This is a genomic window from Streptomyces sp. NPDC025651, from assembly GCF_055558735.1.
On sequence record NZ_JBVHLZ010000001.1, the window covers coordinates 57,077 to 114,747 of the forward strand.

A 57,671-nucleotide genomic window follows, 5' to 3' on the forward strand; every position below is an offset into this window, starting at 1 on the left:
CGAGGGCGGCGAGGACGTCGGCGCTGTCGTCCGTCGAGCAGTCGTCGACGGCGATCACTTCGTGGACGAGGGGCCCTTGGGCGAGCGCGGAGCGCACCGCGTCAGCGACGTGGGCCGCGTCGTCGTAGCCGATCACGACGACGGAGACCTGGGCAGGCGGCTGGGGCAGGGTGCGTTCCACAGGGGAAATTTTAGGGGCTTCCGGTAATTATCCGACTAAGGGGGTTTTCGTGGGTGCGGCACGAGGTGTCAATCCTCGGTGAAAGTGGGTTAATAGCACAAACTCGCACCATGCAGGTCAAGGTGCCCACCGCCGCCCGCGCGGCCGCCGCGCGCGTCCCCTCGCTCCTCACCGCCCCCGCCCTCGCCGCACTCGTCCCCGCCCTGGTCATGCTCGTGCTCGGCGGGTGGGGCCTGGAGCGCGGCACCGTCTGGCGCGACGAGGGAGCCACCCTCCAGGTCGCCCGGCGCTCGCTCCCCGAGATCTGGCACCTGCTCCACCACGTCGACGCGGTGCACGGCCTCTACTACGTCCTCATGCACGCCCTGCTCCCCGCCGACCCGGGCGAGTTCGCGCTGCGCCTGCCCTCGGTGCTCGCCGCGTCGGCCGCCGCCGCGCTCGTCGCCGTCCTCGGCACCCGGCTCGCGCGCCCGCGCGTCGGCCTGTGGGCCGGACTGCTGTACGCGGTGACGCCGATGGCCGGGCACTACGCCCAGGAGGGCCGGTCGTACGCGCTCGTCGCCGCCGGGGCCGCGCTCGCCACGCTGCTCCTGGCGCGGGCGGTCGACCGGCCGGAGAGCCCGCCTGCCTGGTGCGCCTACGCGGCGGCCGCCGTCGGCACCGCGCTGCTGCACGAACTCGCCGCCCTGCTGCTCCTCGCCCACGCGGCGACCCTGCTCCTGTCCCGCGCGCCGCGCGCCGTGTGGCGGGCCTGGGGGATCGCCGCCGGCGCGGTCTGTGTCCTGCTCCTGCCGCTGCTCCTGGTCTCCGGCGGGCAGTCCGCGCAGGTGTCGTGGCTGGTGGCGCCGGACGGGGCGGCGGCCGACCGGCTCCTGCGCTCCTTCGCGGGACCGACCTCGCTCGTCCTCGTCGGCCAGCTGCTGCTCGCGGTCCTCGCGCTGCGGCGGCCGTGGCGCCGTGGCGGACGGCTCGCGCTGCCCGCCGTGGCGCTGCCGCTGCTCGTGCTGCCGCCCGCCGTGCTCTTCGCCGTCTCGCAGGGCCTGCCGCTCTACCACGACCGTTACGTGCTCTTCGCCCTCGCGGGCCTGCCGCTGCTGGTGGCGGCGGGCGCGGACCGGGCCGTGCGGGGACTCGGGCGGCTGCTCCGGCCCGGCCTCGACCGTCCGCGCAGGCCCGGCCCCGACCGGCTGCCCCGGTCCGGCTCCGCGCGCCGCCGGGGCGCCGTCGCCGTCGTCGGGGCCGCCGCCGTCGGCCTCGCCCTGTGGTGGCAGCTGCCGCTGCACCGCGTGGACCGCGCCGTCGGGCACGGCAGGGAGGACCCCGCGGCCGCGTCCGCCGTCGCGGCCCGCGCGCTGCGCACCGGCGACCCCGTCCTGTTCCTGCCCGCCATCGCCCGGCGCGTCGCCCTCGTCTACCCCGACGGCTTCCGCGGCGGCAGGGACCTCGCGCTCACCGCGTCCCCCGCCGCGTCGGGGACGCTGTACGGAGTGGAGGCGGACCCCGCCGAACTGCGCCGCAGACTCGCCTCCGTGGACCGGGTCTGGGTCCTGACGGAGCCGCCCGCGCTGCGCCACACCCGGGAGCACCTCGTCCGGACGGGACTGTGGTCGGGAGGCGCGGAGGAGGCCAAACTCGCGGTCCTGGAGCGGGAGTTCACCGCCCGCACCCTGTATCGGGTGCCGGGCGTCACCCTGCGGCTCTACGTACGCCGCTGACCCGCCCCGTTCCTACGTACGCCGCTGCTCCGCCCCGTTCACCCGCGCGAGGACCTCGCCGGTGCGCGGGCTCCAGGCCACGACCACGGCCTCCGGCGGCGCCTTCTGCTCGGGCGTGAGGAGCAGCCAGCGCACGTCGTAGCGGCGCACGATCGCCGCGCGCTCGGCACGGGTGGAGCCGGGGGAGAGGTAGGCGCGCACCGCCTTCAGGCGGACGTCCCGCACCTTCTCGTCGAGCGAGGGGTCCGGCCAGGCGGGGGCGACGAGGTTGGCGCCGTAGCCGGGCACCGAGCGCGTGGACCGGTAGCCGTTCGTCAGGACGACGTCGCCCTTGCGCATGTGGCCGACCGCCCACCCGTAGCCCGGCCAGCGCGGCGGCTGGTCGAAGCCGACGGGATCCAGGGCGCGCGGCACGACGGCGCCCGCCTGGACCTGGAAGAACCCCACGCAGGCGCCGAGCGCCGCGGCCCCGGCGAGCGCGCCCCGCCGCCAGCCCCAGGGCCGGGGCGCCGCCAGCTCGATCGCCAGGGCGAACTGGAGCGGGACCAGGGTCAGGCCGAGGATGCGGCCGTAGGTGTAGTGGCCGCTGAGCCAGCCGTACGCGACGACCAGGCAGTCCAGGGCGAACATCAGGACCAGGGGGTCCCTGCGGTCCCTGCGCAGGCGCAGCCACAGGGCCGGCAGGCCGAGCAGCGCCAGCCAGAAGCGCTGCGGCATCTCCGTGTAGAGCGGGCGGTGGATCCAGTCCACCGACGCGTCGCCGACCAGCGAGAAGACGCTGTAATACGGCCAGGCCGCCGCGAGGGCGACCGCCGTCACGGCCGTCGCCGCCCAGGACCACAGTCGGTGGCCGGACGCCGCGAACGCCACGACGCCGATCACCGCCGCCACCGACGAGATGGGGTGGACGAGCAGGATCAGCCCGCACAGGGCGCCCAGCCCCGCGTACGCCCGAAGACCCCGCGCCGAAGGCCGTGCCCCGCGCGCCAGCGAACCCGCCCACGCCCAGGCCCAGAAGGTGAGGCCGATCGCGAACGTCGACGGGTAGCCGAGGTTGCCCGTCATCGACATCAGACCCAGATAGCCGCTCCACCACGCCATCCGCGTGCCCCAGAGCAGCACCATCGCGAACAGCGCGAGCACCGGAGCCCACGGACGGGGCGTCAGGACGCGCACGAAGCGGCCGATGCCGGTCAGCAGGACCAGGAGGTTCAGCGGGCCCGCGAGCTTCACGACCTCCCAGCCCGCGAACCCCGTCGCCCTGGCGAACAGCCCTTGCGCGACGGCGTACGGCGAGTAGTACGCGCTGCCGTCGCCCGGCAGGTCCGCCATCGGGTGCGCGGGGTGGAGGAGGTTGTCCTTCAGGCGCTCGACCACGGCCGCGTGCTGGCCGAAGTCGCAGCACATCGGGACCCGCCAGAAGGCCAGCGACATCACCAGCCAGAAGAGGCCGCCGAAGACCTGGTACGGGGTGGGGCGCCACCGGGGGCCGCCGCCGCGCAGCGCCGTCGCGCCGTGCGCGGCGCGGCGGGTCAACAGCGCGCCGCTCACCGCATCAGCCTCTCCGCGACCCTGGCCGCGGCCCGCCCGTCGTCGAGGTCGCAGTAGGCCTCGCGGAACGCCGCGTACGCCTCCGCGTGCCGGGCCGCGATGGCGTCCAGGTCGCGCAGCGCCTCGACGACCTCGCCGGTGGAGGCGAGCAGCGGGCCGGGGGCGCGGGTCTCGAAGTCGAGGTAGAAGCCGCGCACCGTGTCGCGGTAGTGCTCCAGGTCGTACGCGTGGAAGAGCATCGGACGCCCGGTGTGCGCGAAGTCGAACATCAGCGAGGAGTAGTCCGTCACCAACACGTCCGCGACCAGCAGGAGTTCGGCGGTGCGGGGGTGCGAGGACACGTCGCGCACGAACGGCGCGCGGGCGCCCGGCAGGCGGCCCGCGGTCAGCGGGTGCTTGCGCACAAGGAGCACGTGGTCGTCGCCGAGCACGGACTCGGCCGCGCGGAAGTCGAGCGCGGGCTCGTAGCGGAACCTGCCGGGGGAGTACGCGAGATGGTCCCGGTAGGTCGGCGCGTACAGCACGATCCGCTTGCTCTGCCCGACGCCCAGCTCGCGCCGGACCCGCTCGGCGACCTTGCGGCGGTCGTCGGCGAACAGCACGTCGTTGCGGGGCGATCCGGCCTCCAGGACCTCGCCCTCGTAGGCGAGCGCGCGGCCCAGGTGCGGGGTGGAGAAGCGGTTCGGCGAGACGAGGACGTCCCACTGGCGGGCCAGCCTCGGCAGGGCGTCGAGGTGGCCGTGGTCGGCGTAGAGGGTGTCGGTCAGGTCGGTGCCGATGCGCTTGAGCGGGGCGCCGTTCCAGGTCTGGACGACGGTCTGGCCCTCGCGGCGCTCGAAGAACTCCGGCAGGTGGCCCGCCGTGACGATGCGGCGGCAGCGGGCCAGCGCCTCGTACCAGGCGGCGCTGTGCTCCTCGACGCCCTTCGCGCCCGCGGGGACGCGGGTCTGCTGGTCGTGGGTGACCCACAGGTGCTCGACGTCGGTGCCGCGCCGCACCAGCTCCTCGTGGACGGCGCGCGGCGAGTCCCCGTCGAAGTAGAGGACGGCGTCGGTCAGGGGCTGCTCGCGGCGGCCCGGGTAGTGGGCGGTGCGCAGCCGGTGGCGCCGGTAGGCCCCGCGTTCGGACCGCGCGAGCACCGAGCCGGACTCGATCAGGAGGCGGTCGCCGAACCGCCGGTCGACGGTGAACTCCCGCTCCTGGACGGTCCGTCGCAGCGGCAGCGCGGCGGAGACGGCGGCGAGCAGCCGCACCGGCATGCCGTCCGCCGCGCGCGGTGTGCCGCCCCCGGTCGCGCCCGCCTCGCGCAGGAACGCGTACCACCGCCCCTCGCGCAGCGCCCCGCCACCGGGCGCGAGCACCGCGCGGAACCGGTCGCCGTCGCGCTCGGCGGGCACCGTCAGCTCCTCGTCGCGGCCGCTGTGCCGCAGCACCAGCTCGGGCTCGGTCCAACTGGCCGCCGCCACCGAGCCCTCCACGGTCAGCGTGCCGTCCGCGTTCCACGCCACGCGGTCGGCGACGGGCTGCCGGGTCAGCTCGACGACCAGCTGGCCCTGGTCGTTGGCGGTGGCGCACAGCTCGCGTCCCGCGCGCGACGCGTACCGTCCCGGGGGCAGGTCCAGCGTGGCGGCCAGGGACTTCAGCTTCCCGTCGGGCATGACGAGATTGGCCTGCCAGCGGTCGCCGTGCGGCGGCTCGACCTCCTTGGGGGCGCGGTGCGGGGTGGGTGCCACGCCCTCCAAGTCGCCCAGTCTCACGCGGACTTCGAAGCGGTCGTCGGTGAGCTTCACCGGGTGGTCGAAGTCGGTCCCGGTGTGCTTGTGGGTCAGGCGCAGTGACGCGGGCCGCAGGCGCCCCGGCAGGGTCCCGCTCAGCACCACGTCGTCCCCGTCGCGCCGGTGGGCGTCCACGCGCGCCGCGTACTCCTGGACCTTCAGCACGAGCCGCCCCTTGCTGAAGCCGAGGACGAGCCGCAGCCCGTCGCCGAGCTCGCGCACCACGGACTGCGCGGCCGCGGACTCCGCGGCCCGCACGGCCGCGCGCCGCACCGTGCCGTGGCCGGCGACGACCACGCCGAGCAGCCAGTTCCCGGGCCGCCAGCGGCCGCCGGTCTTCAGCTGCTCGGGGTCGACGGTCATCTCGAAGCCGGACAGGTCGTAGCAGTGCAGCCGCTGCCGCGACTGCTCGGTGGCCTGCGGCGCGGCGACCGTCCTCGTCGGCACGCGCCGGAACTGCCCCCTGCTGTGGGCGGACTTGAGCAGCCCCGTCTTGATCGAGTGCCCGGGGCGGGTGGCCTCCAGATTGCGTACGTACGCGTAGCCGCTGATCCGCAGCGTGCCGTCGGGGCCCCACCGCGACTCGGTCACCCGGGCCACGACGGGCAGTTCGCGCCGCCCGATCCGCGCCAGCTTCTCCGGGACGCGGCCGACGCCGGGGTAGGAGGCGGAGCGGCGGACGGCGCCGCGCACGTGGAAGGCGGTGCCGTTGGCCCGCTCGAAGGCGAGCAGCTCGATCAGTTCGGCGAGCCGCGCCTCGCGCACGAGCTGCCACTTCACGCGCAGGTCGACGGGGAGCTGCGCGACGACGGCCGGGTCCGCGCGGCGCAGGAAGGCCGCCGTGTCCTCCATGAACGCCGCGCGGTACTCGGGGCCGCCCATCGGCAGCCCCTCCAGGAAGTACACGAAGTCGTCGCGCAGGCAGGACACGTCGTACGTCTGCTTCATGTCCGGGGCGTGCTCGGCGAGGAAGCCGCTGACGTGCGCGCAGGCCGCGATGCGGTCGCGCACGCCCTTGACGTCGGTGCGCCGCCGGGTGATCGAGCCCTCGCGGACCCGCCAGTAGTAGACGTGGTCGCTGAGCACGTCCACGGACCCGGCGAGGAAGTGCGCCGGGATCATGACGGGGGTGTCCTCGTAGAGCTTGCCCTCGGGGAAGGTGAAGCGGTGCCGGTCCCAGAAGGCGCGCCGGAAGACCTTGTTCCAGGCCACGCGGTCGGAGAGCAGGTCCAGATCGCGCCCGATGTGGGTGCGGGTGCGCGGCTCGGTCAGCCACTTGTACTGCCAGGCCTGGAAGCGGCCGCGTTCGTTGAGCCGCCAGACGTTGCCGCTCGCGAAGTCGGAGCCCGAGGCGTCCAGGCTCGCGATCATCCGCTCGTACGCGTCGTGCGGCACGACGTCGTCGCTGTCGACGAAGGTCAGGAACTCGGCGGTGGGGGACGCCTTGCGCACCCCGGTGTTGCGGGCGGCGCTCAGCCCCGCGTTGCGCTGGCGGACGTAGACGAAGCGGGGGTCCCTGGCGGCGAACTCGCGGGCGATGCGGGGGCTCGCGTCCGTGGAGCCGTCGTCGACGAGGATGCACTCCAGGCCGCCGCGCGCCTCGGGGCCGCCGAGCAGGCCGGGGCCGTCCATGGTCTGCCCTGCGATCGACTCCAGGCACTCCTCCAGGAACTCCTCGACGTTGTAGATGGGTACGACGACGCTGAGACGGGGCTGCACGACGACCGGCCTTTCGTGGGGATACGGGCATATTCATCCCCTTTGCCCTTTATCGGCTCCCAGCCGTCAACTTCTTTGCCCGTGATCACCCCAACGAGTGACGATCGGTCTTCGACAGGCGGTGTCCCGCTGACTACCGTCGGTGTCCATGTCGCGCTTCTCGGTTGTCGTCCCCGCCCACCGCGTCCAGGGTTACCTGCGCGAATGCCTGGACTCGGTGCTCACCCAGTCCTTCGGCGACCTCGAACTGATCGTCGTCGACGACGCGTCGCCCGACGCCTGCGCCGCGATCGCCGCGGAGTATGCGGAGCGCGACCCGCGCGCGCAAGTCGTCCGCGTCCCCGCCCAGGCGGGCCCGGGACCGGCCCGCAACATCGGCGCCGACCGCGCCACCGGCGACCACCTCCTCTTCCTCGACGGCGACGACCTGCTCCTGCCGGGCGCCCTGGAGGCCGTCGACGCCGCGCTCACGGCGGCCGGCGACCCGGACGTCCTGCTCTGCGCGCACGACCGCGTCGACTGGTGGGAGAACGTCCGCCCCGGCGGCGACGACCTCGCGGGCGACCCCCTCGCCGTCGCCCCCGCCGCCTGGAACCGCGTCTTCCGGCACGCCTTCTGGCGGGAGCGGAACCTCGCCTTCTCCGACGGCGCGTACGAGGACGTGGTGCCGGTCCACACCGCGACCCTGCGCGCGGGCGAGCGCCTCGCCGTCCTGGAGCGGCCGTGCGTGCGCTGGCGCGAGCGGCGCGGCGGCAGCTTCTCCAAGACACCGGGCAGGCGGCACTTCGCCGTCGCCGAGCGGTACGAGGAACTCCTCGCCGCCGTGGCACGGGACGAGCGCGCCAGGCTCCTGCCGCACGCCGCCGCCCATCTGCTCGCCGTCCTCGACGATCCCGGCAGGATCCGCGAGGGCGACCGGCGCGACTTCTTCCGCGAGGCCTCCCGCGTCTACCGCGCCCACGGCTCCGGGGACGCCGCGCCCCGTACCCCCGAGGAGAAGGCGCTCGCCGCCGCCTCCTACGCCGCCTACGAAGGGCTGCGCAAGGCCGAGACCCGGCGCCTTCACGTCACCCGGCAGCTCGCCCGCCAGAAGAAGAAGCTGCGCGCCCGCGCCATGCGCGCCGTCTACCGCACCGACCTGCGCCGCTCCCTCGACCCGCACCTCGCGGTCTACGGCGCCTACTGGAACCGCGGGGTCTCCTGCAATCCGGCCGCGATCCACGCCAAGGCCCGCGAACTCGCCCCGCACGTCAAGGGCGTGTGGGTGGTCTCCAGCCGCAACAGGCACAAGGTGCCCGCCGGGGTCGAGTACGTCATCGAGGGCTCCCGGCGCTACTGGCAGGCGATGGCCACGGCGACGTACCTCGTCAACAACTCCAGCTTTCCCGGCGGGTTCACCAAGCGCCCCGGCCAGGTCTACCTCCAGACCCACCACGGGACCCCGCTGAAGAAGATGGGCCTCGACCAGCGCCGCTACCCGGCGGGCACGCACGGCATCAGCTTCCAGAAGGTCCTCGACCACACCGACCAGTGGGACTTCAGCCTCTCCTCGAACCCGCACTCCACCGAGATCTGGGAGCGCGTCTACCCCTCCGCCTCCTACCAGGCGCTGGAGGCGGGCTATCCGCGCAACGACGTGTACTTCACGGCGGGCGATGAGGAACTGGCGCGCGTGCGGGCGCAGTTGGGGGTCGACGACGGGCGGACCGTCCTGCTGTACGCGCCCACGCACCGCGACTACCAGAAGGGCTTCCTGCCCCGCCTCGACCTCAGGCGCTTCGCCGAGCGCCTCGGTCCCTCGTACGTCGTGCTCGTGCGCGCCCACTACTTCTACGGCGCCGACGCCGGTCTCGAAAGCCACCCGCAGCTCGTCGACGTCACCGGGCACGCGCGCGTGGAGGACCTGTGCCTGGCCGCCGACGCCCTGGTCACGGACTACTCCTCGCTGATGTTCGACTACGCCTGCCTGGACCGCCCGATCGTGACGTACGCCCCCGACTGGCAGGCCTACCGCCTGGCCCGCGGCACCTACTTCGACCTGCTCTCCGGGCGCCCCGGCGAGACCCCGGGCGCGGTCGCCACCGGCGAGGACGAGCTGGCCGGTCTCTTCCGGCTCGGCGGCTGGGACACCCCGGAGACGACGGCGCTGCGGTCGGCGTTCCGGGCCCGTTTCTGCCCCTACGACGACGGGAAGGCCGCCGAACGCGTGGTCAGGCGGCTCTTCCTCGAAGGCGGCGGCGCTCAGGCCTCGTAGGGCGAGCGCACCGGGAAGTACGCCGTCAGGAACGACCGCATGGCGAGCGCCATCTCCTCGTCCGCCATGCCGCCGCCGGGGGACTCCCCGATGCAGAACGCCGTCTTGTCGCGGCTCTGCAGCAGCCGCCCCAGGCGGGCGTGGTCGGCGCGGTCGCCGATGTCCACGAAGTCGTACGCGATGCCGCCGGGCACGGCCCGTCCCGTGAGGTACGCGTAGTGGGGGTGCAGCGACGAGACGAGCGCCAGGTCGCCGTGGGAGCGGAAGCGGCTGCGGGCCGTGGCCGCCGTCTCCTCGGGGAAGCGCTCGGTGATCTCCGTGAGGACGCTGCGGCGCAGCGCGTAGGGCACGTGGAAGAAGCTGTGCGTCGTCGTCCTGCCGAACGCGCGGCGCAGCAGCTCGCGGTTGTTCTTCGCCGCCGCCAGATAGCCCTCGTCGTCCGGCGAGACCGGCAGGGCGGGCACGGACGCCGACGACCAGAAGAAGCGGGCCAGGCCGTTGCTGAGGAAGAACGTCTCCGGGGTGGTGGGGCGGCCCAGGAACATGTCGTCGTTGAAGTAGAGGAAGTGCTCCGACAGGCCCTCGATGCGGTGCAGTTGGGACTCGATGGCGTGCGAGTTGAACGTCGGCAGACACGCCTCGGGGTCGGCGAAGAGGTCGCGGTGGTCCACCACCGTCAGGCCCGGGTGGTCCCGGTCGAGCCAGGCCGGTGTCTGACCCGCCGTGACGAGGTACACGTGCCGGATCCACGGCGCGTACATCGCCAGGGAGCGCAGGCTGAAGCGGAGCTCGTCGCGGTTGCGGAAGCGCACGGCGCCGTTGTCGGCGGACGTGGCGCCGCCGCCGCGCGCGGCGTCGCGCCGGGCGCGCCACTCGGGATCGCCGTCGTCGACCCAGGTGTAGACCGCGTCGACGGGGAAGTCCACGTCCTTGATCAGGAGTTGGGCGAACACGTCGAGCGTCGGATACGTCCGGTCGGCCACGCGCAGCGTCGTCGTGGGGGTCAGCGAGGGCAGCTCCGCCCCGGCGAGCGTCGTGCCGAACGGGGCGCGGAAGGGGCCCCCGGGCTCGGGCGGGCGCGGCCAGAACGCCACCGTGCACGCCTGCCCCGCGCCGTGCCGCAGCGACAGGGTGGTCGTGGTCACCGGCTTGAAGATCCTGACGCCCGCCAACTCGCCGATGGCGTCCAGGCGTTCGGCCAGGACGACGCCGGGCGCCGCGTCGCGCGGATTGACCAGCTCGGCGTAGACGGGCCGCCCGCGCAGCGCCCCGGCCAGGGCCTTCAGCGCGCGGCCCTGCTCGTCGGCGGCCACGGCCAGGGTGTGGGCGGTGCCGCCGGGCGTGCGGACCAGGACGTACGGGACGTCCTGTGCCTCAAGTGCGGACGCGGCGAGCTCCAGGTTCCAGTCGGCCATGCGCGGCGCGAGGACGTCGTCGCGGAGCTCGGCGAGACGGCCCACCGAGCGGATCACGCGGCCCGTGGTGTCGGCGGCGAGGATCTCGTCCTCCCTGCCCCGCTCGCCGGCCGCCGCCGCGGCGTCGAAGGTGTGCGGCGCGGTGGGCCGGAACCCGCAGCCGCCGGACGCGACGCCCAGCGCCACGCGGTCCGCGCGCCCGCGCAGCCGCTCCGGCCTCTCGCGCCCCGCCACGAGCCGCGTGTACAGCTCCTCCCAGCGCGCGGTGACGTCCGCCGAGGAGAAACGGGCGTACACACCGTCGCGCGCGGCCCGGGCGAACTCCCGGCGCATGGTGTCGTCGCCCATCAACTCGTCCATCGCGTACGCCAGTTCACGGATCTCGCCCGGCGGTACCAGCAGCCCGTCGACGCGGTGCCGCACGATCTCCGCGGGCCCGGTCAGCACGTCGTACGCGACCACGGGCACCCCGGCGGCGAGCGCTTCGAGGAGCACCAGAGGGAACGCCTCGTTGTGCCCCGCGGTCATCAGGCTCAGCCCGGCCTTGGCCCACTCGGCGGCCATGTCACGGCAGGGGCCGAGCAGTTCGACCCGGTCGTGCAGGCCGAAGCCGTCGACCAGGCGCCGCAGATGCCGCTCGCGGTGCCCGCCGCCGAAGATCCGCAGGGTCCAGTCGGGGTGCGCCTGTGCCACCTGCGCGAAGGCCCGCACGGCGTGGTCGACGCGCTTCTCGCCGGTCAGCCGCGCCGCCATGACGATGACCCTGCTCTCGCCGTCCGCGCGCGGCCGGAAGCCGTCGGGCACGGCGTTCGGGATGACGGCGAGCTCGGGCGCGGTGGCGCCGAGGGACTCCGCGATCCAGTCGCGGGTGCGCTCGGTGAGCGTGACGAGGGCGTCCAGGCGCGGCGCGTGCAGCAGCAGCGGCTCGCCGGAGGGGCCGCGCCGCTGGGTGGGGCGGTGCTCCTGGTGGACGGTGACGACCCGCGCGGGCACCAGGGCCACGGCGGCGGCGAGCAGCGCGGGCGTGGTGGTGACCAGGACGTCGGTGTCGAGCGTGCCGAGGGCCGCGGTCATCTCGACGTCGGAGAGCCGGTCGAAGGCGTTCTCCCAGGCGGGCCTGATCAGCTCGCTGGGCAGCGCGGCGAGCGTGCGGCACGCGGCGTCGTCCAACTCCGAGTCGCGCACGGGGCGTTCGGGTGTGACGGTGCGGTCCACGAGATAGCGCACCGGCAGCCCGCGCGCCTCGGGGAAGAAGGGCTCGGCGCGGGTCCGGAAGACGGAGACGACCTCGACCTCGACGCCGGGGCGCTCGGCGAGGTGCTGGGCCTGGGTGTAGGTGGCGAGCTCGGTGCCGCCCATCTCGTCGCCCCAGCCGAGCAGATACGTGATCCTCATGAGGCCTCCTCGGCGGTGGTGGCGGTGGTGAGGGTGGTGGTGACGGCGGTGGTGACTCCGGTGATGTCCAGGCAGGTCACGGCGAAGGCGCCGGACGCGGTGAAGTGGGCATGGGCCCTGACGACCGCGCCGCCCGGCAGCGCGAAGACGCGGAAGGGGGTGGGGTAGGCGGCGGACGGGTCGCGCACGTCGGACAGCCACCGCCCCAGCGGCAGCGCCCCGACCCGGAAGTCCCACACCCACTGCCCCGCCCCCGCGCCGGCCATCGCTTCCAGCGGCACCCGCAGCGCGAACGCCCCGCCCTGCCAGTCCACTTCGGCGGGTACGACGACACCGTCCCGCCGCCGCACGGCCTCGGCCCCGCCCGGCGCGGCACCCGCGACGAGCCGTCCGTGCACGGTGATGCCGTCCCCGCGCGGCACGAACCGCACCAGCTCCGCGCGGGGCAGGGACCGCGTCGCCTGGAGCACGGCCCGTCCGCCGCGGGTCCTGACGACCCGCACGAGCGTGCCGGTCAGCGGATCGGGGGCGTGCGGCGCGGTCGGCGTCGCGGGCGGCGCGCCGGAATCGGCGGTCGTCAGCCCATGGCGTCGTACGCGCCCTCGGGCGTCCCGCGTCTCGACCGTGAGCCGCCACACGCCGTCCCGCATGTCGCGCAGGGTGGCCGTGGCGGTCAGCAGAGGGGCGGCGCCGGTGTGCGGCTCGTGGACGAGGGGGACGGCGAACCCGCGCGGGCCGCGCGTGATCAGCAGCCGGGCGCGCCCGGGACCTTCGGGCAGGGAGTCCGCGGCGAGCGCGAGGTTGAGCGTCCTGCTGTCGCGCAGGGAGAGGTGCACGGGGGTCAGCAGCGGCCCGGTCCGCCCGGCGCCGCGCACCCGCCCCGCGACGGCCCGCTCCACGCGGAAGCGGGTGCTTCGCACGGTGGAACGGGTGCTTCGCGCGGTGGTGAGCAGCCGCCGGACGAGGGGCGGCGGGGCGAACCGAGAGGCGAAGTGGTGCATTGCCCCACTTTGCCCGACTGTCACTCCGGTGGGGTCGGGAGCTGGGCCATCTGCCGCTCCCGCCGAGGTCAGCGAGCCGAGGCCAGAGGGCCCAGGCCACAGGCCCAGGCCAGAGGACCCAGGCCGGAGGGCCCAGGTCAGCGACGGGCCTTGCGCACCGCCCGGGTCACCACCGGAGGCAGCAGGTCGACGACGAGCCTGCGCACGGCCGACGGCTTGCGCCCCGGCGCCTGGGCGGGCTTGGACCGCGGCGCCGGCAGGACGCGCGAGGCCGCCGACGCGCGGTGACGGGAGGTCACCAGGCCGTCCGGCGCGGGGATCTTCGCCCGCGAGGCGCGCAGCACCTCGGTCCCCGCGATGCGCTGGATCTCCGGCTTGCAGTTCGGCACCGTGCGCAGCTTCTCCAGGAGCGCCTCGCGCAGCGGCGCGGGGTCGCCCCACGTTCCGTACATCTTGTTGGAGGAGAGCATGACCGGGCGCAGCCCGTGGCGGAACACGGCCTCCCAGGAGGCGGCGGAGACGCCCGGCGTGTGCTCGGTGCGGTAGTCGTCGAGGACCAGGATGCCGCCCTCGCGCAGCGCGTCCTTCGCCGTGAGGATGTCGTCGCGCACGTCGTCGTACATGTGCGAGGCGTCGATGTGGACGAACCGGCAGGAGTCGTCCTCGACGAGGTCGGGCAGCACGTCGGTGCGGCCCTCGACCAGCTCGGGCAGCGCGTCGTGGAACGCCGAGTAATTGGCCTCGAAGGCGCGCCGGGTCAGGGACTTCTGGTAGAAGGCCTTGGTGGCCTCCTTGGTGTAGCCGTCGTCGGACCCGAACAGGTCGCAGACGGTCATCTTCTCCTCGGGGCGCAGGAACTGACCCATGACGATGGTGCTCTTGCCGAGGTAACAGCCCATCTCCAGGAGGTCGCCCGCCGGGGTGCCCTCGGCGCCCTCGCCGAGGAACCAGGCGAACAGGCGCTGGTCCAGGGGCCAGAACCAGCCCGGTACGTCCTCCAGGGTGGCCGGGCGGGGCAGTTCGTTGTCCGCGTCCTGGCCGGTGGTGGCTTCGCTGCTGGTCGTCGTCATGGCGGGGGTCTCCATCAGGGTCGGTCGATCGGTCGAACGGTCGGGTTCATCGGGTGATCAGGGGTGTGCGGGTCCGGCGTCGGGTGCGGGCGCGGCCGCCGCGGCGTGCTGTCCGGGTCTGAGGACGTCACCGCACTCGTGCCGCCCGCTCGTGTACGCGCTGGGCACGGCCCGCTCGGCCCAGGCGCGCAACTGCCGGAGCCGCTCGGGGTGTTCAACGGCGTCGGCCCGCACCCAGTCACCGCCGCCGTCAGCCGTGCGATACAGCGGCAGATAGCCCTCGGCGGTCAGCCGCGGCGCCTTCATGCCGCTCTTGCGCGCCCAGACGCCGATGGCGTGGACGAAGGTGGGGCGCAGCTCGTCGAAGGCGTAGGTCCGCAGGGCCTCCGCGTCGCCCGCGGCCAGCGCGTCGGCGATCCGCGGCTCGGTCAGGCCCGCGAGGTCGTACACCTTCAGGTCACTGGTGAGCAGCGTGCCGCCGAGGCTGGGCAGCAGGACGGAGGCGTCCTTGATGCCGAGCCGGTCCGCGTACTCGTTGAAGACGACGCCGTCGCGGTTGACGACGAGGCACATCGGCAGCGTCGGCTTGGCGCGGAACTCGGCGCCCCGCTCGCGCTGCGCGGACCACGACAGGAGCAGCGTGCCGCTCAGCGCGAGCGCGATGACGGCGCGCGGACGCGGCCCGCCCCGCTCGGCCAGGCCCACCGCGGCGAGCGTCAGGGCCAGAACTCCCAGCGGCCACACGGGAGTCGCGAAGCGGTACATGCCCATCCAGTCCGGCTCAAGGATGCCGAACGCGCCCAGGGTCAGGGCCAGTGACAGGACGACCGCGGCGAGGGCCGCGCGCGGCATCCCGCGCCGGGTGAGCGCGACGCCGGTCAGCGCGGCGGCCACGAGCACCGCGGGCCAGCCCGCGAAGGTGAGGAGCTCGCCGGTGGTCCTGGTGAACAGCTCGGCGTCGGGGAGCTCCTGCGCCTTGGCGACCGCCGTGTTGGGCACGAGCCGCCCGAAGACCGCGTACCGCCAGGCGAGGAACAGCGCGTACGGCACGGCGAAGGCGGCGACGCCCAGGGCCGCGGCCCACGCCCTCGCCCGCACCTGCGCGCGCCGCAGCGTGAGCAGGAGCAGCAGCGGATACACCCCCGCGAGCACCGCCCCGTCGGGACGGGTCAGCGCCGCCACGAGGGCCAGCAGCCCGGACGCCGCCGCGGGTCCCCTGCCGAGCAGGTTCCCCGCGGCGACCGCGCGGACGAGCACGGCCGCGAGGACGGTGGCGACGCAGGCGTACAGCGGGTTCTCCAGGCCCGAGAACATCCAGGCCACGAAGGAGACGTTGGCGCCGAGCAGCACCCCTGCCGCGCCCGTGACCAGCCAGGAGCGGGACACCAGGCGCCGGGCCGCGCAGGCGATCGCGACCAGGATCCCCAGCGCGCACAGCATGCCGAGCGCCTTGGGGTACAGGACCAGGTCGGGGACGCCGAGCACGGCACGGTGGTCGAAGAGGCCGAGCCGCCGCCCGGCGACGAGGAGCGCGAGCCAGGCCGGGTTGGAGTACCCCTCGACCGGCTCGGCGCCCGCCTGCTGGACCGGGCCGAGGCCTTCGTCGATGCTGCGCGCGTACGCGAAGGTGATGGCCGCGTCGTCGACCACCCAGCGCCCGAGCAGCGACCCGTGCAGCGCGATGAGGGCGCCGCCCAGGGCGACGGCCACCCCGTCGGCCCACCAACGGGCAAGAAATGACGGGGAGTCGGGGCCCTGTGGGCTCCCGTCCTCCTTCGGGCGTGCCGCCTGCTCCGGAATGCCGGCGGCCGACGTGGTGGTGCCGCTCATCGCGTGCCGTTCGGCAGGGGGGACAGCGGGACGCCCAGGTGGCGGCCCGCGTCCTGCTGGGGGATGGGCGGCAGCGGGTACTCCTGGCCGAGCATGACCAGGGACACCACGCGGGCGGCCGCGTGGCCGTCGTCGTACTCGCAGTACCGCGCGCGGAAGTCGGCGCGCAGCGCGGCGGAGCGGGCGTCGCGCCACGCCCCGGAGGCGAAGAGGTCCGCCACCTGCGAGGTGCTCGTGGTGACGTGGCCCGGTGGCGTCGCGAGCAGGTCGAAGTAGGTGCCGCGGGTGGCCTGGTAGACCTCCCAGTCGTCCGCGTGCACGACGATCGGGCGGTCCAGGCAGGCGTAGTCGAACATCAGCGACGAGTAGTCGGTCACCAGGGCGTCCGAGGCGAGCATCAGGTCCTCCACGGACGGCTCGTCGGTGACGTCCATGAGCAGCCCGCGCCGCTCCAGGTCGCGCAGTTGGAGGCCGCGCACGGCGGCGTTCGCGTACTGCGAGTGCAGGCGCACGAGGAGGGTGACGCCGGGTCCCGCCTCGCGGGCCAGGCGCTCGAAGTCCAGGCGCGGCTCGTACCACTTGCGGTAGTCGCGGGGCGTCGGCGCGTACAGGACCACGGTGCTGCCGTCGGGCACCCCGAGCCGCTTGCGCACCGCGATGCCGCGCAGCGGATCGCCCTTGACCAGGACGTCGTTGCGGGGCGCCCCGGTCGGCAGGGACGTGAAGCGGCAGGGGTAGGCGCGGTCCCAGGCGAGCTGCGCGTGCCGTCCGGACACCAGGCTGTAGTCCCAGCGGTCCGAACGCCACAGCTGGGCGCGGACGTTGAGGTGGTAGGTCGCCGCGGGACGGCCGATCAGGTCGGCGCCCATGTGCTTGAGCGGCGTGCCCCGGTGGGTCTGGACGTGGATCTGGCCCTCGCGCTTGACCAGGCCCGGCGCCCAGTTGAGGTTGTTGAAGAAGTACGTCGCCCGGCTCGTGACCCGGTGGTAGGCCGGGGTGTCGGGCAGCACGAAGTCGACGCCTTCGGGCACCCGGTCGACCGCGTCGGGACGCACCACCCACACCGCCCTGACGTGCGGGGCGAGCGCGCCCGCCGCCTGGTGGACGGCCGCCGGGTCGCCGAGCAGACCGCGGTGCGAGAAGGCCGAGTACACCGCGAGGTGGGGGTCCAGCGGGCGGCTGCGCTGAACGCGGGTGAGGGTCCGCTTCGCCTTCCTGACGGCCTTCTTGCGCAGCTTCCGCTTCTTGCTCAGCGCCGCCGACCGTAGGGAGTGGGCGGCGGCGAAGGCGCGGAAGACGGCGTACGGACTGCCCGCCGCGAGCCGCCACTGCAGGCGGTAGCGGTCGTCGGGCGGGGTGAACCCGGCCGGCTTGTAGCGGCGGTGGAACTCCACGATCGTGCGGTAGAAGTCGCCGCGGTCCTCGACCAGGACGCGCTCGGTGAGCGGCAGCGTCGCCAGGAAGTGGTTGATCATCCGCTCGAAGAGCAGCGGCCGGGCCGCGTCCAGCTCCGGGTGCTCGTCGAGGAACGCGAAGAGCCCGGCGTACTGGTCGAAGATGTCGAAGTGCTTGCGTCCCGGGGTGCGCGTGATGGCGCCCTGCCTGCGCTGGCGGTACTCCACGCACACCCGGTCCAGACAGCCGATGCGCCGGGCGGAGACCAGCGCCTCGTACGTGATCGGGGCGTCCTCGTAGAGCCCCTTCTTGTACGTGAATCCGTGCGCGGTGAAGAAGTCGCGGCGGTAGGCCTTGTTCCAGGCGACCAGGAACAGGTGCAGGTAGTGCGGGCTGCTCAGGATGTCGAAGGTGTCCGTGCCCGCGGAGGCGAGCAGGTCCGCCGTCATGCTTCGGCCGCCCCGGCCCCACCAGTGCGTGCGGACGTGGTCGAAGACGAGCACGTCGGGGTCGGCGGTGGCGCCGAGCCGCTCGTCGATCGCCGCCAGCGCGCCCGGCGTGTAGCTGTCGTCGCTGTCGAGAAAGAGGAGGTAGTCGCCGGTGGCGTGGGTGACGCCCGCGTTGCGCGCCCCGCCGAGGCCGACGTTCTGGGGCAGGTGGACCGCGCGGACCCGGGTGTCGACCGCGGCGTACTCGTCGATGATGGCGCCGCAGTGGTCGGGCGAGCAGTCGTCGACCGCGATGACCTCGATGTCGGTGAACGACTGCGTCAGGACCGAGTCGAGGCACTCGCGCAGGAAGCCCTGCACCTTGTAGACGGGGACGATGATGCTGAAACGGGGCACGGGCTCTTCCACGGGTCGTGACGGATGGGACAGGGGCGGGGTGCGGCTCAGTTCCTGGGACACAGGGCGGCCTCGGCGGCGCGCGGCTCCGCGGGGAAGCGGAAGGCCGTGCGCTGCCATGAGCCGGTGAGGTTGCGCCAGAACCGCGCGGGGCCCAGGGGCTGCCGCACCGAGTCCAGGAGTTCGGGGAGCGGCCCGCACGTCAGGGCGTGGCGGGCGGCGGCGACCGCGCGCGGGTCGACTCCGGGCGGCAGCGGGGTGCCGGGGTCCGTGAGGTCGGCGACGAGCCAGGCGAGGGCCACCGGCTTCTCGTGCCCGGCGCGCGCGGTCGCCGAGCGCTCCATGTGGGCGCCGAGCGGGTGGGCGAGGCTCAGCGGGTCGACGGCCAGGCCGTCCAGCGGCACGACGATGCCGTTGTGGCCGAGGAAGCCCATGGCCCCGGCGACCGGCACTCGGCGGTCACGGGCCAGCGGGAGGGTGAGGTGGGGGCGGTTGTACGTGGTTTCGAGGACGAGGCGCGGGCTCTTCGCGCGCAGGGCCCGCGCGATCTCGGCGCGGTACACGGTGGGGCGCGCCCCGTGCAGGCGCTGGCTGATCGGGTACGGGTCCCGGGTGGCCTGCTGGTAGCCGACGTGGGTGTCCCAGATCTCGCCGGAGCCGGAGACCACGGGCGGGCGCCACAGCAGCAGACAGCACACCGCCCAGAGGCCGATGACGCTCCCGCCGGCGACGACGGCACGGCCGCGGGGCAGCGCCCACACCGGCAGCAGGAGCAGGAAGAGCCCCGGCAGCAGCATCCGCCCGTGCATGAAGTCCCCGCCGACCCGCACCACGTACAGCAGCGAGAGCACCCCGGAGACCATCGGCGCGGCCACCAGGAGGACGGGGCGGCGCGGCAGCCGCACGGCCGGGCGCACCGAGCCGACGGCGACCCGCGTGGTCCTGCGCACCATCAGGAAGGCCCCGAGCACGGCGAGCACGAGCAGCGGCACCCACAGCCGGTACGGCAGCGCGAAGTTGGCGGCGTACAGCAGCCCGCGCCCCCAGTTCGCGCCGGACGCCTCCTTGGTGATGCCGGGCAGCGGCACGAGCACGCCGTAGTACCCGGCCCGGAAGACCTCGTACGCGCCCGGCAGCGCGCACGCCGCCGCCGCGAGCCCCGCCGCCGTACGCCACCGGGCGCGCAGCAGGACGCACCAGACCGCGAGGAACACGGCGCTGACGAGCCCGAGGTCCGGCCTGACCAGCGGCCCGAGCCCCAACACCACGGCGGTGGGAGCGAGTTGGCGCCGCTCGTCCCTGACCAGGAGCCACCAGCAGCCCGCCAGCCAGCAGGTGGCGAGGCCGGTCTCCAGTCCTGACGTGGCGTAGTCCCAGACGGCGCACACCGGCAGCAGCACCAGGACCCCGGCGGGCACCAGGCGCGCGGTGCGGCCGTGCAGCCTGCGCGCGGCGTCCCCCGCGAGCAGCCAGCCCACCGCCGTGGTGAGCAGGCCGAGCGCGACCGAGAGCACCGCGGGGTCGGCCCCGGTGACGAACCCGCCGAGGGCGAGGAGCCACTGCCACAGGGTGCCCGTGGACGCCTCGGCCCGCTCGCCGACGTTGAAGACGGGCCCGTTTCCGGCCAGGATCTGCCGCACCGCCCGGGTGTAGATCAGCGCGTCGTCGCCCACCCAGCGGTGCCGGTACCCGAGGACCAGGACGGCCGCCGCGGGCACCGTCACGACCAGCGCGTTCCACAGCCGGGGCGGGCCCGCCGCGGCCCGCGCCGCCGAGACCGCGGACGCCGCCGCGCGCTGGGCGACGACGCGCGGCGCGTACGGGGTGCGCGGCGCCGGCCGCTGATCGCTCAGGTGGGGCATGGCGGGACGTCCTCGGTACGGGGGTGCGGGTCAGTGCTGGGGGACGCGGGGCGCGGCGGGCGCCGGGATGCGCTCGCGCAGCGGAACGACCGGCGGCAGCTGCTCCACGGGCTCGCCGAGCAGCACCCGGCGCACCACGCGCTCGGCGGCGAGCCCGTCGTCCAGGTCGCAGAACCGCGCCCGGAACGCCGCCCGCAGCGTCCGCGCCCGCTCGCCCTCCCAGGCGCCGGAGCGGAACACCGCCGTCAGCTCGCTCTGGGTGCGGGCCACCGCGCCCGGCGGCTCGGCGAGCAGGTCGAAGTAGACGCCGCGGGTCTCGCGGTAGATGTCCCAGTCGTCGGCGTAGATGACGATCGGCCGGTCGAGGTTGGCGTAGTCGAACATGATCGACGAGTAGTCCGTGATCAGCGCGTCCGCGGCCAGGCACACCTCCTCGGGCGAGCGGTGCTGCGTCACGTCGATCAACTTGCCGGAGCGCACGACCTCTTCGAGCCCCGCCGAGCCCTCGTAGAAGTGGTGGGCGCGCATCAGGACCACGAACTCCTCGCCGAGCGCGTCGCAGAACGCGGGCAGGTCGAGGCCGGTGGCGAAGTCCGTGCGGTAGTCGCGGTGGGTCGGCGCGTACAGGACGGCGACCTTGCCCTCGGGCACGCCGAGCCGTTTGCGGATCGAGGTCACGTCGTCGGCCGTCGCGCTGTAGAAGGCGTCGTTGCGCGGATAGCCGACGTCGAGGCTCTCGTACGCACCCGGGTACGCGCGCTCCCACACCTCGGTCGAGTGGTGGTTGGAGGAGATGTTGAAGTCCCAGCGGTCCACGCGCTGCAGGAGCTTGCCGAGCGGCCCCGCGGCGGCGGCCGCGGCGGGGAACTCCACCTGGTCCACGCCCATCCGCTTGAGCGGCGTGCCGTGCTGGGTCTGCACGTGCACGGTGCCGGGCCGCTTCTTGACGGCCATCTCGAAGTTGACGTTGTTGAACGTGTACTTGGCGGTGGCCATGCACTCCCAGTAGCGGAGGCTGCCGATCTCCACGCCCTCGACGCCCTCCGGCAGAGCGGCCGTCGCGGCGTCGGAGACCAGGAACACCGTCTTGATGTGCGGGGCCAGGCGCCGGGTCGCGGCATGGATCGCGGCGGGGTTGCAGGCGTAGCCGCGCCCCCAGTACGCGGAGAACACCGCGAGGTTCTCGTCGACGGGCCGCTTGAGGAAGGCCTTGTACGGGTGGCGGTGCCGCTGCACCCTGCGCCGCACGCGCCGCAGGGTGGGGCCGACCAGTGCGGGCAGCCGGTTCTTCGCGCCGCGCAGCAGGCAGAAGACGGCGTACGCCCCGGCCCCGAGCAGCCGGTGCTGCACCCCGAGGCTCCCCGAGGGCGGCAGGAACCCGGCGGGCCTGTGCGTCCTGTACAGCCGCGTCGCCTGTCGGAAGAAGCGCCGCCGCAGCCGCGCACTCGGCAGCCGCGAAGGCGTCGACGCCGTCTTGAGGACCTCGTGCGTGAGCCTGCGGAAGAGCCGCGCGAGCACGGGCGCGGGCACGTCGAGCTCCGCCGCCCCCTGCATCGCGCGCCCGAACTGGTCGAGCAGCTCCAGGTGGTGGGCGCCCGGCAGACGGGTGCGCGCGCCCTGGCGGCGCAGCAGATGACGTACGCACACCCGGTCGAGGACGGCGATCCGCTCGGCCCGCAGCGCGCTCTGCGTGCTCCACACCATGTCCGCGAACATGCCGGGCGCGAAGGACAGGCCGTGCTGGGTCACGAAGGAGCGCCTGCAGGCGGCGGAGAAGGCGGGCACCAGCGGGTCGGGCAGCGCCGCGTGCTCGGCCGCGGTGAAGGTCCCGCGCGGGGCGCCCTCCCACAGCCGGGTCAGGACCGGGCCCTGGCTGCCGTCGAACCAGTGCACGCGCTCGTGGTCGAAGAGCAGCAGATCGGGGTCGCCCGTCTCGGTGAGCCTGGCGTCGAGCGCCGCGAGCGTGCCCGGCACGAGGGTGTCGTCGCCGTCGAGAAACAGCAGGTAGTCGCCGCCCGCCGCGCTCGTCCCCGCGTTCCGCGCCCCCGGCAGGCCCTCCTTCGGCGGGGACTGCGTGCGGCGCACCCGGGGGTCTCGCTCCGCGTGCTCGGCCACGACGTGGGAGCAGAGGTCGGCCTCCTCGTCGAGCGAGTCGACGACGGCGATCAGCTCGAAGTCGGCGAAGGACTGCCCGAGCACCGAGGCGAGGCAGTCGGCGAGCCGCCCCGGTACGCCATGGGTGGGGACGATGATGCTGAAGCGCGACAAGACAGCCTCTCTCGATGGTGGTTCACGGGACTCACACGGCCCGGCTCACAGATGCGGGGAGCGCTGGAGGCTCGCGTAGGGCGCCGGGTCCGGCTGCGGGACGCCGGCCGCGGGCGCCGGGCGCCGCTCCTCCAGGGGCACCACGGACGGCAGCCCGCTGCGCTCGCCGAGCACGACATGGCGTACGACGCGCTCCGCGGCGCGCCCGTCGTCGTACGCGCAGAACCGCTCGCGGAACGCCCGCCTCAGCTGCGCCGAGCGCGAGCCCGCCCAGTGCCCGGTGGCGAAGATGTCGGTGAGCTCGTCCTCGCTGCGCGCGACCGCGCCCGGCGGGAACTCCCGCACGTCGAAGTAGGTGCCGCGGGCCGCCTCGTACGCCTCCCAGTCGTCGGCGTGCAGCACGATGGGCCGGTCGAGGTTGGCGTAGTCGAACATCAGCGACGAGTAGTCCGTGACCAGCGCGTCCGAGGCGAGGCAGAGCGACTCGACGCTCGGGTGGTCGGAGACGTCGATGAGCCGCCCCGTGCTCTCGCCGAGCGGCGCGTCGTAGAAGTGGTGGGCGCGGGTCAGGACGACGAAGCGCGGCCCCAGCGTGTGCAGCATCCGCTCCAGGTCGAGGGTGAGGCGCTGGGTGCGGCGGTAGTCGCGGTGGGTGGGCGCGTACAGGACGGCGACGGCGCCGTGCGGGATGCCGAGGCTCTCCCGCAGCCGGGCCACCTCGGCCGAAGTCGCCTGCTGGAAGCGGTCGTTGCGGGGGTAGCCGTACTCCAGCGTGGTGTACGCGGAGGGGAAGACGCGCTCCCACACCAGCGTGGAGTGGCGGTTGGCCGACAGGACGTAGTCCCACTTGTCGCAGTTCTTCAACAGGGCGCCGAAGTCAGTGCCGCGTGCGGCGGCCGGGCGGTCCTGGAGGTCCAGGCCCATGCGCTTGAGCGGCGTGCCGTGCTGGGTCTGGACGAGGATCTGGCCGGGGCGCTTGACCAGCCTGCGGTCGAAGTTGACGTTGTTCACCAGGTACGTGGAGCGGGCGAGGGCCGTCCAGTACGCGGCCGTGCCGGGCCGCAGCCTGCGGGTGCCCGCCGGGATCGTGTGGTGGTGGCGCGGATCGGCGATCCAGGCCGTCCTGATGCCCGGCACGTGCTCGCGCATCGCGGCCTCCAGGGCGCCGGGGTTGCAGCCGTAGCCGCGCCCCCAGTACGAGGAGAAGACGGCGCAGTTCGCGCGCAGGGGCAGTCGCAGCTGGATGCGGTAGTGCAGCTGCAGCAGGGCGCCCTTGGCGCGGCGGCGGGCGGCGGCCGCGTACCGCTTGGCGCGGGAGCGCAGCCGCAGCGCCGCCCACAGGCCGCGGTAGGTGCGGTGCGAGCCGAGCCGCACCAGGCCGTGCCGCAGCCGGGTGCGGTGGCTCACGCGGGCACCGGGGGCGCGGTGGCGCCGGTAGTGGGCGCGGGCCTTGCGCAGGAACTCGGCGCGCGAGCCGCGCGGCAGCCTGCCCCGCTTGGTGAAGATCGTCGAGAGGTGGTCGACCATGCGCCGGAACAGCACGGGGCGCCAGGCCGCGGAGAGCTCCGGGTTCTCGTCGAGGAACGCGAAGACCCTGTCGTACTGGTCGAAGATGTCGAAGTGCTTGCGGCTCGTGGTGCCCAGGATGTTGCCCTGGCGCCGCTGCCGGTAGTGCACGCAGACCCGGTCGAGGGTGGAGAGGGTGTCCGCCGCCATCAGGATCGGGTACGTCCAGGGCGTGTCCTCGTAGTACCCGGGAGGGAAGGTGAAGCCCTCGCGCTCGATGAACTCGCGGCGGTGCGCCTTGTTCCAGGCGACCATCAGGACCTTCAACAGGCCCGGCCGGTCGGCGAGTCGGAAGGGCGCCTCGCCCTCCTCGGTGAGCTGGCCCGCGAACTGGTTGCGGACGGCCTCGCCCGACCAGTACGTGCGGGCGTAGTCGTAGATCAGGACGTCCGGCTCGTCGGTCTCCTTGATGCGGTCGGAGATCGCGTGCAGGGAGCCGGGGGTGAGGGAGTCGTCGCTGTCCAGAAAGATCAGGTAGTCGCCGGTGGCGTGCTCCATGCCGGCGTTGCGGGCCATGCCGAGGCCGACGTTCTCCGTGAGGTGGACGGCTCTCACGCGCGGGTCGCGGGCGGCGAACTCGTCGATGATCGCGCCGCTCGCGTCCGGTGAGCAGTCATCGACCGCGATCAGCTCCAGGTCGGTGAAGGACTGCTCCAGCACGGACTCCAGGCACTCGTGCAGGTACGCCTGCACCTTGTACGCGGGGACGATGACACTGAACCGGGGCAAGGCACATCCATGGGTCGGCGCGGGCATACTGCCCGGAAACGCCTGATGGGGTGAGCGAGTTACGCCGGATGTGGCATACGGGGGATAGACGGAAGGAGACGGCCCGGTTACGGGCCGTCTCCTTCACCGTACGTGTGTGCCGTGCCCTGAGCCTACGTATGTGCCGTGCCCTGAGCCCTACTTCACCGCGCCCGCCATCACGCCGGACACGAACTGCCGCTGGAACGCGAAGAAGACGGCCAGCGGGATCACCATCGAGATGAACGCGCCGGGCGCCAGGATCTGCACGTTGTCGCCGAAGAACCGCACCTGCCGCTGGAGCGCGACCGTGATCGGCGGGTGCTTGGAGTCGGCGAAGATCAGCGCGATCAGCATGTCGTTCCAGACCCACAGGAACTGGAAGATGCCGAGCGAGGCGATGGCGGGCCCGCCGAGCGGCATCACGACGCGGAGAAACAGCCGCATCTCACCCGCGCCGTCGAGCCGCGCCGCCTCCAGGAGTTCGCGCGGGATCTCCGCGAAGAAGTTCCGCAGGAGGAAGATCGCGAACGGCAGGCCGAAGGCCACATGGAAGGTGATCACGCCGACGAAGGTCTCGAAGATGCCGATCCTGCCGAAGAGGTCGGCGATCGGCACGAGCGCCACCTGCACCGGGACGACGAGCAGCGCGACCACGCCGATGAACCACCAGTCGCGGCCCGGGAACTCCATCCACGCGAAGGCGTATCCGGCGAGCGCCCCGATGACCACCACGAGCAGCGTCGCGGGCACCGTGATCATCACGCTGGACAGGATCGAGTCGGTGATCGTCTCGTCCTTGAGGAGGTTCGAGTAGTTGTCCAGCGTCATCTGCGAGGGCGCGCTGAACACCTTCCACCAGCCGCTCTCGCTCATGTCCTGCGGAGTGCGGAACGAGCCGAGCAGCAGACCGATCGTCGGCACCAGCCAGAACAGGCCCACCAGGACGAGGAACACGCGCAGCGCGGTGCCGCCGAGGAGGGACGCGATGCGCCCGCCGAGCGACTGCTTCGCCTTCACGACGTGGATCTGGTCGGTCATCGCCTGGCCTCCCGCCTCATCCGCCGGACGTTGAACAGCATCACCGGGACGACCAGGAGGAAGAGCAGCATCGCGATGGCGCTCGACACTCCCAAGTCCTTGTCCAGGAAGGCCGAGTTGTACAGCTGGACGGCGAGCACGTTCGCCTCGTCCTTCGAGGAGCCCGGCGGGATCACGAAGACCAGGTCGAAGATCTTCAGTACGTTGATCACGAGGGTGACCAGGACCACCGCGAGGACCGGCGCGAGCAGCGGCACCGTCACACGACGGAACACCTGCCACTCGTTGGCCCCGTCCACCCGCGCCGCCTCCAGGAGCTCACGCGGCACGCTCGCCAGGCCCGCCGCGATGAGGACCATCGCGAACCCGGCCCAGATCCACAGGTACGAACCGATGATCGACGGGGTGATCAGCGTCGGGCCGAGCCATTCGACGCCGTTGTAGGGCTCGCGGAAGTTCGATTCCGGATAGCGCAGTCGGGCACCGTCGGCCTCCTTCGGCAGCGCGAAGGTGCCGTCCGCCGCGGCCTCCGTGGACGCCACGACCTCGCCGTTCTTGACGGCCTCGATCTTGATGCCCGCGTAGCCGAGCTCGGTGGCGTCGGGGGCGTTGGGCTTCCCCCGGCCCTTGCCGCGCGTGAAGTCCTGCCAGGCCGTGCCGGTGACCCGGTCGGGGTCGGCCTGTGCGGGCTTGGCGGGCTTCGCGCCGTCCGGCATCTTGTTCGGCGCCACACCCGTCAGCGGCAGCTCCACCGGGGTGCCCGCCTTCACGGTCTTCTCGGTGACGAAGGCGCCGCCGCCCGCCGACTTCAGGGGTGATTCCACGGCGGGGTGCGCTTGCGGGAACGCCGACGACTCGTTGAACGTGTCGTGCACGCTCACCGCGATGGCGTTGGCGACGCCGCGCTCGGGATCGGACTCGTACACCAGCCGGAAGATGATGCCCGCGGCGAGCATGGAGATCGCCATCGGCATGAAGATGACGAGCTTGAACGCCGTGCCCCAGCGCACCCGTTCGGTGAGGACGGCGAAGATCAGGCCGAGGGCGGTCGCGACCGTGGGGGCCACGACCACCCAGATCGCGTTGTTCTTGATGGCGGTGCGGATGCTGTCGTCGGTGAACAGCGTCTTGTAGTTGCCGAACAGCGTGAAGTCGCCCGAGTCGTCGAAGAAGCTGCGGAAGAACGAGTACCCGATGGGGTAGAGGACGAGCGCGCCGAGCAGCACCAGGGAGGGCAGCAGGAAGAGCGCCGCCATGGTCTTGCGGGTGCCGGTCACGCTCTTGCGCGAGGTCGGGGCCGGGGGCACGGCCTGCGGCGTGCCCCCGGCGTTCACGGACGCCACCGCGTCAGTCCTTGTAGGCCTTGGCCGCGGCCGTCTCCAGTACCTTCTGCGTGCCCGCGACGTCCTTCGGGTTCTTCAGGAAGTCCTGCAGCGCCTTCCACTCGCCCTTGCCCGGCGTGCCGCCGAAGGACTGCGGGGCCGTGTCCGACATGTCGAAGCGGATGTCGTCGCCGGCCGCGATCAGGTTCTTGGCGATGCCCCGCTGCACGTCGTTCGGGTAGGCCGCCATGTCCAGGTTCTTGTTCGGCGAGATGAAACCGCCCGCCTCGGCCCAGATCTCCGCGGCCTCCGGGGAGGCCAGGAAGGTCAGCAGTGCCTGCGCGCCCTTGCTGTCCTTCAGCGCGACGGCCGCGTCACCGCCCACCACGGCGGGGGACTCGTCCCCGACCGCGGGGAAGGGGAACACCTTGGCGTCGGTGCCCACCTCGGCCTTGGTCTCCGAGATCGAGAGCGAGACCATGTCGCCCTCGAAGACCATGCCCGCCTTGGGCTGGTCGCCGCCGGTGAAGGTCTGCTTCACGGAGCGGGGGAACTCGGTCTGCAGCGCGCTCTTCGCGCCGCCCGCCACGAACCCCTTCTTCCCGAAGAGCTCGCCGAGCGTGGTCAACGCCTCCTTGACGGACGGATCCGTCCACTTGATCTTGTGCTCGGCGAGCTGGTCGTACTTCTCCGGGCCCGCCTGCGAGAGGTAGATGTTCTCGAACCAGTCGGTCAGCGTCCACGCGTCGGCGCCCGCGACCGATACCGGCGGCACGCCGGAGTCGTACACGGTCTGGGCGGTCGTCATGAACTCGTCCCAGGTCTTGGGGGCCTTGACGCCCGCGTTCTCGAAGACCGCGGTGTTGTACCAGATCAGCGACTTGTTGGCGGCCTTGAAGTACACGCCGTACTGCTTGCCGTCGACGGCTCCCAGGTCCTGCCAGCCCTGGCCGTAGTTCTTGTCGAGCTGCTTCTGCGCCTCGGCCCCGACCGGCTTGGCCCACTTGTTCGCCACGGCCTGCTCGATCGCGCCGACCTGCGGCAGCATCGCGACGTCCGGCGGCTGCCCGCCGGCGACCTTCGACTCCAGGAAGCTGATGATGGGGTCCTGCGCGGGGACGAAGGAGACGCTGGCGCCCGTCCGCTTCTCGAACTCGTCGAGAACCTTCAGGAACACCTTGCGCTCCGCACCGCCCCACACGGCGGCCACGGACACGTCCTCCCCGTCCAGCTTGGGCAGTTGGAGCGAGGAACCGGTGTCCTTGCCCCCGCCCTTGCCTCCGTCGTCCCCGTCGTCGCCGTCGTCCCCGCCGCACGCGGTGACGGTGAGTGCGAGCGTCCCCGCGACGACGGCCGCGGCGATTTTGGCGGTGGTACGCCGATGTAGCGGTGCCCTGCGTGTACGAAGAGTGCTGCGCATCACTGCCCCGTTCTCTTCCCTGGCGAGTCCCGTGCGATCTGGTCTACGCCCGCGCGGGGAGAGGCGGCAAGATGGCCTGCGCTGTCAACTCATCGATCGTGATGGCGTTGTGACGTGGTGTCATGGCCGGTGATGAACCAGTTGCTGCCGTTGTGGGCAGGCGTTTCGCACGGGTCTCCCCCGCACGAGCGGAGCCGAGAGCTCGGGGAAGGGTGGGCGCGACCCGAAGCTGCCGGGCATCGATCAACAAGGCCTCTACCAAGAGCAGTTGTCCCCCGCCTACAAAAGCGACGGCACCTGATCCGCAGAGACAGACCGAGCCGCCCTCTCCAGCGCACTGGCCAACAGGGCCAAATCCGTAGGCCCGTTGCCCAGCTCCCGCACGGGCCGCCGAGCCGGCGGATCCCCCATCCGCTCCCACTCCAACGGCACCACCGTGGGCCGCAACGTAGCCGTACGGGGGATCCGCCCGGTCACCCGTCCCGCCTGGAAGGGGGTGGCCCGCCCGTCCGGAGAGCACAGCTCCCCCCGCCCGGGCGCGGGTTCCTCGGGCCCTGCCACCACCGCGTCCAGCGCCACCCGCAGCGACGCCCGCTGGCCGCACTCGGTGTCGAGGACCCGCTCGCTCCGCGCCGTCGCCACCACGAGATGCACTCCGAGCCGCTCCCCGTCCCGCGCCACGGCCTCCAGCGCCCGCACGACCGACCCCGCGGCAGGCCGCCCGGGAGAGCCGAGCGCGGGCGCCAGAAGCGCGTCGAAGTCGTCGACGAGCACGACGAGCCGGGGCAGCGGGGGCCCCGGATCCACCTGCTGCCGCGCCGAGGCCGGCCGCAGTCGCATCGTGGAACTGGGCGGCGTGTCCAGATCGCCGTCGGACACCTGCGCCGGCAGGGACACGCCCCCCGAAGCGCCGACGCCCCCGGAAGCACCGACGCCCCCGGAAGCGGCCGCCGCGGACGGCTGCGACCGCTGCGCCACCATCCGCCCCGACACCTCCCGCTGGGTGTGCCACTCCGCGAACCCGAGCCTGCCGAGGAGTTCGGCCCGCCGCTTCAGCTCCGCGGCCAGGGACTGGGCGAACTCCCGCATCCGCACGGGGTCGTTGGCCACGAGGTGCGTGGTGACGTGCGGCAGGTCCGTACAGGCCCCGAGGCCCGCGCCCTGGCGCCCCGCGGCCCCGCCCGCGCTGTCCCGCCCGTCCACGAGCACGATGCCGAGCCGGTCGGGCCGCTCGGCGGCGGCCAGGGACGCGGCGACGGACCTCAGGAGTTCCGTGCGCCCGCTGCCCGCGGGGCCTTCGGCGAGCAGATGCGGCCCGTCGGCCACGAGGTCCGCGAGGACGGGCCCGCGCGGCCCCGCGCCGAGCACCGCCACGGCACGCCCGCCGAGCGCCTCGGGGTCGTCGGCGGCCGCGGCCCACCGCGCCATCAGGGAGGCGGGCGTGGCCCTGGCGAGCCCCAACTCGTCGAGCAGCCGGGCGGATTGGGGCAGCGGGGCGGACACGCGCGCGTGCCCCTCACCCGCCGTGCCGTCCGACCGCAGCGGCGCGAGGGCCCGCGCGAACCGCTCGGCCCAGGCCGGCGACACCGCGTCCACGGTGGCGACGGTGCCGTGCCCCGCGGGGCGTCCGCCCGCGGTCCGCATCAGCCGCAGCGCGGTCGCCACGTCGCCGCTGAGGAGGGCGACGGCACCGCACGCGCGGAAGGCGGGCGACGCCGAGCACGCCGCCTCGTACGTCTCGAGGACCGGTGACGCGGGCGAGGCGGCCGCGGTCTCGGCGAGGCACACGACGTGGATCCCGGCCCGCGCGCCCTCACCGGCGAGCCGGACGGTGGCCTCGCGCAGCCCCGCCGAACCGGGGTCGCCGTCGACGACCACGACGGTGTGGGCCCCGGCGGCACCGCTGCCCGCGCCGTCGGCGATGCGGTCGTCGAGCCGCCGGATCAGCTCGTCCGCGCGCGCCGCCGCCTGGTCGCGGTCGTAGGCGAGGAGGAGCCTGCAGTCCTGGCCGTGGGTGGGCCGCAGGTGGGGGAGCCAGCCGAGCCAGGCCCACTCGGCGGTGCGCTCCGCCGTGGAGCGCGCCCGGTCCGTGCTGATCAGCACGATCTCCAGGGAGTCGGGGGAGTGCAGCGCGGCGAGCTGCGCGACGACGGCCCTGGCGAGGCCGGTCAGCCGGTCCCTGGGGCCCGCGAGGCCGAGCGCGCCCGCCTCCCGCAGCCCGACCGTGACGGGCACGGCGGGCAGCAGGCCCTCCGGTCCGCTCTCGGCGGGCATGACGCGGTCGACGGTGCCGAGCCGCACCGCGAGCGCCTCCGGGTGGCCGGGGCCGCGCTCCCACAGGCGGGGGCCGGGGCCGAGGGCGGTGAGCAGCAGGGAGGCGGGATCCGGCCACGACTCGGGCGTGCGCGCGGCCGCGGCGACGGCGAGGTCCTCGGGGGTGGGGGCCGCGGGGCCGCCGGGCTCTGCCCGCCCGTACGCCTCGTCACGGCCGCCGTGGCCGCCGTACGCCTCGTCCTCGTACGGAGTGGGGTCCTGTCCGCCGTCCCTGCCCCCGGTCAGCCGGCGGGCCCAGGCCGAGAGGCCGCCGCGCTTGCGCAGGCCGCGCGGCACGGTCGTCCCGCGCGCGGGGGTTCCGGTACGGCTCCGCTCGGCGTCGGACGCGTGGCCCTGCCGCGGCACGACGGGCACGTCACCGGCCACCGGCTGTCCGGGAGTCCCGAAGGACCCGGTCCGGCTGTCCGTCCCGTACGTGCGGCCCTGCTCGGGGCCTTCGTACGTTCCCTCCTGAGGGTGACCTCCCGAGGCGCCCCAGTTCGCGGTGCCGTACGCGTGGTGGGTGGGCCCCTCGGGGCCTCGCGCCCCGGAGGCGGGGCCGCCGGCCGAAACGGGCCGCACGCGCACGTGGCCCTCGCCGTCCGGGGCCGTCGTGAGCGCCCCGCCCGCGCCGGACGCCGGGCCGTGGCCGCCGTCCGTCAGGCGGAGCGCGGACTCGCCGATGCGCAGCAGGGAGCCGGGGGAGAGCCGCACCGGGCGGTCGGTGACCTCGCGGCCGTCCACCGAGGTGCCGTTCGTCGAGCCGAGGTCCGTGACCGTGACCCGGCCGTCCGGCGTGAGGGTGACCGCGCAGTGCAGCCGGGAGACGTCCGGGTCGTCCAGCGGGACGTCCGCGTCGGCGGAGCGGCCCACGCGGATCTGGCCGCCGTGCAGCAGATGGACGCCGCCCGCGTCCGGGCCCGCCACCACGTGCAACTGGGCGGCCGCTCCGGCCAGTTCGGGTCCGGGGTCGGCGGGGGCGCCCAGCGAGAGCACCGCGCCGTCCATCAAGGGGGGCTCGCCGAGGGTGCAGCGCTGGGCGTCCAGGCGCTCCGGGCCCGCGTACAGCACGAGGGGGCCCTCGCTGCCCGCGACGGCCGTGGCGAGGCCGGAGGCCACCGCGGCGAGCGCCGTCCCGGCCGGGGCGGTGACCAGGACGTCACAGGCGCCCTGGGGCCCGGTCGCCGCCGTGGGGCGGCCTTGCTGCTCGGTCTGGCCGCTGCGCGGCCCGAGGACGGTCAGCCGGATCTGCATCGCCGTCAGCGGTCCCTTCTGCGCTGGGCGCCCGGCACGGGGACACGCGCTGTGATTCCCCCCACCGCACACGGGCACGTCGGCCAGTACTGGAGGCATCCTCGCACCTGCCGCTGACAACACGCCCGGCGGCCACCCGTAAGTGATCTTGATTGGTCGGCTCTGCTCGGAAAAGTGCCTGGTTGGACCGTTGCGGATATCTACGAGGGGTCATAGGAGATGGTCAATTCGGGACCACTCGGCAACCAATGGCCACGGGCGAGCGTCTTTCCACCGAACAGCGATCCGGAACGTCCCGGAAAGAAAAGGGCCGGGCGGAATCCGACCCGCCGGTGCCCCGTTCGGCGGCACTACAGTGGGTCGGAACACCTTCGGACAGACCCCCGGACAGGACCAGCGTCCGGACGGGACCAGCCAGACCAGCAGGGAGCGCATGACGTGCGGCCGGTAGGCAGCAAGTACCTGCTCGAGGAGCCGCTCGGGCGCGGCGCCACGGGCACCGTCTGGCGAGCCCGCCAGCGGGAGACCGCAGGGGCCGAGGCGGCCGTTCCCGGCCAGCCCGGCGAGACCGTCGCGATCAAGGTCCTCAAGGAAGAGCTCGCCAACGACGCGGACGTCGTGATGCGCTTCCTCAGGGAGCGGTCCGTCCTGCTCAGGCTCACGCACGAGAACATCGTCAGAACCCGTGACCTGGTCGTCGAGGGAGATCTCCTCGCCCTGGTCATGGACCTCGTCGACGGTCCCGACCTGCACCGCTACCTGCGCGAGAACGGCCCGTTCACGCCGGTCGCCGCGGCCCTGCTGACCGCCCAGATCGCCGACGCGCTGGCCGCGAGCCACGCGGACGGCGTCGTGCACCGCGACCTCAAGCCCGCGAACGTCCTGCTCAAGTGGGACTCCGACGAAGCGGCCGGGATGCACCCGATGCTCACCGACTTCGGCATCGCGCGCCTCGCGGACTCCCCGGGCCTGACCCGCACCCACGAGTTCGTCGGCACGCCCGCGTACGTCGCCCCGGAGTCCGCCGAGGGCCGCCCGCAGACCAGCGCCGTGGACATCTACGGCGCCGGAATCCTGCTGTACGAGCTCGTCACCGGACGTCCGCCGTTCGCCGGCGGCTCCGCCCTGGAGGTGCTCCACCAGCACCTGAGCGCCGAGCCGCGCCGCCCCTCGACCGTGCCCGACCCGCTGTGGACGGTCATCGAGCGCTGCCTCGACAAGAACCCGGACCGCCGCCCCAGCGCCGAGAACCTCGCCCGCGGCCTGCGCGCCGTCGCCGAGGGTGTCGGCGTGCACTCCACCCCGGCGCAGATCGCCGCGGCGGAGGGCGTCGGCGCCCTGCTCATGCCGGACCCGGCGCCCGCCCACGTCCCGGAGACCCCGGGCGCGGCCGACCCCACGCAGGTCCTGCCGAACAACGCGGGCTCGTACGACCCGAACGCGGCGACCAGCGTCATGCAGAGCACCGGCGGCCAGGGCGGCCCCGGATCCGGCGACGCCGACCCGACCTCCGTGCTGCCGAACAACCGCGGCGCGGCCGACCCGACCGCGGTCATGCCGCCGGTCCCGCCGAACGCGCCCGGCTCGGACCCGAACGAGCCGCACCCCTGGCAGAACCAGATGGCCGCGGCCCGCGACCGCAACGAACAGACCCAGTACCAGGCGTACTTGGACCCGAACGACGACCCGCTGCGCCGCCGCCCCCAGCGGCAGGTGGCCCGCCCCCAGCAGCAGCCGCAGCAGCGCCCCCAGCAGTACGCGCCGCAGCAGCCGCGCGGACAGCGGCGTCAGCAGCAGTACGCGCCCGCGCCGCAGCAGCACCAGCCCCAGCACCAGCCGCAGCAGTACGCGGCGCCCCCGCAGGCGCCGCCGCCCCAGCAGCCCGCCCCGCGCCCCGCGCGCGAGCCGCGTGAGCCGCGCAGGCGCAGTGCCAACCCGATGAAGATCCCCGGTCTCGGCTGCCTGAAGGGCTGCCTGTTCACGATCGTCATCCTGTTCGTGGCGAGCTGGCTGGTCTGGGAGTTCAGCCCGCTCCAGGACTGGATCGGCACGACCAAGGGCTACTGGGAGCAGCTGACGGACTGGTACAACACGGTCAGCGACTGGATGGGCAAGGTCGGCGGGAACTAGGCAACTGGTCGACGATCCTATGGATTTGTCGACATCTGCAGAGTGATTTCTGCTCCCGGAGTGAAGGTTGGCGGCGATGCCGCGTAGTTTTGTCGCCAACACGCATCCGTAGGAGCAGTCTTGACGCGCAAGATCGGCAGCCGGTACACCGCCCACCAGATCCTGGGCCGTGGCAGCGCCGGCACGGTGTGGCTCGGCGAGGGGCCCGAGGGGCCGGTCGCCATCAAGCTGCTGCGCGAGGACCTGGCCTCCGACCAGGAACTCGTCGGCCGCTTCGTCCAGGAGCGCACGGCGCTGCTCAGCCTCGACCACGCGCGCGTGGTGGGCGTCCACGACCTGGTGGTCGACGGCAACGACCTGGCCCTGGTCATGGACCTCGTCCGCGGCACGGACCTGCGGACCCGCCTGGAGCGCGAGCGCCGCCTGGCCCCCGAGGCCGCGGTCGCCATCGTCGCGGACGTCGCGGACGGCCTGGCCGCCGCGCACGCCGCGGGCATCGTGCACCGCGACGTCAAGCCCGAGAACGTCCTCCTGGACATGCAGGGCCCGCTCGGACCCGGCGGCGCGCACCCCGCCCTCCTCACCGACTTCGGCGTCGCCAAGTTGATCGACTCCCCGCGCCGCACCCGCGCGACGAAGATCATCGGAACCCCGGACTACCTCGCCCCCGAGATCATCGAGGGCCTGCCCCCGCGCGCGGCCGTCGACATCTACGCCCTCGCCACGGTCCTGTACGAACTCCTCGCGGGCTTCACGCCGTTCGGCGGCGGCCACCCCGGCGCGGTCCTGCGCCGCCACGTCACGGAGACGGTGGTCCCGCTCCCCGGCATCCCCGAGGAGCTCTGGCAGCTCCTCGTCCAGTGCCTGGCCAAGGCCCCCGCGTCCCGGCTGCGCGCCTCCGAGCTGGGCGCGCGCCTGCGGGAGCTGCTTCCGCTGGTCGCGGGGATGCCGCCGCTGGACGTCGACGAACCGGACACGGACCCCGCGCCGGCCGAGGAGGCGTATGAGGAGGCCGCCCCCGAGCCGAGCCAGGCACCGCCCCGCCGCGGCGCGGTCCCTCTCGTCCCCGGATCGGCCTCCGCCGACTCCAACCGCGACACCCACACCTCCATGCGCGTCCCGGGCCCGGACGAGCTGGCCGGCGGCGCCCGCGGCACGGCCCGCGCCCCCCGCGCGTCCGGCGCGGCCCGCCCCGGCTCCGCCAAGCACCGCGCCTCGGCCCGCCGCCGCAGGATCACGCTGGGTGTCGCGGGAGCGGTCCTGGCCGCCGCGGCGGGCGTGGGCACCTGGGCGGCCACGAGCGGCGACGACACGGACGCGACGCCGCCGGACAGCGGCAGCTCGGCCCCGGAGACTCCGTAGCCCCCGGGGGGCGGTTTCCGGGGCGGTAGGCGTGGTCGTCCGTCCGTCTGCCGGCGGGGCAGGGGGCGCCCCGCACCCCCCGCACCCCCCGCACCCCCCGCACCCCCCGCACACGAACCCCGCCGGGGCCCCGCGGGGCCCCGTAGGGACCCCGTCGGCAGCCCCGCCCGGAAATGACCGCTTGCCGTAGCCGTTAGGCTGGAGTCGTGGCAGTCGTCGATGTATCCGAAGAGCTCAAGTCCCTCTCCTCGACCATGGAGTCGATCGAGGCCGTCCTGGACCTCGACAAGATGAGGGCCGATATCGCCGTGCTCGAGGAGCAGGCGGCCGCGCCGTCCCTGTGGGACGACCCGGAAGCGGCACAGAAGATCACCAGCAAGCTGAGCCACCTCCAGGCGGAGGTGCGCAAGGCCGAGGCGCTCCGCGGTCGCATCGACGACCTCGGCGTCCTCTTCGAGATGGCCGAGGAGGAGGACGACCCGGACACCCGCGCCGAGGCCGAGTCCGAGCTCGAGTCCGTCAAGAAGGCGCTGGACGAGATGGAGGTCCGCACCCTCCTCTCCGGTGAGTACGACTCCCGTGAGGCCGTCGTCACCATCCGCGCGGAGGCCGGTGGCGTCGACGCCTCCGACTTCGCCGAGAAGCTCCAGCGCATGTACCTGCGCTGGGCCGAGCGCCACGGCTACAAGACCGAGCTCTACGAGACCTCGTACGCGGAAGAGGCCGGCATCAAGTCGACCACCTTCGCCGTCCAGGCCCCGTACGCCTACGGAACGCTCTCGGTCGAGCAGGGCACCCACCGCCTCGTGCGCATCTCGCCCTTCGACAACCAGGGCCGCCGTCAGACCTCCTTCGCGGGCGTCGAGATCCTCCCGGTCGTCGAGCAGACCGACCACATCGAGATCGACGAGAGCGAGCTGCGCGTCGACGTGTACCGCTCCTCGGGCCCTGGTGGCCAGGGCGTCAACACGACCGACTCCGCGGTCCGCCTGACCCACCTGCCGACCGGCATCGTCGTCTCCTGTCAGAACGAGCGCTCGCAGATCCAGAACAAGGCGACCGCGATGAACGTCCTCCAGGCCAAGCTCCTCGAGCGCCGCCGCCAGGAGGAGCAGGAGAAGATGAACGCCCTCAAGGGTGACGGCGGAAACTCCTGGGGCAACCAGATGCGTTCGTACGTCCTGCACCCGTACCAGATGGTGAAGGACCTGCGGACGGAGTTCGAGGTCGGCAATCCGGAATCAGTCTTCAACGGCGAGATCGACGGATTCCTGGAAGCCGGAATTCGCTGGCGCAAGCAGCAGGAGAAGTAGAAACCGCCCAGAGCGGCTTTATCGACAAGGCAACTGCCGCCCCAGAGGCGGCAGTTGCCTTTTGCGTCACAGTCACATCTCCGTACGACGGTCAACTGCCCCGATATCGGACATCGCGCCCGCAACGACCTTGACGCTGCTGTGAAAAGTGGAAAGGCTAGCGCGCGGCATGCGTATTTCTGGGGCGCGTGGGATCTGTGGGGGCCGATCGATCGTCCCCGGTGGTCGCCGCCCCGGACGCTGCCTCACTGACGATTCAGCTACTGGGGGTAGCAGCCAGATGACCAAGAAGACGCGGATCCGTGTCGCGCGCATAGCCGCCGGCGCGGTGATCGCCGCCGGTGCCTCGCTGACCGCCGCGGGTGCCGCCTCGGCGCTCGACGTCGGCGTCGACCTCGGTGGCGTGAGCGCCGACGCGCGCGCCGACGAGTCCGGTGTCGGGGTGGACGTCGGTCTGGGCGACGACGAGGACGAGCCCACCGAGGAGCCCACGGAGATCCCGACGGAGCCCACCGAGGACCCGACGGAGCCCACCGAGGAGCCCACCGAGCCCACGGAGGAGCCGACCGAGCCCACCGAGGAGCCCACGGAGCCCACCGAGGAGCCCACGGACCCGACGGAGCCCACCACGGACCCGACGGACCCGGGCAAGCCCACCAGCGACCCGACCGACCCGGGCAACGGCAACGGCGGCGGCAACGGCGGCAACGACACCGACCCCGACGGCGGCGGCAACACCCCCGTCGAGCAGGGCAAGGGCAAGGACAGCCTGACCGACACCGGCTCCAAGCCGGTCGAGCAGGCCGGTGACAAGACCGACAAGGGCGGCGAGCTCGCCGAGACCGGCGCCGCCGAGACCACCTTCCTGGTCATCGGTGCCGCGACGATGATCGCCGGCGGCATCGGCTTCCGCATCCTGCCGCGCCTCGTCGGCAACCGCGGCGCCGCTGCCTGATCCAGGCGGCGACGTACGCGACGTACGTCAGAAGCAAGGGCCCGGAGCTTCGCGAAGCTCCGGGCCCTTGCGTGTTCCTGCCTGTGCCGCTCGGGTCGACGGCGCGCGCGTGACGGCGCCGTGACTCTCCGTGTGCCGCTCCTACGCGGTCTGGTGGGCCAGCAGCGCCACCGCCGCGATCAGCACCACGAGCATCACTATCAACGCCGCGGGATTGAGCCCCGCGAAGGGCCCCTCCTGCTGCAGGCGCTCGCGATTGGCCCGGCACACGGGGCAGCGGCCTTCGTTCACGGGCGCTGCGCAGTTCGCGCATACCAACCGATCCAGGGTCATGCGCTTCTCCTCCCGCACAGTCTCAGCCTGCCCAACGCTACGGGGAACCCAATCGTTCCCCCTACCACTGTGCCAGCTTCCGCGGATTTCGGCGCGGCCCGCCGTTTCCCGACGGTTTCCGACCGTTCCGTTCCCCCTGTCACCCGTGACAATCCGTGCAACTCAGGACGCCGACTGCGCCGGTGTACCGCCTTCGCGTATGGTCACGCTCACCTACCCCCGGCAACCCGTGGTGCATCCGTGATCCGATTCGACAACGTCTCCAAGGCCTACCCCAAGCAGACCCGCCCCGCGCTCAGGGACGTCTCCCTCGAGATCGAGAAGGGCGAGTTCGTCTTCCTTGTGGGGTCCTCCGGCTCCGGAAAGTCCACTTTCCTGCGGCTCATCCTGCGCGAGGAGCGCACCAGCCACGGCCAGGTGCACGTCCTGGGCAAGGACCTCGCGCGCCTGTCCAACTGGAAGGTGCCGCACATGCGCCGCCAGCTGGGCACCGTCTTCCAGGACTTCAGGCTCCTGCCCAACAAGACCGTCGGCGAGAACGTCGCGTTCGCGCAGGAGGTCATCGGCAAGTCCCGCGGCGAGATCCGCAAGTCCGTGCCGCAGGTCCTCGATCTCGTGGGCCTGGGCGGCAAGGAGGACCGGATGCCCGGCGAGCTCTCCGGCGGTGAGCAGCAACGCGTCGCCATCGCGCGCGCGTTCGTCAACCGCCCCAAGCTCCTCATCGCCGACGAGCCGACCGGCAACCTCGACCCGCAGACCTCCGTCGGCATCATGAAGCTGCTCGACCGGATCAACCGGACCGGCACCACCGTGGTGATGGCCACCCACGACCAGCAGATCGTGGACCAGATGCGCAAGCGGGTCATCGAGCTGGAGAAGGGCCGTCTCGTCCGCGACCAGTCGCGCGGCGTGTACGGCTACCAGCACTGACACCCGTACCCCCACCGCTGTCTGTTCCACCTGATCCACTGAAAGGCCGCCATGCGCGCCCAGTTCGTCCTGTCGGAGATCGGCGTCGGTCTCCGTCGCAATCTCACGATGACCTTCGCGGTCATCGTCTCCGTGGCCCTCTCGCTCGCCCTGTTCGGCGGTTCGCTGCTCATGAGCGACCAGGTGAACAACATGAAGGGCTACTGGTACGACAAGGTCAACGTCTCGATCTTCCTGTGCAACAAGGCCGACGCCGAGCAGGACCCCAAGTGCGCCAAGGGCGCCGTCACGAACGAGCAGAAGGACCTGATCCTCGGCGATCTGAAGAAGATGCCCGTCGTGGACACGGTCCAGCACGAGTCGGCCGACGAGGCGTACAAGCACTACAAGGAGCAGTTCGGCGACTCCCCGCTGTCCAGCTCCCTCACGCCGGACCAGATGCAGGAGTCGTACCGCATCAAGCTGAAGGACCCGGAGAAGTACCAGGTGGTCGCCACCGCCTTCTCCGGGCGTGACGGCGTGCAGTCCGTGCAGGACCAGAAGGGCATCCTCGACAACCTCTTCGAGCTGCTCAACGGCATGAACTGGGCGGCCCGCGCGGTGATGGCGCTGATGCTGACGGTGGCGCTGATGCTGATCGTCAACACCGTGCGCGTCTCGGCGTTCAGCCGCCGCCGCGAGACCGGCATCATGCGGCTCGTCGGCGCGTCCAGCTTCTACATCCAGATGCCGTTCATCATGGAGGCAGCCGTCGCCGGCCTCATCGGCGGCGCCGTCGCCTGCGGAATGCTGCTCGTGGGGCGGTACTTCATCATCGACCATGGCCTCGCGCTCTCCGAGAAGCTGAACCTGATCCAGTTCATCGGCTGGGACGAGGTGCTCGCGACGCTGCCCCTGGTGCTCACGATCGGCCTTCTGATGCCCGCGCTTGCCGCGTTCTTCGCGTTGCGCAAGTACCTGAAGGTGTGACAAGAGCCCCCAGCGTGTCAGGGCGTCGTACGGTTCAACCCGCCGTACGGCGCCCTCGGTTGTCCTAGACTCACCGTCATGTCAGGCCTCGACCGGTTCGCCGACCGGTTCTCCCGGCCCCGCCGCATCCGCCGCGGGGCGACCCTGACATTGGTCTTCGCGAGCGTCCTCGCCACCGGCGCGGCCACGGGCTCCTGGAGCGATGCCGTGGACGACGGCCGGAAATCCCCCTCTCCTTCGGTGCGTTCCGGCGCCTCGGCCCCTTCGGAGGGCGACGCCGACACCACGGAGGAAGCCGCGGCCGACGCCGCCGCCGAGGCCATGGCCGACGGCAAGTCCGGCAAGAAGGCCGCCGAGGAGGCCGTCAGCCGCAGCGGGGACCGCTGGGGGTCCGTGTACTCGCAAGGGGAGTACCAGGAGTTCGAGAAGGCCCTCGACGGCGCGTACACCGGCGTCGGGCTCGGGGCGCGGCGCGCGGCCGACGGGCGCATCGAGGTCTCCAAGGTCCGCGAGGGCGGGCCCGCGGACCGGGCCGGGCTCCGCAAGGGCGACCGGCTGCGCTCCGTCGACGGCGAGCGCGTCACGGGACGCCCCGTCACGGAGGTCCTCGCCCTGCTGCGCGGCGACCGCGCGGGCACCCCGGTGGTCGTCGGCGTGGAGCGCGGCACGCGCGCGTGGAGCCGGACGCTGCACAGGGCGCACCTCTCCACCGACTCCGTCACGGTCACCGAGCTGCCCGGCGGGGCCGCCCTCATCAGGGTCTCCGCGTTCACCAAGGGCTCCGGCGAGGCCGTGCGGTCCGCGGTGCGCGAGGCCCCCGAGGGCGCCGGGATCCTGCTCGACCTGCGCGGGAACTCGGGCGGCCTGGTCACGGAGGCGGTCACCGCCGCGTCCGCCTTCGTGGACGGCGGCCTCGTCGCCACGTACGACGTACGGGGCGAGCAGAAGGCCCTGCACGCCGAGCGGGGCGGGGACACGGCCAGACCCGTGGTCGTGCTCGTCGACGGCGGCACGATGAGCGCGGCCGAGCTCCTCACGGGCGCCCTGCAGGACCGCGGCCGCGCGGTCGTGGTGGGCTCCAGGACCTTCGGCAAGGGCTCGGTCCAGATGCCGAGCCGCCTTCCCGACGGCTCCGTCGCCGAACTGACCGTCGGCCACTACCGCACCCCTTCGGGGCATGCGGTCGACGGGCAGGGCATCACCCCGGACCTGGAGGTCGAGGACGGGGCGGAGACCCGGGCCGAGCAAGTATTGACTGGCCTCGGACCCCCCTCGTAGTGCGAAAATGACCGCACTATGGCGAAGGAAAAGGTAAAGCGCAAGGCCGCGAAGGCCGCCGAGAAGGCACCCGCACGGAAGATGATCGCGCAGAACAAGAAGGCGCGGCACGACTACCACATCCTGGACACGTACGAGTGCGGCCTGGTGCTGATGGGCACCGAGGTCAAGTCACTGCGTCTGGGCAGGGCCTCCCTGGTGGACGGCTTCGTGCACATCGACCACGGCGAGGCGTGGCTGCACAACATCCACGTCCCCGAGTACGTGCAGGGCACCTGGACCAACCACTCGGCCACGCGGAAGCGCAAGCTCCTGCTGCACCGGGCCGAGATCGACAAGCTGGAGTCGAAGTCCCAGGAGACGGGTCACACGATCGTGCCCCTGGCCCTGTACTTCAAGGACAGCCGGGTCAAGGTCGAGATCGCCCTTGCCAAGGGCAAGAAGGAGTACGACAAGAGGCAGACGCTGCGCGAGAAGCAGGACACCCGCGAGACGAACCGTGCGATCTCGGCGGCACGGCGCCGGCAGGGCATCGGCTAGCCGCGGGAGCGGGCCACCAGGAATACGCTGGCATCGTCGTGCGTTGGTCACGTACGATGGGCCTTGCCCCTCACGGCAGGGGCACCGGGTCGAAAGACCCAGGGTCGAGAGGCCCGGATTGAAAAATCAACATGGGGATGATCGGTTTCGACAGCGGATGTCGAAGCAGGGGAAGCGTGTCGAGGAAGCGGCAATGATCTCGTAAACCATATGTCGCAACCAATAATCGCCAACACCAAGCGCGATTCCTTCGCCCTCGCTGCCTAAGTAGCGACTTGCGAAGTGTCAGCCCGGGGCTGTTCCCGACCCGGATCCTGGCATCAGCTAGGGAACTAAACTTCTAGACCCGGTCACGGGGCCTAGGAGGAAATCAAACAGTGACTGGGCCCGTCGGAGACTTGTTCGCGAGATCACCGGGGCCGAGAAAATCACAGCGAACTGCACACGGAGAAGCCCTGGTTCTGCACCGTTGGACGCGGGTTCGATTCCCGCCATCTCCACAATTCCCATGTGAGGTTGAAGCCCTCTGGCCCCAGGCCAGGGGGCTTTTTCCGTGCCCGTTTCCGTCTCCGTGCCTGTTGCGCCGCCACGCCCTGCCGTCAACTTCCGTTTGTCGAAAGGCTGTTGGCACGGTCAGCGGGCAGGGCGCGGGCACATCCTTGGGGCATGTGACTCGTTACTGCATCCAAGCGCGGACTCGTGGCGGCCCGCGGTAGGGCGCACAGGCCGGGCAGGCAGGAGCAGGAGGCAGTCGCTTGGATGCCACCGTCACTCTCTTAGGCTCCGTTCTCGCCTGCTTCGGGGTGTTGGCCGGAGCCGTGGTGGCGTACCTCGGCAAGCGCGGCGAGAACGCCGTCAACGGCTATTCCAGCCTCACGGAGAAGCTTCAGATCGAGCGGGACCGCCTGGAGCGCCAGGTTGCCGAACGCGACGCGAAACTCGCCGAGTTGAACGCCCTGCACGCCAAGGACCAGAGCGAGATCGCCCGGCTCCTCATCGCGAACGAACGGCTCGGAGGCACTCCGTGACCCAGCTCGAGCGACTCCTGGCCCGCCGCTGGCGCAGCGTGTTCCTCGTCTGCGTGCTGATCGCGCTCTCCGGTGTCGCCGCCATCCTGTGGGCCCGCATCGACGCGGGTGACCGTCGGGCCGACCGGCTCGCGGCGGAGGCGGACCGGCGGGGCGAGGCGGTGTCCACCCTGGCCCGTGACGTACGTACGCTGCGCGCCCAGGTCAGGTCCCACGGCGACACCCCCGCCGCGCCGGACCCCTCCGACGCCATCGACGACCTTCTGGCGCGGGTGCGGGTGCCTGCGGGGCTGCCTGGTTCGCGTGGCGCGGACGGCCTGGACGGCTCGGACGGTGCGGACGGCTCCGACGGTTCGGACGGCTCGGACGGTTCGGACGGGGAGCCGGGGGAGCGCGGAGAGGGCGGGCGGCAGGGCGAGCCCGGTGAGGCGGGGCCGTCCGGAGAGCCGGGGCCGACGGGGCCTCCGGGAGCGGACGGCCGGGACGGCCTGGACGGGCGGGACGGCGCGCAGGGCCCGGCAGGTCCCTCGGGGCCCACCGGAGCGGACGGCCCGGCAGGTGCGGGCGGCGCCGCGGGCCCGGCCGGTCCGCCCGGTGAGCGGGGCCCCAAGGGGGAGACGGGCGAGCCCGGGCCCGCGTGCCCCGACGGCTACAGCCTCCAGCAGCCGGCCGACGACCCCGACGCCCTGATCTGCCGCCGAGCCGCCGGAACCCCCACGGCGCCCGCCCCCGCCCTGACCCTCCTCGCGGCGCTGCCGCCTCAACGGCGGCGGGGGCATCCCGAACCGGGGATGCGGGACGGCGGGTGAGCCGCGCCCCGCGGTGGGCGGGCGCGGGTGGGTTCCCGGCGGGCCGGCGGGCCTCCGCGTCGTCGGCGCGATCCCTTGCCGCGCGTGTCCGGAGTGGGGTCTGTTGTGGGGGCGTGGAGTCCGGGATGCTCCTGGGTCATGAGCAGACCCGTGAGATCTTCGAGGCCCTCGCGGCCCGCGCCACGCGTCACGAACCGTATGCGTCACTGGATCTGGCCCGCCGTGCTCGGCGTCGCGGCGGCCACCCTCTCCGTCAGTTCGCCCGCCGGGGCGGACTCCGACCGGTCGGGGCTGCCCGAAGCCATCGACACGATCCTCGGCGACCCCCGGATGGAGGGCGGCGTGGCCAGTGTCGTGGTCGCGGACGCCGCTTCCGGTGACGTCCTCTACCAGCACCGCTCCAGCGGGCGCCTGATGCCCGCCTCCAACACCAAGCTGCTCACCTCGGCCGCGGCCATGGAACTCCTCGGCCCCGACCACCGGTTCACCACCGACGTCCTCTCCGACGGCAGGCGGAGCGGACCCGTGCTCCGGGGAGACCTGTATCTGCGGGGCACAGGTGATCCGACCACGCTCGCCAAGGACTACGGCCAACTCGCCGCGAAGATCGCCGACTCGGGGATCAGGAAGGTGTCCGGGCGGCTCGTCGCCGACGACACCCGGTTCGACGCCAAGCGCATCGGCGACTACTGGAGCGGCGACGACGAATCGTCGTACTACGCGGCGCAGATCAGCGCCCTGAGCGTCGCGCCCGACACCGACTACGACACCGGCACGGTCATCGTCGAGGTGACGCCGGGCGCGAAGGCCGGGGACAAGCCGCGCGTCGGCGTGACGCCGAAGACCGACTACGTGGACATCGATCTGCGCGCGACCACCGTCGCGGAGGGCGGCGACGACACCATTGCCGTGGAGCGGCAGCACGGCAAGAACACCATCACCGTCAGCGGCACCGTGCCGGTCGGCGGGGACACCACCAAGGAGTGGGTCACCGTCTGGGAGCCGACCGGATACGCGGCCGCCGTCTTCCGGGACGCGCTCGCCGCGCACGGCGTGAAGGTGAGCGGGCCGACCAGGACCGCAATCGCCGCCCCCAAGGGCGCGCGGCGGCTCGCCTCGCACGACTCCATGCCGGTCAAGGACCTCATGGTCCCCTTCATGAAGCTCTCCAACAACATGCACGCGGAGAGCCTCACCAAGGCCATGGGGCACAAGGCGACCGGCAGGCCGGGCAGTTGGGGCGACGGCATCGCCGCGATCGGCGGGTACCTGAAGACCGCCGGCGTCGACCCGGGCAGGATCCGGCAGGTCGACGGCTCCGGGCTGTCGCGCAAGGACAACGTCGCGGCCGACCAGTACATCAAGCTGCTGCGCTCGGTGAAGGGCGAGCCGTGGTTCGACGACTGGTACGCCTCCCTGCCGGTGGCCTGCGCCCCCGGCAAGTTCGAGGGCGGCACGCTGCGCACCCGGATGTGCGGGACCCCGGCGGCCCTCAACGTCCGTGCCAAGACGGGGACGTTGACGGGAGCGTCGGCGCTGTCCGGTTACGTCGAGGACAAGGGCGGGCGCGAGCTGGTGTTCAGCATCATCCTGAACAACTACATGCCCTCGTCCGTGAAGGCACTGGAGGACGCGATCGTGGCGACCCTCGCCTCCTCGACGAAGGACGAGGCCGTCCTCGTCGAGCCCCGTTCGACGCGCGGGGCCGAGCGGGACGGCGGCGAGCTGGAGTGCTCGTGGCGCAAGCCCGCGCGCTGCTGAGCGGTCAAGCCCGCGCGCTGCCGAGCCAAGCCTGCGCGCTGCTGAGCAGCAGGGCGCAGCAGGCGGCGGCGACCGGCACCCCGTAGCCCGCGGCGGGGCCCAGGTGCTCCACCGCCCAGCCGCCGCCCGCGGCGCCGCACGCGATGCCCCCGAGGAGGCCGGTCACGGCGAGGGTCATGCCTTCGTTCAGCCGCCCCTCGGGGGTGCGGTCCTGGACGAGCGTCATGCCGGTGACCATGGTCGGCGCCGTCGCCATCCCCGCGACGAGCAGCGCTCCGGAGAGGGCGACCAGCGATCCGGTGACCGTCACCGCGAGCAGCGGCAGCGCCATCAGGGCCGCCATCGCGGCGACGCACAGGAGGTGGCGGCGGACGACGGGCCCGCGCGGTTTCGCCGCTCCGTAGACCAGGCCCGCCGCGCAGGAGCCCGCGGCCTGAAGGGCGAGGATCACTCCGGCGGCCGCCTTGTGCCCCCGGTCGTCGGCGAAGGCGATCGTGACGACTTCGAGGGAGCCGAAGACGGCACCGGTGGCCAGGAACGTGATCAGCAGTGCGGGCATCCCCCGCGCGCGGAGGGGCGAGGGGGCTTCGCAGGATGTGGGCGCACGTCCCCGGGGCGGGGGTTCCGTCGCACGCTGGGCGGCGAAGACGAGGACGCCGGTCACCAGCAGGACCACGCCGATCAGGGTGCCCGCCTGGGGGAAGAGCGTGCCGCAGAGGAAGGCCGCGAGGACCGGGCCGAGCATGAAGCAGAGCTCGTCGGCGGCCTGTTCGAAGGAGTTGGCGGTGTGCACGGCCTGCTGGTCGCCCTTGAGGAGGTGTGCCCAGCGGGCCCGGGACATGCCGCCCGTGTTCGGGGTCGTGGCCGTGGCGGCGTACGAGGCGAAGAGGGTCCAGTCGGGCGCTCCGTGGCGCACGCACAGCAGCAGCGAGAGCGAGCCGAGCGCGGCGAACACGGTGGCGGGGACGGCGACGCGCGCCTGGCCGTGCCGGTCGACGAGCCGCGCCGTCCAAGGGGCCACGACGGCGGTCGCCGCGAGGCCGGTCGCGGTGACGGCGCCTGCCAGGGCGTACGAACCGCGGGCCCCGGAGATCATGATGACGGCGCTCACGCTGAACATGCCCATGGGGAGGCGGGCGACGAGGTTGCCGATCGTGAAGGCGGTCGCGCCGGGTATCGCGAAGAGGCGGGCGTAGGGGTTGCGGGGTGCGGTGGGGCGGGGCGGGGTACGGGGTGCGGTCCGGGGGCTGTCGCTGGGCATGGGCCTCAGCCTCGCCGCGCGTGACCGGCCCGGTCCAACACCTTCTGAGTGCCGATTCACGCACCCGCGTTGTAAGTTCCTGCGGTGACACGACGCAGGTTCCCGCGATGACACGAACGCCAGGTCCGCCCCGCGACGTGGACCCCCGGCTGCTGCGCGCCTTCCTGGCGGTCGCCGAGGAGCTGCACTTCACCCGGGCCGCCGCCCGGATGTACGTGGCGCAGCAGGCGCTGAGCCGTGATGTCCGGCGCCTGGAGCGGGAGTTGGGCGCCGAGCTCTTCTCCCGTACGACGCGCCAGGTCACGCTCACGGCCGACGGCGAGCGGCTCGTGCCGTACGCGCGGCGCGCCCTGGAGGCGCAGGACGACCTGGTCGCCGCCTTCACGGGCGCCGTGCGGCCGCTGCTCGTCGACCTGAACAGCCCGGGTCTCGTCTTCGGCCGCGTACTGGAGCGGGCCCGTGAACTCGCCCTGGACTGCGAGCTGATGGCCCGCTTCGAGAGCGGGCTCACCGGTGCCGCGGCCGAGATGGTCGCCGGGCGGCTCGACGTCTCCTTCGGGCGGTACGCCGGGCTCGATCCGGCCGTGCGCGACCGCCTCGCCCACCAGCCCGTGCGGTACGAGCCGATGGCGGTCCTGCTGCCTTCGGGCCATCCGCTGACGGAGCTCGACGCGGTGCCGCTGGACGCGCTCGCGGGGGAGACGGTTTACGCCGGCGCGGGCAACCCCCGGACGCTGGAGTGGACCGACCTCGCGCACCGCCTCTTCGAGGGGCGCGGCATCGAGGTCGCGCCGCCCGCGCCGCTGGCCGTGGGCGCCGAGGAGTTCGGGCGGCTGATGGCCAAGAATCGGAATCCAGCCCTGGTCGTCGTGGGCTTTCCGGCCATGCCCGGGGCCGAGCTGAGACCGCTGGTGGATCCGGTGCCGCTGTCGCCTGTGTCGCTGGTGTGGCGAAAAGGTCTGATTCATCCGGGAGTTGCCGCTTTGCGGGAGGCCGCAGCCGAACTTGCCGCGGAGGAAGGATGGCTCCGGAAACCCTCGAACGGATGGGTTCCCGCCAAGGATGCACTCATCATGATGAGTCAGAACTGACTGATAACCGCGCCTGTCACTCCGGTGCGCTACATTCATGGCCTGGGCGCAGTGTGATAGGGGGAGCGCTCGGGTCGGGTGGGGGCCCGGTCCGGACGGCAAGTGCCCGAAGTCGTGCGCGCGCCCGAGTCAGTGACGTGGGGGGTTGTGCGTACGCATGGAAACTTGGCGAGAAGATGCCCTACCAGGACACACCCATGATCCGAACGAGGTCACCGTTCAGATCGACGGTGTGGGGCGGCAGTTGGCGGACCTGCCCGCCGAGGCCGGCCAGGAGGGCGCGGCCGACGGGCCGGTCTTCGTCGACGAGACGGGCCGCCGCAGCCGCAGGTACCGCCGGATCGGAGTGATCGTCGGCATCGCCTGCGCGGTCTACGCGGTGGTCATCGTCGCCACCCTCTTCTCGGGCAACTCCAGCGCACCCTGGCTGCCCATGCCGGGCCCCAAGGACGACCGGCCCGCGAGCAAGGTGGACACGCCCAACGGCACGGCGGATCCCGTCGATCCGTCCGTTTCGTCCGGCCCGACACCGTCGCCCGACGCGACGGACGGCACCGGAGCGACGCGCTCGCCGGGTGATGGCGGCGGGCCCGACCCTGCCACCAGCGGCGACGAGGACGGCAAGCCGGGCACGACCCCCGACCCCGACCCCACGGACGGCGGCGGCAGGCCCGACCCCGACCCGGACCCCACGGACGACGGCAGACCCGGCCCGGACCCGGACCCGACGGACGGCCCGGACCCGGACCCCGACCCCGACCCCACGGACCCGACCGACCCGCCCACCGACCCGGTGACGGAGTCACCGGAACCGGGTGGCGACGCGGGCGGCGGGGGCGGTGGAGAGGGCGCGGGCGGCGGAGGCGAGGCCCCCGTCGGCTACACCTCGGACCCCGACCAGTCCTCCTCGGCCGCCCAGCAGTCCGCGTCGCAGCAGTCCGCCGCGGACACCCAGCCGTCCTCGGAGGACGCACAGCGATGAACTCCCGCACCAACAGGGGCCGGTCGGACCGCCCCCGGAACAGTCACGCCCAGAACGGTCACGTTCTGAACGGCCAGACCCAGAACGGCCACCCCCAGAACAGCCACCCCCAGAACGGCCACCCCCAGAACAGCCACGCCCCGCAGGCGGCACCCCGTGAGCAGAGCCGCCGCGCCAAGGGACGCAGGGGCAAGGCACCGGCCGCCAGGCGCCGTCGGCTGCCCCTGCGCTATCTGCTTCCCTCACTGCTGCTCGCCGCGCTGCTCGCGATGCTGATGCTGCGGGGGTACGTGCACAGCGAGATCCTGGCCGACCACCGCGTCAGGCCGCCCGCGCCCACCGACCACGTGCCGCGGAAGATCATGGAGGGCGGCCCGGTCATCGACACCCGGGGCGGCCGCGAGACCACGCTGAGCGTGCCCGACCACAAGCTCGTGCTCACCTTCGACGACGGCCCCGACCCGGAGTGGACCCCCAAGGTCCTCGACGTCCTGAAGGAACACCACGCGCACGGCGTCTTCTTCGTCACCGGCACCATGGCCTCGCGCTACCCGGACCTCGTCCAGCGCATGGTCGACGAGGGACACGAGGTCGGCCTGCACACCTTCAACCACCCCGACCTCTCGTACCAGTCCACGAGCCGCATCGACTGGGAGCTCTCGCAGAACCAGCTCGCGCTCGCCGGCGCGGCCGGGATCAGGACCTCGCTCTTCCGGCCGCCGTACTCCTCCTTCGCCGACGCCATGGACGACAAGTCCTACCCGGTGACCAAGTACATCGGCAGCCGCGGCTACCTCACCGTCGTCAACAACACCGACAGCGAGGACTGGAAGCGTCCCGGCGTCGACGAGATCATCCGCCGCGCCACGCCCAAGGGCGGCGAGGGCGCCATCGTCCTCATGCACGACTCCGGCGGCGACCGCTCCCAGACCGTCGCCGCGCTCGACCGCTTCCTGCCCGAACTGCAGAAGCAGGGATACGAGTTCGGCAACCTCACCGAGGCCCTGGACGCCCCCAGCGCGCACACGAAGGTCACCGGCGTCGAGCTGTGGAAGGGCAAGGCCTGGGTCTTCCTGGTCGGCGCCTCCGAGCACATCACCGACGGCCTCGTCGTGGCACTCGCCGTCATCGGCGTCCTCGTCTTCACCCGCTTCGGCCTGATGCTGCTGCTCTCCGCGGTGCACGCCCGCCGGGTGCGGCGGCGGAACTTCCGCTGGGGCCCGCAGATCACCGAGCCGGTCTCGGTCCTCGTCCCCGCCTACAACGAAGCCAAGTGCATCGAGGCGACCGTCCGTTCACTGATGGCGAGCGACCATCCCATCGAGGTCGTCGTCATCGACGACGGCTCCTCGGACGGCACGGCGCGCATCGTCGAGGGCCTGCGCCTGCCGAACGTACGCGTGGTGCGCCAGCAGAACGCGGGCAAGCCCGCGGCGCTCAACAGGGGCATCGCCAACGCCCGCTTCGACCTCATCGTGATGATGGACGGCGACACGGTCTTCGAGCAGTCCACCGTCCGCGAACTCGTGCAGCCCTTCGGGGACCCGCGCGTGGGCGCCGTCGCGGGCAACGCGAAGGTCGGCAACAGGGACTCGCTGATCGGCGCCTGGCAGCACATCGAGTACGTGATGGGCTTCAACCTCGACCGCCGGATGTACGACATGCTGCGCTGCATGCCGACCATCCCCGGCGCGGTCGGTGCCTTCCGGCGCTCGGCCCTGGAGCGCGTCGGCGGCATGAGCGACGACACGCTCGCCGAGGACACCGACATCACCATGGCCCTGCACCGCGACGGCTGGCACGTCGTCTACGCGGAGAAGGCCCGCGCCTGGACCGAGGCCCCGGAGTCGGTGCAGCAGCTCTGGTCCCAGCGCTACCGCTGGTCGTACGGCACGATGCAGGCGATCTGGAAGCACCGCCGCGCGGTCGTCGAGAAGGGCCCGTCGGGCCGCTTCGGCCGCGTCGGACTCCCGCTGGTCTCGCTCTTCATGGTGCTCGCCCCGCTGCTCGCGCCCCTCATCGACGTCTTCCTCCTCTACGGCCTGGTCTTCGGCCCCACCCAGAAGACCATCGCCGCCTGGCTCGGCGTGCTCGCCGTGCAGGCGGTCTGCGCGGCGTACGCCTTCCGCCTGGACCGTGAACGCATGACCCACCTCATCTCGCTGCCCCTCCAGCAGATCCTCTACCGGCAGCTGATGTACGTCGTGCTGCTGCAGTCCTGGATCACCGCTCTCACCGGAGGCCGCCTGCGCTGGCAGAAGCTCCGGCGCACGGGAGTGGTGGAGGCGCCCGGTGCCATCCCGCGACAGCGAACGGGCGGCCACGATCGGAGGCCCGTCGCATGAGCCACAGTCACGTACCCGGTGGGACGCGGCCGCTGCCGCAGGTGCCCGCGCCGCCCGCGGGAGCTCCCGGAGCCTTCGCGGGCCGGGCCGCGGCTCCCAAGAAGCCGCCGGGCAGGGACCGTTACCTGGACCTGCTGCGCTCGCTCGCGCTCGTCCGTGTCGTCGTGTACCACCTGTTCGGCTGGGCGTGGCTGACGATCGTGTTCCCCTCCATGGGCGTGATGTTCGCGCTGGCGGGTTCGCTGATGGCGCGCTCGCTGAAGCGTCCGGCATGGGGCGTCATCAAGGGGCGCGTACGCCGACTCCTCCCGCCCATGTGGGTGTTCAGCGCGGCCGCGCTCTTCCTGCTCTTCGCCGGCGGCTGGAACGTCTCCGAGGACCCCGACCACGGGGGCACCTGGGGCCTGCTGAGCATGGTCAACTACGTGTTCCCGGTGGGGGCGCCGCCCTTCCCCTGGCACCTGGGCGACAAGGCGGGCCTCCTGGAGGACACCTGGCCCGCGCAGGCGGCGGGCCCGCTCTGGTACATCCGCGCGTACCTGTGGTTCGTCATCGCGTCGCCGCTCCTGCTGTGGGCGTTCCGCAAGGTGCCGTGGGCGACGCTGTTCGCGCCGCTTGCGCTGACCGCGGTGGTCGGCACGGGCGTGGTCACGATCCCCGGCGAGACGGGCAACGCGATCTCGGACTTCGCGGTGTACGGCAGCTGCTGGGTCCTCGGCTTCGCGCACCAGGAGGGTCTGCTCGCGCAGGTCCCGCGCTACCTCGCGGTGTCGGTCTCGGCCCTGATCATGGCCTTTGGGCTGTGGTGGGCCTCGGGCCATCTGGGCCCGGACGGCTGGGACCTGAACGACATCCCGCTGGCCCAGGCGGCCTGGTCGTTCGGCTTCGTCGTCATCCTGCTCACGTACTCCCCGTCGTGGCAGGAGCTGCCGGGCAGGCTCGCGAAGTGGGACAAGCTGGTGACGCTCTCCAACAACAGGGCCGTCACGATCTACCTCTGGCACAACCTCCTGATCATGGCGACGGTGCCGATCATCGACATGGCGTACGACCTGCCGTTCATGGAGGACGAGCGCTGGAGCTCGGCCCTGGACACGACGTACATGCTGTGGATGACCGTCCTGGTCTGGCCGTTGATCGGTCTGATGGTGGTGGCCGTGGGCTGGGTCGAGGACCTGGCGGCGAAGCGGCGGCCGAGGCTGTGGCCCAACGGGGCGACGGCGGAGGGGCGACGGCGGAGCCGTTCTTGACGGAGGGTTGGCAGTGAAGAGGGCTGGTCGCCGGGGTTCCGGTGACCAGCCCAATGCGTTGCGCGACTGTTACGTACGAGTACGCACCCGCAATGAACTGAAATGCGGCTGTAAATCAGGCGGTTGAGCGGCGCGTGAACGCAACAGCCGCCGCCTGCACGGCATCCGCTATTCGCTGCAGCGAACGAACGGACTTCCCGGGGCCGAGGGCGGCCTCGCGGGGTGACTCTGGTGATCTCCGTACGTAGGACATTGCATTCGCCAACGCGGTGGCGTCAAGGGGGCGTAACGATCTCGACGCCCCCTGTGACCGGCTCCTAAGCTGACGGCTCTTGCTGCCGCGCGTCGAGGGCCTCGTGCCCGCCGGGCGGCAGGCCCACTTCTGCCAGGAGATCGCTTTGCTTTTCAGGAAGACCGCGCTGCGCGCGGCCGCGCCCGTCGCCGTGCTCGCCCTCGCGCTGACCGCCTGCGGCGGCGGTGACGACAAGAAGTCGGAGGACAAGCCGAAGGGTGACTCCGCCAACTCCCAGGCCAAGCCGAAGGCGCCCGCCGCGCTGAAGGCCGGCGAGGGAACCACGGGCAAGGTGAAGGAGGGCGACGCGACCGTCACGTACGAAGTCGCCGCCCAGAAGATCGACGTGGGCACGGAGGCCGAGACCAAGAAGCTGGTCTCGGACCCGAAGCGGGCCAAGGGCCTGGTCGCCGCCACCGCCCACGTGAAGTACACCCACAAGGGCGGCGCCCCGCTGACGGACACCCCCGACGCCCCGGACACCACGGAGATCTACGCGGACGGCACCCGCGGCGGCCTCCTCATCGGCGCCGCCGAGGACGCCCCGGGCTGCGAGGACAAGCTGGACCTGGAGGGCTGGAAGAAGGGCGAGAGCCACGTCCTCTGCGAGACCTACCTGATCCCCGCGGGCTCGAAGTCCCTGGAGGTCCACTGGGCGGAGAAGGACGACGCCGACCCGGTGATCTGGAAGTTCGCGGCGAAGTAGGTCGCTTCGGGGAGGGCTTCGAGGGGCGTCAGTACCCGACCGCGAAGCGGCCGCGGTGGTGGGCGGGGGTTTCCGCCTCGTCCAGGAGCGCCACCGCGAAGTCCTCCGTCGAGAGGGACGAGTCGCCTGCCTCGTCCACCAGGAGCTCGTCCTCGGACAGGCGGAACGTGCCGGTGCGTACGCCCGGTTCGAAGAGGGCCGCGGGGCTCAGGTAGGTCCAGTCCACGTCCGTGTCCGCCGTGCGGACCGCGTCGTACTGGGCGTTGGACGCCGCCGCCATGTGGCGCCAGGCCGCCGGGACGTACCGCGGGTCGTCGATCGCGAGGACGCCCTCCGTGCCCGGGACCGTCAGGCTGCCCGCGCCGCCGACGATCAGGAGGCGGACGCCCGTTCCCGCCAGGCCCGCCAGCAGTGACCTGATGATGGCGGGGTGGTCGTCCTCGCGGCCGGGGGCCGGTCTGGTGGCGTTGACGACCAGGTCCTGGCCGACGCTCGACTCCGCCACGTCGTCGGGGTCTTCGGCGTCCCCGGCGCGGTGCGTGGCGCCGGGGTGCAGCTCGGTGAAGCGGGCGGGGTCCCGGACCACGGCGGTGACCTCGTGGCCGCGGGATAGGGCCTCGGCGACGACGCGGCGGCCGGTGTTCCCTGCCGCTCCGAAGACGGTGACGCGCATGGGGTCTGCTCCTCCAGGGGTGTTGGGCGGCGGGTTCGGCGGGTGTGGCGCGGCTCAGGCGCGGGGTGCCCGGGGAGCGCGGGTCTGGCCGAGCACGACGCTTCCCACCACCAGGACCAGTCCGCCGACCTGCCACGCGGTCAGGGTCTGGCCGAGGAGCAGCAGGCCGGCGAGCGTGGCGACGACCGGGTTGGTCAGGCCGAGGAAGGAGACCGAGGAGGCGGGCAGGCGCTCGATGCCGCGGAACCACAGGGCGTACGCGAGGGCCGTGCCGATGATGCCGAGGTAGGCGTACCCGGCGAGGTTGGCGCCGGTGAAGTGGTCCGGCAGGCCCTCGGCGGTGAGCGCGACGGGGGCCAGCACCAGTCCGCCGACGGTCAGTTGCCACCCCGTGAAGGCGAGCAGGGAGACCCCTTCCGGTCGTCCCCACCGCTTGCTGAGGACCACGGCGAGAGCCATCAGCGTCGTGGCCACCAGCATGGCCACGATTCCCGCGGTGTCGACCGCGGCGTCGCCGCGCAGGACCAGCAGGCCGACGCCGGCGACTCCGACGAGGCCCGCGAGCAGCGTGCGGCGGGTGGGCCGCACCTTCAGGACGCCGATGCCGAAGCCCGCGACGAGCAGCGGCATGACGGCGCTGATCGTCGAGGCGACGCCGCCGGGCAGGTGGTAGGCGCCGAAGAAGAGGAGCGGGAAGAACGCGCCGAAGTTGAGGATGCCGAGCACGGCCGCCTTCCACCACCAGTCGCCGCTCGGCAGGCGCCGGGTGAGGGCGAGCAGGATGAGCCCGGCGGGCAGCGCGCGGAGTGCGGCGGCGAGCAACGGCCGGTCGGGGGGCAGGAGTTCGGTGGTCGTGACGTAGGTGGTGCCCCAGGTCGCGGGACCGATGGCGGCGATGGCGGCGATGCCCGCGGCGGCCTTGGCCGAGGTGCGGGGCGCCGGAGCCGGGTGGCTCCGGGCGGCATCGGCCGCGGCCGGGCGGTGTGCGGTGGTGCTCCTGCTGACGGACATGACGCTTCCCCTCGCTGTTCCCCTGAACGCTGTTATTCTCAACGTTGAGATAAATATGGACCCCAGGTCTGCGAACGTCAAGTATCTGAACGTTGAGATATCTGGCTCCATGAGGGAAGAGGTGCAGTAATGGCTGAACAGGGGACGGCGGAGCGGCCCGGCGTGGGTGCGGAGGACGCCGTGTGCGTGGTGGGCGCCGCACACGCCACGAAGCCCGCAGACATCGCGGACGCCACCGGCACCACCGGCACCACCGGCGCCACCGGCGCCACCGGCGCCACCGGCGCCACCGGCGCCACCGGCGCCACCGGCGCCACCGACACCACCGACGCCATCGACGAGCTCCGCGGTCAGTGGCGCCGCGAGCGCCCCGACCTGGACCTCGCACACCTGGACGCGATGGCCCTGGTCGGCCGCATCAAGCGGGCGGACCACCTGCTGAGCAAGGGCATGAAGCGGGTCTTCACCGAATTCGGCCTGGAGTTCGCCGAGTTCGACGTCCTCGCCACGCTGCGCCGAGTCGGTGCCCCGCACGAACTGACTGCGGGAGGCCTCCTCAAGTCCGCCATGGTGACCTCGGGCGCCATCACCAACCGCCTCGACAAGCTGGAGCGCAAGGGCCTGATCGAACGCCGCCCCGACCCCGCCGACCGCCGGGCCATCCGCGTCTGCCTCACGGAGGCCGGCCTCGACCTGGTCGACCGCGTGGTCGTCGAACACATCGCCAACGAGGAACGCATGCTGTCGGCCCTGACCCCCCAGGACCGCACCGCCGTCGACAGGGCGCTGCGGGTGCTGCTGGTGTCGCTGGGGGACACGCATCTGGGCTGAAGCAGGCGTTGCTATCGCGTGGGTGTGGGGCGGGAGTCGGGGGCCGCCAAACCGTGGCACTCAGTGATCATTGGGCTTCACTTGGCGATCAACTTCCACCAATGGCGGGAGTATGGGGCTGCTATGTCTGTATATGCCCGGTGCGGGGCAGGACTCGACCTGGCCCCGCTTTTCTCTCATCGATAGCTTGGTTCACTCCAGAGAACTCTCGTCCCATCAGGAGCTGACAGTGAACCGCCGACCCGCGCTGCTCGCAGCGGCCACTCTGACTGCTGCGGCGGTCCTCTCGCTCTCCGCGTGCGGAGGGGGTGACGGCGAGTCCAAGGGCAACGACAAGATCGCGGGTGCGGACTCGGGCGACGGGGCGAAGAAGTCTCCGTCGCCCCATGCGCCGGCCGACGGCATCGACCGGCCCGAGGTCACCTTGCCGGAGGGCGATGAACTCGTCTTCACGCCCGAGAAGACGGGTGAGGCGAAGACGGACGCGGTGCTGCACGACAACGCGGAGTACCTGCGCGCCATCGACGAGGCGATCGAGAAGCAGGACCCTAAGTCGGAGGCCGTCCGGTTCTACAGCAAGGACTCGGCCCTGCTCGGAACGGTCGAATGGGTCAGTGGGTTCATCAAGGACGGCACGACGGTGACCGGCACGGTCCGTTACTACGACCGCAAGGTCACCTTCGCCAAGGATGGTTCGGCCGGGCTCACGTACTGCGCCGACGAGTCCAAGGGCTACACGAAGGACCGTAAGACGCAGAAGACGAACGTCACAAAGGCCACGAAGGACTCCTACGTCTTCTACAACGACCGGCTCCGGAAGAACTCCAAGGGAGTGTGGCAGGTCACCAAGAGTTCCTCGGAGCGTGGGAGCGAGGCCTGCCGGCCGTGACGAACAGGCGCGTCGCTCTGGCTGCCTGCGCAGCCCTGCTGTTCACCGCCTCGACGGTGCCGGTGGCATGGGCGGACCGGACGAATACCACAGGCCCCACCAAGGAGGCCAAGGGCAGCAAGAGCGGCCGCACCATCACCGTCGAGACGAAGGTGCAGACGTCCGTCAGTGGCGAAACGGGATCCGCGCGAACGGGCAACCTCTCCTCGGCGGACAGCAATTGGAACCCACCGGCCTGCTGGTACGAACCGGCGTTCTCGCCCAAGGAGATCGAGGAGACCGTCAAGTCGTGGCGAGGTTTCGGTGACGGAGTCCCGCTCTTCGACGGTGTCGGGGAGTTCGTCGGTGATTTTCTCGACAGCCGCTACAAGGAGGGCAAGCCGTACAAGAACTACAACCTCGACAAGCAGGGCAAGGGGATGTTCTGGGCGGCGGCGGTCAATCCGAACCGCAAGGACGATCCGGAGGCCAGCGCCTGCGACAAGCAGCCCTTCTGGGTCGACACCGGTGAGACGCCCAAGGAACCCCTCGCGGTGACGCCGCAGATCCTCGCCGAGTACGCCTACGACGAACTCCCCGTGCCCGGAACGGAGATCGCCATGGCACCCGCAGGCACGACGAAGGTCAATCTCCCGACCTGGGTGTGGCTGGACGAGGCGAAGTTCAAGAAGGTGTCCGTCACGGCGGGCATTCCGGGCTCGGGGCTTTCCGCGACCACGACGGCCGAGCCGGTGGCTCTCACGATCGATCCGGGGACGGACGACGCCGAGACCTACCCCGCCTCGGGTGAATGCCCCATCGAGGACGGGAAGATCGGCACGCCTCGCGCGAAGGGCACGCCCGCGGACACGGCGCCGCCGTGCGGCGTGAGGTACCTGCGGTCGTCCGGCGACGGCTCGTACAATCTTCAGGCCACCGTGACCTGGAAGATCAGTTGGACCAGCACGACCGGCGAGGGAGGACGCCTCCCCGACGGGCAGTTCGGCGCGGACC

General features: G+C 72.5%; 40 protein-coding genes and 1 other RNA gene (2 of these 41 running past the window's edge). 22 read left to right on the plus strand and 19 right to left on the minus strand.

Annotated elements, in window-relative coordinates; all coding sequences use genetic code 11:
- Nucleotides 1-181 carry the start of a glycosyltransferase family 2 protein gene (locus tag ACZ4D5_RS00225; protein WP_467770064.1) on the minus strand. 1,433 nt of this gene lie to the left of the window's left edge, so the window shows 181 of its 1,614 coding nt (coding positions 1-181); the start codon lies at nucleotides 179-181; its stop codon lies off the left edge, out of view.
- A gap of 110 nt (nucleotides 182-291) precedes the next feature.
- Here ACZ4D5_RS00225 and ACZ4D5_RS00230 point away from each other — a divergent pair, with 110 nt between their 5' ends.
- Nucleotides 292-1,896 (plus strand): glycosyltransferase family 39 protein, encoded by a 1,605-nt coding sequence (locus ACZ4D5_RS00230; RefSeq protein ID WP_467770065.1) that lies wholly within the window; start codon nucleotides 292-294, stop codon nucleotides 1,894-1,896.
- A 12-nt stretch (nucleotides 1,897-1,908) separates the two neighbouring features.
- Here the strand turns inward: ACZ4D5_RS00230 and ACZ4D5_RS00235 are convergent, their stop codons facing one another.
- Nucleotides 1,909-3,447, minus strand: coding sequence for a hypothetical protein (locus ACZ4D5_RS00235; protein WP_467770066.1), 1,539 nt, complete (start codon nucleotides 3,445-3,447; stop codon nucleotides 1,909-1,911).
- Entirely contained in the window at nucleotides 3,444-6,941 is a 3,498-nt protein-coding gene (locus ACZ4D5_RS00240) for a bifunctional glycosyltransferase/CDP-glycerol:glycerophosphate glycerophosphotransferase (RefSeq protein ID WP_467770067.1), read from the minus strand. The genes ACZ4D5_RS00235 and ACZ4D5_RS00240 overlap by 4 nt, the downstream gene beginning before the upstream one ends.
- A 148-nt stretch (nucleotides 6,942-7,089) precedes the next feature.
- Between ACZ4D5_RS00240 and ACZ4D5_RS00245 the strand changes: the two genes are divergently transcribed.
- Entirely contained in the window at nucleotides 7,090-9,195 is a 2,106-nt protein-coding gene (locus tag ACZ4D5_RS00245) for a bifunctional glycosyltransferase/CDP-glycerol:glycerophosphate glycerophosphotransferase (protein ID WP_467770068.1), read from the plus strand.
- Here the strand turns inward: ACZ4D5_RS00245 and ACZ4D5_RS00250 are convergent.
- The 12 genes from ACZ4D5_RS00250 to ACZ4D5_RS00305 form a co-directional block, all read right to left on the minus strand.
- Complete coding sequence (locus tag ACZ4D5_RS00250; RefSeq protein ID WP_467770069.1) at nucleotides 9,183-12,005, minus strand: stealth conserved region 3 domain-containing protein; 2,823 nt, start codon at nucleotides 12,003-12,005, stop codon at nucleotides 9,183-9,185. The genes ACZ4D5_RS00245 and ACZ4D5_RS00250 overlap by 13 nt on opposite strands.
- Nucleotides 12,002-13,006 carry a hypothetical protein gene (locus ACZ4D5_RS00255; RefSeq protein WP_467770070.1) on the minus strand — a complete coding sequence of 335 codons (1,005 nt, stop codon included), beginning with the start codon at nucleotides 13,004-13,006 and terminating at the stop codon, nucleotides 12,002-12,004. Before ACZ4D5_RS00255 ends, ACZ4D5_RS00250 begins: the two co-directional genes overlap by 4 nt.
- A 137-nt stretch (nucleotides 13,007-13,143) precedes the next feature.
- The gene (locus tag ACZ4D5_RS00260) at nucleotides 13,144-14,076 is read right to left on the minus strand and encodes a class I SAM-dependent methyltransferase (RefSeq protein WP_467770071.1); all 933 of its coding nucleotides are present in this window, start codon (nucleotides 14,074-14,076) and stop codon (nucleotides 13,144-13,146) included.
- Nucleotides 14,077-14,133: 57 nt separating this feature from the next.
- Nucleotides 14,134-15,906 carry a hypothetical protein gene (locus tag ACZ4D5_RS00265; RefSeq protein WP_467770072.1) on the minus strand — a complete coding sequence of 591 codons (1,773 nt, stop codon included), beginning with the start codon at nucleotides 15,904-15,906 and terminating at the stop codon, nucleotides 14,134-14,136.
- Nucleotides 15,903-18,146, minus strand: a complete 2,244-nt coding sequence (locus ACZ4D5_RS00270; RefSeq protein ID WP_467770073.1) for a bifunctional glycosyltransferase/CDP-glycerol:glycerophosphate glycerophosphotransferase — start codon at nucleotides 18,144-18,146, stop codon at nucleotides 15,903-15,905. The genes ACZ4D5_RS00265 and ACZ4D5_RS00270 overlap by 4 nt, the downstream gene beginning before the upstream one ends.
- 47 nt (nucleotides 18,147-18,193) lie before the next feature.
- Nucleotides 18,194-20,008, minus strand: coding sequence for an arabinofuranosyltransferase AftB family protein (locus ACZ4D5_RS00275; RefSeq protein WP_467770074.1), 1,815 nt, complete (start codon nucleotides 20,006-20,008; stop codon nucleotides 18,194-18,196).
- A gap of 30 nt (nucleotides 20,009-20,038) precedes the next feature.
- On the minus strand, nucleotides 20,039-22,276 hold the full coding sequence (locus ACZ4D5_RS00280) for a bifunctional glycosyltransferase/CDP-glycerol:glycerophosphate glycerophosphotransferase (protein ID WP_467770075.1): 2,238 nt from the start codon (nucleotides 22,274-22,276) through the stop codon (nucleotides 20,039-20,041).
- A gap of 45 nt (nucleotides 22,277-22,321) precedes the next feature.
- The gene (locus ACZ4D5_RS00285; protein WP_467770076.1) at nucleotides 22,322-24,571 is read right to left on the minus strand and encodes a bifunctional glycosyltransferase/CDP-glycerol:glycerophosphate glycerophosphotransferase; all 2,250 of its coding nucleotides are present in this window, start codon (nucleotides 24,569-24,571) and stop codon (nucleotides 22,322-22,324) included.
- A gap of 177 nt (nucleotides 24,572-24,748) precedes the next feature.
- On the minus strand, nucleotides 24,749-25,630 hold the full coding sequence (locus ACZ4D5_RS00290) for a carbohydrate ABC transporter permease (protein WP_467770077.1): 882 nt from the start codon (nucleotides 25,628-25,630) through the stop codon (nucleotides 24,749-24,751).
- Nucleotides 25,627-26,973, minus strand: coding sequence for a carbohydrate ABC transporter permease (locus tag ACZ4D5_RS00295; RefSeq protein ID WP_467770078.1), 1,347 nt, complete (start codon nucleotides 26,971-26,973; stop codon nucleotides 25,627-25,629). Before ACZ4D5_RS00295 ends, ACZ4D5_RS00290 begins: the two co-directional genes overlap by 4 nt.
- A 4-nt stretch (nucleotides 26,974-26,977) precedes the next feature.
- Complete coding sequence (locus ACZ4D5_RS00300; protein ID WP_467770079.1) at nucleotides 26,978-28,372, minus strand: ABC transporter substrate-binding protein; 1,395 nt, start codon at nucleotides 28,370-28,372, stop codon at nucleotides 26,978-26,980.
- A 279-nt stretch (nucleotides 28,373-28,651) separates the two neighbouring features.
- The gene (locus ACZ4D5_RS00305; RefSeq protein ID WP_467770080.1) at nucleotides 28,652-31,939 is read right to left on the minus strand and encodes an FHA domain-containing protein; all 3,288 of its coding nucleotides are present in this window, start codon (nucleotides 31,937-31,939) and stop codon (nucleotides 28,652-28,654) included.
- A gap of 438 nt (nucleotides 31,940-32,377) precedes the next feature.
- Here ACZ4D5_RS00305 and ACZ4D5_RS00310 point away from each other — a divergent pair, with 438 nt between their 5' ends.
- The 4 genes from ACZ4D5_RS00310 (at nucleotide 32,378) to ACZ4D5_RS00325 (ending at nucleotide 37,699) form a co-directional block, all read left to right on the plus strand.
- Nucleotides 32,378-34,069, plus strand: coding sequence for a serine/threonine-protein kinase (locus ACZ4D5_RS00310; protein ID WP_467770081.1), 1,692 nt, complete (start codon nucleotides 32,378-32,380; stop codon nucleotides 34,067-34,069).
- 120 nt (nucleotides 34,070-34,189) lie between these two features.
- The gene (locus ACZ4D5_RS00315; RefSeq protein ID WP_467770082.1) at nucleotides 34,190-35,431 is read left to right on the plus strand and encodes a serine/threonine-protein kinase; all 1,242 of its coding nucleotides are present in this window, start codon (nucleotides 34,190-34,192) and stop codon (nucleotides 35,429-35,431) included.
- Between the two features lie 206 nt (nucleotides 35,432-35,637).
- Complete coding sequence (gene prfB / locus ACZ4D5_RS00320; protein ID WP_362339798.1) at nucleotides 35,638-36,744, plus strand: peptide chain release factor 2; 1,107 nt, start codon at nucleotides 35,638-35,640, stop codon at nucleotides 36,742-36,744.
- A gap of 280 nt (nucleotides 36,745-37,024) precedes the next feature.
- Nucleotides 37,025-37,699 carry an LPXTG cell wall anchor domain-containing protein gene (locus ACZ4D5_RS00325; RefSeq protein ID WP_467770083.1) on the plus strand — a complete coding sequence of 225 codons (675 nt, stop codon included), beginning with the start codon at nucleotides 37,025-37,027 and terminating at the stop codon, nucleotides 37,697-37,699.
- 141 nt (nucleotides 37,700-37,840) lie between these two features.
- Here the strand turns inward: ACZ4D5_RS00325 and ACZ4D5_RS00330 are convergent, their stop codons facing one another.
- The gene (locus ACZ4D5_RS00330) at nucleotides 37,841-38,032 is read right to left on the minus strand and encodes a hypothetical protein (RefSeq protein WP_467770084.1); all 192 of its coding nucleotides are present in this window, start codon (nucleotides 38,030-38,032) and stop codon (nucleotides 37,841-37,843) included.
- Nucleotides 38,033-38,272: 240 nt separating this feature from the next.
- On the opposite strand from ACZ4D5_RS00330, the gene ftsE reads away from it, so the two are divergent.
- From ftsE to dacB, 8 genes are all read left to right on the plus strand, one after another.
- On the plus strand, nucleotides 38,273-38,962 hold the full coding sequence (gene ftsE, locus ACZ4D5_RS00335; RefSeq protein WP_362339801.1) for a cell division ATP-binding protein FtsE: 690 nt from the start codon (nucleotides 38,273-38,275) through the stop codon (nucleotides 38,960-38,962).
- Between the two features lie 51 nt (nucleotides 38,963-39,013).
- Entirely contained in the window at nucleotides 39,014-39,931 is a 918-nt protein-coding gene (ftsX, locus tag ACZ4D5_RS00340) for a permease-like cell division protein FtsX (protein WP_362339802.1), read from the plus strand.
- A gap of 78 nt (nucleotides 39,932-40,009) precedes the next feature.
- Nucleotides 40,010-41,209 (plus strand): S41 family peptidase, encoded by a 1,200-nt coding sequence (locus ACZ4D5_RS00345; protein WP_467770085.1) that lies wholly within the window; start codon nucleotides 40,010-40,012, stop codon nucleotides 41,207-41,209.
- An 18-nt stretch (nucleotides 41,210-41,227) separates the two neighbouring features.
- Complete coding sequence (gene smpB / locus ACZ4D5_RS00350; protein ID WP_467770086.1) at nucleotides 41,228-41,749, plus strand: SsrA-binding protein SmpB; 522 nt, start codon at nucleotides 41,228-41,230, stop codon at nucleotides 41,747-41,749.
- Between the two features lie 133 nt (nucleotides 41,750-41,882).
- Nucleotides 41,883-42,252, plus strand: a transfer-messenger RNA (tmRNA) gene (gene ssrA / locus ACZ4D5_RS00355).
- A gap of 252 nt (nucleotides 42,253-42,504) precedes the next feature.
- A complete protein-coding gene (locus tag ACZ4D5_RS00360) occupies nucleotides 42,505-42,777 on the plus strand; it encodes a hypothetical protein (protein ID WP_467770087.1) in 273 nt (90 codons plus the stop codon).
- Nucleotides 42,774-43,586, plus strand: coding sequence for a collagen-like domain-containing protein (locus ACZ4D5_RS00365; protein ID WP_467770088.1), 813 nt, complete (start codon nucleotides 42,774-42,776; stop codon nucleotides 43,584-43,586). The genes ACZ4D5_RS00360 and ACZ4D5_RS00365 overlap by 4 nt, the downstream gene beginning before the upstream one ends.
- 198 nt (nucleotides 43,587-43,784) lie before the next feature.
- The gene (gene dacB, locus ACZ4D5_RS00370) at nucleotides 43,785-45,347 is read left to right on the plus strand and encodes a D-alanyl-D-alanine carboxypeptidase/D-alanyl-D-alanine endopeptidase (RefSeq protein WP_467770089.1); all 1,563 of its coding nucleotides are present in this window, start codon (nucleotides 43,785-43,787) and stop codon (nucleotides 45,345-45,347) included.
- A gap of 4 nt (nucleotides 45,348-45,351) precedes the next feature.
- Here dacB and ACZ4D5_RS00375 read toward each other — a convergent pair whose 3' ends face one another.
- Nucleotides 45,352-46,608 carry an MFS transporter gene (locus ACZ4D5_RS00375; RefSeq protein WP_467770090.1) on the minus strand — a complete coding sequence of 419 codons (1,257 nt, stop codon included), beginning with the start codon at nucleotides 46,606-46,608 and terminating at the stop codon, nucleotides 45,352-45,354.
- 107 nt (nucleotides 46,609-46,715) lie between these two features.
- Between ACZ4D5_RS00375 and ACZ4D5_RS00380 the strand changes: the two genes are divergently transcribed.
- The 5 genes from ACZ4D5_RS00380 to ACZ4D5_RS00400 all read left to right on the plus strand — a co-directional run bounded on the left by ACZ4D5_RS00380 (nucleotide 46,716) and on the right by ACZ4D5_RS00400 (nucleotide 53,274).
- Nucleotides 46,716-47,699: a LysR family transcriptional regulator gene (locus tag ACZ4D5_RS00380; RefSeq protein ID WP_467770091.1), complete on the plus strand. Its 984-nt coding sequence runs from the start codon at nucleotides 46,716-46,718 to the stop codon at nucleotides 47,697-47,699.
- Between the two features lie 232 nt (nucleotides 47,700-47,931).
- Nucleotides 47,932-48,681 (plus strand): hypothetical protein, encoded by a 750-nt coding sequence (locus ACZ4D5_RS00385; protein ID WP_467770092.1) that lies wholly within the window; start codon nucleotides 47,932-47,934, stop codon nucleotides 48,679-48,681.
- Nucleotides 48,678-51,026 (plus strand): glycosyltransferase, encoded by a 2,349-nt coding sequence (locus ACZ4D5_RS00390; protein ID WP_467770093.1) that lies wholly within the window; start codon nucleotides 48,678-48,680, stop codon nucleotides 51,024-51,026. The genes ACZ4D5_RS00385 and ACZ4D5_RS00390 overlap by 4 nt, the downstream gene beginning before the upstream one ends.
- The gene (locus ACZ4D5_RS00395; protein ID WP_467770094.1) at nucleotides 51,023-52,276 is read left to right on the plus strand and encodes an acyltransferase family protein; all 1,254 of its coding nucleotides are present in this window, start codon (nucleotides 51,023-51,025) and stop codon (nucleotides 52,274-52,276) included. Before ACZ4D5_RS00390 ends, ACZ4D5_RS00395 begins: the two co-directional genes overlap by 4 nt.
- A 398-nt stretch (nucleotides 52,277-52,674) precedes the next feature.
- A complete protein-coding gene (locus ACZ4D5_RS00400) occupies nucleotides 52,675-53,274 on the plus strand; it encodes a hypothetical protein (RefSeq protein ID WP_467771453.1) in 600 nt (199 codons plus the stop codon).
- A gap of 28 nt (nucleotides 53,275-53,302) precedes the next feature.
- Here ACZ4D5_RS00400 and ACZ4D5_RS00405 read toward each other — a convergent pair whose 3' ends face one another.
- Both ACZ4D5_RS00405 and ACZ4D5_RS00410 read right to left on the minus strand, forming a co-directional pair.
- The gene (locus ACZ4D5_RS00405) at nucleotides 53,303-53,947 is read right to left on the minus strand and encodes an NAD(P)-dependent oxidoreductase (RefSeq protein ID WP_467770095.1); all 645 of its coding nucleotides are present in this window, start codon (nucleotides 53,945-53,947) and stop codon (nucleotides 53,303-53,305) included.
- 54 nt (nucleotides 53,948-54,001) lie between these two features.
- The gene (locus tag ACZ4D5_RS00410; RefSeq protein ID WP_467770096.1) at nucleotides 54,002-54,958 is read right to left on the minus strand and encodes an EamA family transporter; all 957 of its coding nucleotides are present in this window, start codon (nucleotides 54,956-54,958) and stop codon (nucleotides 54,002-54,004) included.
- A gap of 129 nt (nucleotides 54,959-55,087) precedes the next feature.
- On the opposite strand from ACZ4D5_RS00410, the gene ACZ4D5_RS00415 reads away from it, so the two are divergent.
- From ACZ4D5_RS00415 to ACZ4D5_RS00425, 3 genes are all read left to right on the plus strand, one after another.
- Nucleotides 55,088-55,789 (plus strand): MarR family winged helix-turn-helix transcriptional regulator, encoded by a 702-nt coding sequence (locus tag ACZ4D5_RS00415; RefSeq protein ID WP_467770097.1) that lies wholly within the window; start codon nucleotides 55,088-55,090, stop codon nucleotides 55,787-55,789.
- Between the two features lie 229 nt (nucleotides 55,790-56,018).
- Nucleotides 56,019-56,678 (plus strand): hypothetical protein, encoded by a 660-nt coding sequence (locus tag ACZ4D5_RS00420; protein WP_467770098.1) that lies wholly within the window; start codon nucleotides 56,019-56,021, stop codon nucleotides 56,676-56,678.
- Nucleotides 56,666-57,671, plus strand: the 5' portion of a protein-coding gene (locus tag ACZ4D5_RS00425) for a hypothetical protein (RefSeq protein WP_467771454.1). It continues 41 nt past the right edge of the window; the window shows 1,006 of its 1,047 coding nt (coding positions 1-1,006); the start codon lies at nucleotides 56,666-56,668; its stop codon lies off the right edge, out of view. Before ACZ4D5_RS00420 ends, ACZ4D5_RS00425 begins: the two co-directional genes overlap by 13 nt.

What these genes read in the sequence shown, in the direction of transcription:
- ACZ4D5_RS00260 (WP_467770071.1), bottom strand. Translation starts at nt 14,076, where the DNA reads ATGACGACGACCAGCAGCGAAGCCACCACCGGCCAGGACGCGGACAAC.
- dacB (WP_467770089.1), top strand. Translation starts at nt 43,785, where the DNA reads ATGCGTCACTGGATCTGGCCCGCCGTGCTCGGCGTCGCGGCGGCCACC.
- ACZ4D5_RS00415 (WP_467770097.1), top strand. Translation starts at nt 55,088, where the DNA reads ATGGCTGAACAGGGGACGGCGGAGCGGCCCGGCGTGGGTGCGGAGGAC.
- ACZ4D5_RS00330 (WP_467770084.1), bottom strand. Translation starts at nt 38,032, where the DNA reads ATGACCCTGGATCGGTTGGTATGCGCGAACTGCGCAGCGCCCGTGAAC.
- ftsX (WP_362339802.1), top strand. Translation starts at nt 39,014, where the DNA reads ATGCGCGCCCAGTTCGTCCTGTCGGAGATCGGCGTCGGTCTCCGTCGC.
- ACZ4D5_RS00405 (WP_467770095.1), bottom strand. Translation starts at nt 53,947, where the DNA reads ATGCGCGTCACCGTCTTCGGAGCGGCAGGGAACACCGGCCGCCGCGTC.
- smpB (WP_467770086.1), top strand. Translation starts at nt 41,228, where the DNA reads ATGGCGAAGGAAAAGGTAAAGCGCAAGGCCGCGAAGGCCGCCGAGAAG.
- ACZ4D5_RS00290 (WP_467770077.1), bottom strand. Translation starts at nt 25,630, where the DNA reads ATGACCGACCAGATCCACGTCGTGAAGGCGAAGCAGTCGCTCGGCGGG.
- ACZ4D5_RS00410 (WP_467770096.1), bottom strand. Translation starts at nt 54,958, where the DNA reads ATGTCCGTCAGCAGGAGCACCACCGCACACCGCCCGGCCGCGGCCGAT.
- ACZ4D5_RS00390 (WP_467770093.1), top strand. Translation starts at nt 48,678, where the DNA reads ATGAACTCCCGCACCAACAGGGGCCGGTCGGACCGCCCCCGGAACAGT.
- ACZ4D5_RS00305 (WP_467770080.1), bottom strand. Translation starts at nt 31,939, where the DNA reads ATGCAGATCCGGCTGACCGTCCTCGGGCCGCGCAGCGGCCAGACCGAG.
- ACZ4D5_RS00345 (WP_467770085.1), top strand. Translation starts at nt 40,010, where the DNA reads ATGTCAGGCCTCGACCGGTTCGCCGACCGGTTCTCCCGGCCCCGCCGC.
- ACZ4D5_RS00265 (WP_467770072.1), bottom strand. Translation starts at nt 15,906, where the DNA reads ATGAGCGGCACCACCACGTCGGCCGCCGGCATTCCGGAGCAGGCGGCA.
- ACZ4D5_RS00325 (WP_467770083.1), top strand. Translation starts at nt 37,025, where the DNA reads ATGACCAAGAAGACGCGGATCCGTGTCGCGCGCATAGCCGCCGGCGCG.
- ACZ4D5_RS00255 (WP_467770070.1), bottom strand. Translation starts at nt 13,006, where the DNA reads ATGCACCACTTCGCCTCTCGGTTCGCCCCGCCGCCCCTCGTCCGGCGG.
- ACZ4D5_RS00250 (WP_467770069.1), bottom strand. Translation starts at nt 12,005, where the DNA reads ATGAGGATCACGTATCTGCTCGGCTGGGGCGACGAGATGGGCGGCACC.
- ACZ4D5_RS00245 (WP_467770068.1), top strand. Translation starts at nt 7,090, where the DNA reads ATGTCGCGCTTCTCGGTTGTCGTCCCCGCCCACCGCGTCCAGGGTTAC.
- ACZ4D5_RS00375 (WP_467770090.1), bottom strand. Translation starts at nt 46,608, where the DNA reads ATGCCCAGCGACAGCCCCCGGACCGCACCCCGTACCCCGCCCCGCCCC.
- ACZ4D5_RS00395 (WP_467770094.1), top strand. Translation starts at nt 51,023, where the DNA reads ATGAGCCACAGTCACGTACCCGGTGGGACGCGGCCGCTGCCGCAGGTG.
- ACZ4D5_RS00230 (WP_467770065.1), top strand. Translation starts at nt 292, where the DNA reads ATGCAGGTCAAGGTGCCCACCGCCGCCCGCGCGGCCGCCGCGCGCGTC.
- ACZ4D5_RS00300 (WP_467770079.1), bottom strand. Translation starts at nt 28,372, where the DNA reads ATGCGCAGCACTCTTCGTACACGCAGGGCACCGCTACATCGGCGTACC.
- ACZ4D5_RS00275 (WP_467770074.1), bottom strand. Translation starts at nt 20,008, where the DNA reads ATGCCCCACCTGAGCGATCAGCGGCCGGCGCCGCGCACCCCGTACGCG.
- ACZ4D5_RS00380 (WP_467770091.1), top strand. Translation starts at nt 46,716, where the DNA reads ATGACACGAACGCCAGGTCCGCCCCGCGACGTGGACCCCCGGCTGCTG.